We start from the raw sequence: 57,011 nt of genomic DNA on the forward strand, positions 1-57,011 counted from the left end.
CGAGCCCCCGGACCGGCCGGTCCGGGGGCTCGCCTGGTCCGGGGCCGTGCGCCGGGCCGGCGGCGGGAGCCGTCAGGGGCGCGCCGGGCCGGCGGCGGGAGCCGTCAGGGGCAGGAGACGAGCTCCTCGACCACCAGGCCGGCGCCGATCCCCAGCAGCCAGATGTCCTTGGCGATCGCGTTGCCCTCCGGGGTGGGGCGCAGGCTGCCCTCCTGCCGCAGGCCGGGCGTCTTCAGGTAGAGGCCGAACAGCCCTCCGGCGAAGGCCGTGAGCGCGGCCCCGGCCAGCAGCGACGGCACGACGGGGACGAGCAGCGCCACGCCGAGGGCGATCTCGGCCCGGGACAGCAGCCGCGTGAACTCCGCCGGTTCCATGTCCGCCAGGAACGGGTAGGCCCCCGCCGCCATCCCGTGGAGTCCGGCGGCGGTCCCCTCGTCGGCGGTGGTCTTGGCCAGCCCCGAGTTCAGGATGATCGCCCCGGCGGCGGATCTGGCGGGGATCTGGTGAGCGCGGGCCAGGAGCCTCATGAGTCCTCCCAGGGATCGGATCGGACCTGGACCTCTTCCGTCCCCTACCCCTACCCGCCGCCCGCGCCCTTCGCCGGTGCGGCCGGTAGTGCTTTGTTAGATCCCCGCCGGACCGCGGCCGGGGCGGACGGGGGCGTTCCAGGTGAGGATCACCGGCCGGCCGTGCTCGAAGCCGAGGCGCGAGTAGGTGCCGGTGTCCAGCCGCAGGAAGCGGCCGTCCTCAGGCGGCCGGCCGACCCAGCGGGCGGCCAGGATCCGCAGGTAGTGCCCGTGGGCGACCAGCGCGACGGCGCCGGCGGCCCGCCGGGCGCGCTCCAGGACCCGGTCGGCCCTGGCGCCGACCTGCGCGATGCTCTCGCCGGGGTGCGCGGCGTCGCCGGGGACGACGCCGTCGCGCCACAGGTACCAGTCGGGGCGGGTCTCGCGGATCGCGGCGCTGGTGATCCCCTCGTAGCCGCCGTAGTCCCACTCCCACATGTCCGGGTCGGTCTCGTAGCGCTCCAGCCCGGCGAGCTCGGCCGTGCGGCGGGCCCGCAGGGCCGGGCTGACCAGCACCAGGCCGAAGCTCCTGTCCCTGGTCAGCGGGGCGAGCGCCCGCGCCTGCTCCTCGCCCCGGGGTGTGAGGGGCATGTCGGTGCGGCCGGTGTGCCGCCTGTCGCGGCTCCACTCGGTCTCGCCGTGCCGCAGCAGAATCATCTCGTCCATGGTCCGTCCATAATGCCGGTACGGCCCGCGCCGGTCCCGGACGCGGCGGCCGGAACGCCCCGTGTACCCCCCGCGTTCCGTGGCAAGCTTGATTCGTGACGATATCTGTGGGTCTGGTGGGTGCGGGACCGTGGGCGGAGATGGTGCACGCGCCGACGCTGGCGGCCGGACCGCACACGCGGCTGGCGGGGGTGTGGGCGCGCAGGCCGGAGGCGGCCGCCCGGCTCGGCGCGCCGGTCTTCGAGCGGATCGAGGAGCTGTTCGACGTCTGCGAGGCGGTGGTCTTCTCGGTGCCGCCCGCCGTGCAGGCCGAGCTGGGGATACTGGCGGCCAAGGCGGGCAAGGCCCTGCTGCTGGAGAAACCGCTCGCGGCCGACCTGGACGGCGCCCGGCGGCTGGCCGACGCGGTCGGTGAGGCGGGCGTGGCCTCGCAGATGTGCCTGACCTGGCGCTACGCGGCGGCCACCCGCGCGTTCCTGGCCAGGGTGTCGGCCATCGAGCCGTTCGGCGGGTACGCGGCTAACATCTCCGGCGCCCTGCTCGGCGGGCACTTCGCCACCCCGTGGCGGCTGGAGCGCGGCGCGATCCTCGACGTCGGCCCGCACATGATCGACATGCTGGACGCCGCGCTCGGCGCGGTCACCGGGGTGCGCGCGCACGGCAACCCGACGGGCTGGGTCGGGCTGCTGCTGGAGCACGAGACGGGCGCGGTCAGCGAGGCGTCGCTGTGCATGAGCGCGCCGGGACCGACCCCGCCCTCCCGGGTCGAGGTGTACGGCAGGCTCGGCAGCGAGTCCGTCGACGGGGACGCCCTCGGCTCCGACGGCTTCCCCACGATGGTCGCCGAGTTCGCCGCGACCGTGCGCCGGGGCGGCGGGCACCCCCTCGACGCCGCGCACGGCCTGCGCCTGCAGGAGATCATCGCCGCCGCCGAGGCGCAGCTGGGGTGAGGGGCGCCGCGGTGCCGCGCCCGCGGGGCGCGGCACCGCCCGTCCCCCCGCCCGTCCCCCCGCCCGGCCTCCGGCTCGACCATCGGGGCGGGTTGGTACCGTTTGTCCGAAGCGCAGCGCGCAGCGAAGTCCGGTGCGAGTCCGGCGCTGTCCCGCAACTGTCATGGCCGCCCCAGGCCGAGCCAGGTCGCCTGCCGCCGCGCCGACGCCGTCGACCCTCGTGGAAAAGGGTGGCCCGTCGCGTTCTCGCGGGTCCTCGGTTCCAGCAAGTGAAAGGACCTCCCCGTGCGGCCCGTACGCACCGTCCTCGCGGGCGCTCTCCTCGGTGCGCTGACCCTGGCCGGCTGCGGCCAGAGCACCACCACCGCCTCGCAGAGCGGCTCCGCCTCCCCCTCCACCGCCGCCCCGGCCCCGGGCTTCCCCGTCACGGTCGAGGCGGGCAACGGCCCCGTCACCATCGGCGCGCGGCCCGAGCGCATCGTCTCGCTGTCGCCCACCGCCACCGAGACCCTGTTCGCCGTCGGCGCCGGGTCGCAGGTCGTCGCGGTGGACGACCAGTCCAACCACCCCGCCGAGGCGCCCAGGACGGACCTGTCCGGCTTCAAGCCGAACGCCGAGGCGGTCATCGCCCACAAGCCCGACCTGGTCGTGCTCGCCAACGACACCGACGGCATCGTCGCCGAGCTGACCGAGGTCGGCGTCCCGGTGCTGCTGGAGCCCGCGGCCGCCAAGCTCGACGAGGCCTACGACCAGATCACCGACCTCGGCGCGGCCACCGGCAACGCGGCCGGGGCCGAGCAGGTCGTGGCCGGGATGAAGAAGAAGATCGAGCAGGCCGTGGCCGCCGCGCCCGGGGACGCGAAGCTGACCTACTACCACGAGCTGGACACCACGCCCTACTCGGTGACCTCCAGCACGTTCATCGGCCAGGTCTACGCCCTGTTCGGCCTGACCAACATCGCCGACAAGGCCCCGGACCTGGCCGGGGGCTACCCCAAGCTCTCGGCGGAGTTCGTCGCGAAGGCCGACCCCGACCTGATCTTCCTGGCCGACACCAAGTGCTGCGGGCAGTCCAGGGACACCCTGGCCGAGCGCCCCGGCTGGTCCAAGCTCTCCGCCGTCACCGGCGACCGGGTCGTCCCCCTCGACGACGACGTCGCCTCCCGCTGGGGGCCGCGCGTCGCCGATCTCGCCCAGCAGGTCGGCGAGGCCGTGCGCAAGGCGGCGGCCGAGTAGGTGACCGGTCCCTCCCGCCGCGCCGGCACCGCCGGCGCGCAGAGCCGCGCCCCGGACCCGGCCGCCACCGAGGGGGAGGCGCCCTCCCGCCCGCCCGGCGGACAGGAGGCCGCGCCCGCAGACCCCGGCGCGCCGGGGGGCCCCGGGAGCCCTGGCTCCGGGAGAACCCCGGAGCCCGGGGGGCTCCGGGACCCCGGGTCGCCGCGGCGGGCGGCAGGGCTCCGGCCCGGACCGCTGCTGCTCGCGCTCGGCGCCCTGCTGGCCGCCCTGACCGTGGGACTGCTGGCCGGAGCGGCCGGCATCGCGCCCCGGCAGGCCGTGCTGCAGCTGATCGACTGGCTGCCGCTGCTGACCGCCGACGCCGGGCTCACCCCCGTCGAGCAGAGCCTGCTGCTGGAGCTGCGGCTGCCCCGGGTCCTGCTCGCGGCGGCCGTCGGCGGCCTGCTCGCCATCGCCGGGGCCGCCTACCAGGGCGTGTTCCGCAACCCGCTCGCCGACCCCTACCTGCTGGGCGCCGCCGCGGGCGCCGGGCTCACCACCACGGCGGCGATCGTCTTCCTCGCGGGCGACGACGTCTCGCTCGTCATCCCGGCGGCGGCCTTCGCCGGGGCCGTCGGCGGCGTGCTGCTCGCCTACACCCTGGGCAACGTCGCGGGCCGGGGCGGCGGGACGGCGACCCTGGTCCTGGCCGGGGTCGCCGTCTCGTCCTTCCTCACCGCCGGCCAGACGTTCGTGCAGCAGCTCGGCGTCGACGAGCTCGAACGCATCTACGCCTGGATGCTCGGCGACGTCGGCGGCGGCTGGGAGAAGCTCGCCCTCGCCGCCCCCTACGCGGCCGTCTCGGTGGGCGTGCTGCTGCTCCACGGGCGGGTGCTCGACGTGCTCTCGGTCGGCGACGACGAGGCCACCGGCCTCGGACTGAACGCGGCCCGGGCGCGGCTGGCCGTACTGCTCGCCGCCTCCCTGGCCACCGCCGCGGCGGTCGCGGTCAGCGGGCTGATCGGCTTCGTCGGCATCGTCGTCCCGCACGTCGTGCGCCGCCTGGCGGGCGGCTCCTACCGGGTCGTGCTGCCGCTCTCCCTGCTGGGCGGCGCTGCCTTCCTCGTGCTCGCCGACGTGATCGCCCGGACCGTGCTGGCCCCGGCCGAGCTGCCCATCGGCGTGGTCACCGCCTTCGTCGGCGCGCCGTTCTTCGTCGCCGTGCTGCGCATGACCCGCGGGGAGGGGGCATGAGCCGGATCCGGGCCGAGGGGCTGGGGGTCGTCCTCGACGGCAGGCAGGTGCTGTCCGGGATCGACCTGCACGTGCGCCGCGGCGACTGGCTCGCCGTGATCGGGGCCAACGGCGCAGGCAAGTCCACGCTGCTCAAGGCCCTGGCCGGGGTGCTGCCCTGCACGGGCGAGGTGCTCGTCGACGACGTGCCCGTGCGGAGCCTGCCGCCCCGCAAGCGGGCCAGGCTGATCGCCTACGCCCCGCAGTCCCCGTCGCTCCCGGCCGACATGGCCGTCTTCGACTACGCCCTGCTGGGCCGCACGCCGTACATCCCGTATCTGGGGCGGGAGAGCCGCAGGGACCGGGAGGTGACGGCGTCGGTGCTCCGGAGGCTGGGACTGGAGCCGTTCGCCTCCCGCCGGCTCGGCCGGCTGTCCGGGGGCGAGCGCCAGCGGGTGGTGCTCGCCCGGGCGCTCGTCCAGCAGGCCCCGGTCCTGCTGCTGGACGAGCCGACCACCGCCCTCGACCTGGGACACCAGCAGCAGGTCCTGGAGCTCGTCGACCGGCTCCGGCTGGCCGACGGGCTGACCGTGGTCACGACCCTGCACGATCTCGGCGTGGCGGGGCAGTACGCCGACACGATGACGCTGATCTCGCGCGGTGGGGTGGCGGCCTCGGGAGCCCCCGCGGAGGTGCTCACCGAGAGGTTGATCGGCGAGCACTTCGGCGCCCGCGTCCGGGTCGAGACCGGACCCGGCGGCAGGCCCGGAGTCCACCTGGAGCGCCCCGCATGACCGTCGGCCCCCCGCCGGCCGGCCGTGCCGGGCCCTTCGGGCTGGACCACCGCGTGGAGGACGGGGTCCGGCTGGCCTCGCTGCTGTGGCGGTTCGGCCCCGGGTGGCGGGCGGTCTCCTCCGCGCTGGTCGGCGGCGGCATCGGCCCGGTCGAGTGGGTGCTGAACGCCCAGGTGCCCGGGGGCTACGCGCGCATGGACCCGGCCGAGCACCTGCGCGAGCTGGCCCCGCCCGGCCCGGGCGTGGGCATGCTCACCGCCGCCGCGGTGGAGCGCTTCACCCGGGCGGCCGACGGCGGGGCCCGGGCCGTGGCCACGGTGGGCCTGCGCGTGCCCACCTGGGCCGCCTCCCCCGAGGGGGTCCCCGACCCCGAGCTCGCGCCGATGCGCCCGCCCCGTCCGCCCGCGGCGCCGTACGCCCCGGGCACGGTCAACATCGTCGTGACGGTCCCGGTCGCCCTCGGCGACGCCGCGCTGGTCAACGCGGTCATGACGGTGACCGAGGCCAAGACCCAGGCGCTCCTGGAGGAGGGCTTCGGCTGCACCGGGACCGCCTCCGACGCCGTCTGCGTCGTCGCCCGGGAGGACGGCCCCGAGGAGCTCTTCGGCGGCCCCCGCTCCGTCTGGGGCGCCCGCATCGCCCGCGCGGTCCACCGGGCCGTACGGCAGGGCGCCCGCGACTGGGCCGCCCGTGACCGGATCGGCCGGTGACCGGGTCGTCCCGGACCGGATCGGCCGTAACAGGCGGATCAGCCGTAAAGGGCGGAGCGTCCGGGCAAGGAGCGCGGCGCTCCGGCCGCTGATCGGTTATGGGATCGATGCGCCGTTCGCCGGGCGCTCTATTGACTTCCGGCGATAGGTTGCGACCCTGGTCTCATCCCCCTAGGGAGTGGCGATGCGGCGGCTCGGAACGGTTCTGGCACTCCTCGGCGGCTGCGTGCTGGCGGGTGCCGCGACGCCCGCCGCCCTGGCGCACGAGCACCCCAGCGGGATCACCGACCTGGTGACCCCCGCGGTGGTCCGCGTCGAGGCGACGGCGCACGTCGACATCACCCTGCTCGACCACCTCGACGAGATCGTCCACGTCAAGCGGGGCTACGAGGTGCCGATCGGCAGCGGCACCGGGACGGTCGTCAACCCCGAGGGCGCGGTCGTCACGCTGACCCGGGTCGTGGAGACCGACAAGGACGTCGAGGTGTACGCCGCGAACAAGGTCTTCGCCGAGCACCACAAGGTGGACATCCCGGCGGACTTCAAGCGGCACAAGCTCGACGACGACCGGCTCGACCGCCACCTGCAGCAGTGCTATCCGCCCGCGAGGTCCACCGCGACCTGCATCATCGAGGTCACCACCGAGATCCGGATCTTCCCGAACATCGCGCCCGCCGACGACGAGGGCTTCCGGGCCGAGATCGCCGGGACCGGCGACGAGCCCGACAGCCCGGCGGTGCTGGTGCCGGCCGGCCGGGCCGACGGCGGGGCGGGCATGCCCACCGCGCCGCTGGGCGCCGAGGTGCCGGACGAGGAGGGCGCGCCGGTCGCGGTCGCCGGGTTCACCGGGCGTCCCGCGGCGGACCGGCCGGAGACCGTGGAGATCGCCCACCTGCGCGCCGGGGGTGCCGGCGGGGGCGGGCGGGGGTTCAGGGACCCCGAGGGCAAGGCCGACGAGCCGGTGAAGCTGGGCGCCCTCATCGACAGGGGGCTGCTCGGCGGGCCGGTGATCGAGGACAAGAAGGGCGAGGTCATCGGGCTGCTGGTGGGCGGGGGCAAGGACGGCCGGATGATCGGCGTCCGGGAGATCACCACGGCGCTGGCCGAGGCGAAGGTCACCGCCCGGCGCGGTCCGATCGACGCCGCCTTCGAGCAGGCGCTGACCCGCTTCCACACCAGGTACTACGGCGACGCCGTCCCGGCCTTCCAGCGCGTGCTGGAGCTCTACCCCGGGCACGTCGTGGCCGCCGCGCACCTGAAGACCTCCCAGGCCAAGCGGGGCACCGCCGAGGACGAGGGGACGAAACGGGCCGCCACCGCGCCCGCCGACGGCGGCGGGGGGCCGCCGCTCTGGCCGTTCCTGGCCGGCGGCGGGGTGCTGGTGGCGGCGGTGGCCGCCGGGGCGCTGCTGCTGTGGCGGCGCGCCGACCCGGCCGCCCCGGGAGAGGAGGACGGGACCGTGGAGACCGGCCCGCCGGTGCCCGAGCCGCCCGCCGGCGTCCCGCGGCGGCCCCCGGTCGACGAGGGGGCCGACCCCACGGTCGTGGTCGGGCGCTCCTTCCCCGCCCTGCCGAAGCTCCGGCCCGGCGGGCCGTCCACCGGGCCGGGCCGTCCCGTGCTGGTCGCCCGGGGGCCGGACGCGGACGGCGCATCCGGGACCGGCGCCGGGAGCGGCGCGGGTGCGGACACGGGACCGGGCGCGGCCGGCGCGGACGCCGCGCAGCGGTCCGGCGGGGGAGCCGCCGGGGCCGCCCACAAGTACTGCACCGCCTGCGGGATGCGGCTGGGCCCCGCCCACCGGTTCTGCGGCTTCTGCGGGCACCCGGTCGAGGTGTGACGGCACCGGTGAACAACGACAGAGCGCTCATCGGCCAGGAGGTGGCGGGCTACCGCGTCGAGGACGTCATCGGCAAGGGCGGCATGGCCGTGGTCTACCTCGCGGTGGACTCCCGGCTCGACCGCCGGGTGGCCCTGAAGGTCCTCAACCCGCTGCTCGGCGAGGACGACCGGTTCCGCCGGCGCTTCATCCTGGAGTCGCGGACGGTCGCCGGCATCGACCACCCCAACATCATCCCGATCTACGAGGCGGACGCCGCCGACGACGGCACCCTCTACATCGCGATGCGCTACGTCGACGGCCCCGACCTGCGCCGCCTGCTGTACGACCGGGGGCCGCTCCCGGTCAGCCAGGTCAACCGGATCTTCGCGCAGGTCGCCGCCGCCCTGGACACCTCGCACGCGCACGACCTGATCCACCGGGACGTCAAGCCCGCCAACATCCTGATCGCCGGGCACACCGAGGGCGAGCACGTCTACCTCACCGACTTCGGCATCACCAAGCACCGCACCTCCATCTCCGGGCTGACCCAGACCGACCAGTTCATCGGCACCCCCCGCTACATGTCGCCCGAGCAGATCAACAAGGAGACCATCGACGGCCGCTGCGACCAGTACGGCCTGGCCTGCGTGGTCTACGAGGCGCTCGCGGGGCGGCTGCCGTTCCAGCGCGACAACGAGATCGCGCTGCTCTGGGCGCACCTGGCCGAGCCGCCCACGCCGCTCACCACGCTCCGGCCGGAGCTGCCGCCCGAGGTCGACGCGGTGATGGGGCGGGCGCTGGCCAAGGCGCCCGAGCAGCGCTACGCCAGCTGCACCGAGTTCGTCACCGAGCTGCGGGACGCGATCAGCGGCCAGTCCTACCGGATCCAGCAGACCCGGCCGGGCACGCGCGGGCCGCGGCGGCCCCGCCCGGGCGGGCGGCGCATCCTCGTCGGGGCCGGGGCGGCGATCGCGGTGATCGTCGCGCTGGTGGCGGTGCTGGCCGTGGTGCTGCGGGGGGAGGACGCCTGGGCCGCCTACCGGGGCTCGGCCGCGGTGCCGGTCGCCTTCGAGCACCCCGCCGACTGGACGACGATCCAGCACGCGGACGTGTTCACGATCTCCGCGCCGCGGGCCGAGGAGTTCCGGACCCTGTTCAGCACGCCGGTGACCGCCGACTGGGCGGCCGTCAACGAGATCATCAGGACCGAGCCGGAGGAGGCCACCGGCGTCTACGCGCAGACGCTGGACACCCTCGACCCGCGCGGCGGCGCCCAGCAGCTCCAGGAGACCCTGCAGTCGTCGCTGCCCGGCACGGTGAGCGTCTTCTCCGAGGTGGTGCAGGTCCGGGTCGGCGGGCGGCCCGCCGTACGGCTGGAGGGGTCGATCGCCGACCCGCAGCAGGGCGGCCGGCTGGACTTCGTCGGCTACGCGGTGGAGCGGCCGGACGAGCCCGCGCTCATGATCTACTTCTGCGCGCCGAGCCGCTGCGAGGACACACTGGCGGGCCGGTTCGTGCGGAGCGTGTCCTTCCCGGTCTCCTGAGGACTTGGAGCCCACTTGCAAGCGACTTGTCCGGGTGCTCTGTCCCGTATGCAATGAGGACGTGACGGTTTAGTCTCCCGGCATGGCGCTTCCCCTCTCTCTTCCCGGCCGCCTCCGCACGGTGCCGGGAGTCGACCTGCTGATCGGCGCCGCGATCATCGCCCTCGGCACGTTCGAGGCCTTCACCGTCGCGACCGAGTACGGCGCGGCCGAGACGCCCGAACTGTGGTGGGTCGGCCAGGCGCTCGTCACCGGCGCGCTCGTCTGGTTCCGGCGCCGGTCGCCGGTCGCGGTCTTCATCCTGATGATCATCGTCCAGTACGCCTGGCACCGGCAGGGCTACGAGCACTGCCAGGTCTGGCAGCTGTTCTCCCTGCTGCTCGTCTTCCACACCGTCGGCGCGGAGCTGCCGGTCAAGCCCGGGCTGGCCTGGGCCGTGACGGGCATCCTCGTCTTCGACTCCGGCGCGGTGGACCACCGGTGGCTCCCGCTGGAGGAGGTCGTCTTCTTGACCGTCGTCTTCGGCGCGGCCTACCTCACCGGCCTGGCGGTGCACGCCCACGCGGCCCGGGCCCGCCGCCTGGCCGAGCACGCCGCACGGCTGGAACGCGACAGGGAGCGCCGGGCCGCCGAGGCCGTGGCCGAGGAGCGGGTCCGCATCGCCCGCGAGCTGCACGACGTCGTCGCGCACAGCGTGAGCATGATGGTCATGCAGGCCGGGGCGCTGCGCCGCAGAGGAGGGGGCGACGGCGAGGCGCTGCTCGGCATCGAGCGGTCGGGCCGCGAGGCGGTCGAGGAACTGCGGGTGATGCTGGGGGCGCTGCGCATGCCGCTGGACGAGGCCGTCCCGCAGCCGGGACTGGGCATGCTGGCCGCCACCGTCGACTCGCTCGCCTCCTCCGGCCTGAGGATCGCCCTGGAGGTCACCGGGGATCCGGTACGGCTCGCGCCGGGCGTGGACCTGTCCGCCTACCGCATCGCGCAGGAGGCGCTCACCAACGCGGTCAAGCACGCGGGCGACTCCGAGATCTCCGTCCGCGTGGCCTACCACGCCGACTCCGTGGAGGTGGAGGTCCTCGACACCGGCCGCGCCGGCGGCGCGGCGTCGGCGCTGTCGACCGGCAACGGCCTCATCGGCATGCGCGAGCGCGCGACCCTGTTCGGCGGCACGTTCGAGGCCGGGCCGCGCCCCGAGGGCGGCTTCCGGGTCCGCGCACGGCTCCCCGTCTCCGAGGAGGTACTGGTATGAGTGACGTCATCCGCATCGTGATCGCCGACGACCAGGCGATGGTCCGCGCCGGGCTGCGGCTCGTGGTGGAGAGCGAGCCCGGCATGGAGGTCGTCGGGGAGGCCGCCGACGGGCTGGAGGCGGTCGCCGTGGCCCGCCGGACCCGGCCGGACATCGTCCTGATGGACATCTCCATGCCCCGCATGGACGGCCTGGCCGCGGCCCGGGAACTGCTCGGCCGGCCGGACCCGCCCAAGGTCGTCATGCTCACCACCTTCGACACCGACGAGAACCTCTACGCCGCGCTGCGCGCCGGGACCAGCGGTTTCCTGCTCAAGGTCTCCCCGCCCGAGCAGCTGGTGGAGGCCGTGCGCGTCGTGGTCGGCGGCGACGCCCTCCTGGACCCGGCGGTGACCACCCGCGTCATCGCCTCCTTCGCCGGCCACCACGAGCCCGCGCCCCCGCCCCAGCTCGCCGACCTGACCCCGCGCGAGCTGGAGGTGCTGCGCCACCTGGCCCGCGGCCTGACCAACGCCGAGATCGCCAAGGAGCTGTTCGTCGGCGAGGCCACGGTCAAGACCCACGTGGCGCGCGTGCTCATGAAGCTCCACCTGCGCGACCGCGCTCAGGCGGTGGTCTTCGCGTACGAGTCGGGAGTGGTGCGGCCGGGCGCGGCCGTCGGGTAGTGGGAGACCCACTCCTCGCGGCCCATCCGCAGGAACCGCACCCCGACCGAGCCGAGGGCGACCACCGGGGCGACCCAGAACGGGATGGTCAGCGGGCCGTACGGGACCGGGATCGAGCCGAGGTAGCCGGCGGCCACGGTGAGCGGCACCCACCAGTGCGCGGCCCCCGCGCGCCAGACGGCGACGGTGAGCAGCGGCAGGCCCAGCCAGGCGAAGAACATCCACGGCAGCTGGTAGCCGAGGACGATGCCGGGCAGGCCCATCATCTCGTCGAGGTACTTCTGCGCCTGCTCGGGGGTGTGGCGCTGCCCCAGCCACCACTCGACCGGGTCGGACATGAGCAGCGCCGACATGGTGATGTAGCCGAGGACGGTCATGGCGCCGCTGATGTGGCCGAGCACGACGGCGCGGCGCCGGACCACGTGCAGCAGGCCGAAGGCGGCCACGGCCATCAGCATCCAGCTCCAGTGGTAGAGCACCGACTCGGCCTGGGCGAGCGCGGGGGAGGCGCCGTAGCTGACCGCCTCGCGGTCGTCGCCCCAGGTGCCCGGGTCGATGACGACGGCGACGGCCTGCAGGAGCGGGGCGGTGATCAGCAGCACGCCGGAGGCGATGCGCCGGAAGTCCGCCGAATCCTTGATCATTGGGGTTTCCTTGCCTGTGCGGCGGGTATGACCTGGCATTTCTTCCAGGACGATAAGTCCGGGGTCCCTCTCCGGTCGTCCGCCGCCCGACGGATCCGGAGTCCCCCTGCCGGGGTAAGGCGTCTCATCCGGGGGGGGCCGGTAAAGACCGCGTCAAGGGGATCTCATAAGGTCTAGACCACGGTTGTGAGATCCGACAATCAGGAAGATCAGTGATGTTGCACGAAAAACTGGCATCCGTCTATGACAACGTCCTGCGCCGCAACCCGGGTGAGACGGAGTTCCACCAGGCCGTCCGCGAGGTGCTGGAGAGCATCGGCCCCGTCCTCGGCAAGCACCCCGAGTACGCCGAGTCCAAGATCATCGAGCGGATCTGCGAGCCCGAGCGGCAGATCATCTTCCGGGTGCCGTGGGAGGACGACCAGGGCGAGGTGCACATCAACCGGGGTTTCCGGGTCGAGTTCAACAGCGCGCTCGGGCCGTACAAGGGCGGCCTGCGCTTCCACCCCTCGGTCTACCTCGGCATCGTCAAGTTCCTCGGCTTCGAGCAGATCTTCAAGAACAGCCTGACCGGCCTGCCGATCGGCGGCGGCAAGGGCGGCTCGGACTTCGACCCCAAGGGCCGCTCCGAGCGCGAGATCATGCGCTTCTGCCAGAGCTTCATGACCGAGCTCTACCGCCACCTCGGCGAGTACACCGACGTCCCGGCCGGTGACATCGGCGTCGGCGGGCGCGAGATCGGCTACCTGTTCGGCCAGTACAAGCGGATCACCAACCGCTACGAGTCCGGTGTCATCACCGGCAAGGGGATCGGCTACGGCGGCGCCCAGGTGCGCACCGAGGCCACCGGGTACGGCTGCGCCTTCTTCGTCGAGGAGATGCTCAAGGCCCGCGGCACGTCGTTCGACGGCAAGCGCGTCGTGGTCTCCGGCTCCGGCAACGTCGCGATCTACACGATCGAGAAGGTCCAGCAGCTCGGCGGCACCGTCGTCGCCTGCTCCGACTCCTCCGGCTACGTCGTCGACGACAAGGGCATCGACCTCGACCTGCTCAAGCAGGTCAAGGAGGTCGAGCGCCAGCGCGTGGACGTCTACGCCAAGCGCCGCGGCGGCGAGGCCGCCTTCGTGGCGGGGCGGAGCGTCTGGGAGGTGCCGTGCGAGGTGGCGATGCCGTCCGCCACCCAGAACGAGCTCACCGGCCGTGACGCCGAGATCCTGGTGCGCAACGGCTGCATCGCGGTGGGCGAGGGCGCCAACATGCCGACCATGCCGGAGGGCGTGCGCGTCTTCCGGGAGGCGGGCGTGGCCTTCGGCCTGGGCAAGGCCGCCAACGCCGGCGGCGTGGCCACCAGCGCGCTGGAGATGCAGCAGAACGCCAGCCGCGACTCGTGGAGCTTCGAGTTCTCCGAGCGCCGCCTCCAGGAGATCATGCAGGACATCCACGCCCGCTGCCTGGCGACCGCCGACGAGTACGGCATGCCCGGCGACTACGTGGCCGGCGCCAACATCGACGGCTTCAAGCGCGTCGCCGACGCCATCCTCGCCCTCGGCCTGATCTGACGCCGAGGACGCGGGCGGACGTCTCCCGTGGGGTCCGGCTCCTGACAACGACGTCCTCGACCGGATCGACCGGCCCCGGGCCGGGAAACGTTCCCCAGCGCGCGCCGGATGCGGCGCGCGACCCCGCAGGCGCCTGCCCGAGGGCACGGCGCGTGCGCTGACAGAGCCCAGGGACAACGGAGTCCCTGGCGCACACCTTTTCCCGCCCCGAGCGGACGCCTCCCCGCCTCCCGCGGACGTCCCCGCCCCGGGCGGACGTCCAGCCCCCCGGCGGACGACGGACCGGCCGGGCACCGATCACCCCGGCCGACGACGCCCGCCGCCTCCCCGTCCGGCCGGTACGGCGCGGCCCGTCCCGCCAACCCGGCGGGACCGCACGGAACGCTCCGGGACCCGTGCGGACCCCGGAGCGCGTGGACCGAGGCGTCAGAGCACCTCGGCGAACTCCCTGGGCAATTGGGCCAGCACGTCGTCCAGCTCTCCGGGGGTGACCGCGAGGCGGAGCGCCGAGAAGACGGCGGAGACGTCCTCCCGGACCTCGGAGACGTCCGCGCCCGAACGTTCGCTGACCCGGCGGACGAACTCGTCGAGCCCGAAGTCGTCGGGGGTCTCCCGGTCGGAGATCAGCAGGTCCTGCATGGACTCGGGCAGCTGGGCGGCGAGGTCGTCGGCTTCCTCGGGGGTCAGCCGCTCCGACAGCGTCTCCAGCGTGGCCTGGGTGAGGATCTCGGCCTGGTCGCGGGAGAGCCCCGACTCGTTACATACGACTTTGATGAATTCGCCCTCGTTCATGGCGTTTCCTCCCCTCCTGTTCGGTTCGAAGGCGTGCCCGGTCGCCACAGTGCCAAACAGGGCTTGAACGAATCCTGGCCCGGCGCCTGCTCCGCGCCCCGGCCCGCCGGCGATCGCGGATACGGCCCGGCGTCCGCCCGGTCTCCGCTCCGCGCCGCGGCCCACCGGCCGCCCGGGCGCGCGGAGGCCCGGGGTCGCCGTCCGCCGGGAGGAGTCGGCGGAAGGCATTCGCCTGCCGAGGGCCGGAAGGCGTTCGGCCGAGCGCCACCGTACGGCAAGACACGTGTGGCACATGGGAAAGGATGTGTATATTTTCCTCCGATACATCCCATCTGGAGGAGGATTTGTCGTGAGGGCATTCCCGCGGGTGCTGTTCGACGAGGCACACAGCGAGTCGTGGACCATCCGGCGGGACGTGGCCGAGACGATGAACCCCGGCCACCCCGACGACAACAGCTACGCCCGGGCCGCCGGCCTGCTCCGCCGCCTGGGCTGCACCGTCACCGCGCACACCGGCGGCGCGCTCACCCCGGCCGTGCTCGCCGGCACCGACGTGCTCGTGATCGCCCACCCCTCGTCCGGCCGCTGGGAGCGCACCACCGGCCTGGGCCGCCCCTTCTTCCCCGCCGAGGAGCTCGACGCGATCGAGGCCCACGTCGCCGCCGGCGGCGGCCTCGTCGTCCTGGCCGAGTGCGAGCAGGACAAGTACGGCAGCAACCTCGCCGACCTCCTCGACGTCTTCGGCGTCCGCGTCCGGCACACCACCGTCCAGGACGTGCGCAACGCCCACAACGGCGTGGCCTCGTGGGTCATGGGCGTGCCCGGCGAGGGCGGCGAGGAGGACCTGCTGGCCGGGGCCCGCCGCGCCTGCTTCTACCGCGCCGGCGTGCTGAGCGGCCCCGAGGACGCCACGGTCCTGTTCTCCACCTCCCCGACCGCCGACCCCGCCGGGGCGCCGCTCGCGCTGGCCGTACGGCACGGCGCCGGCCGCGTCGTCGTGCTCGCCGACTCCGACCTGTTCGGCGACGACTCGATCGACGACCACGACCACGCCGCCCTCTGGGGCAACCTCGTCATCTGGGCCGCCCGGGTGCCCGAGACGTCCGGTGCCGCGCGGGGCGGGGAGGACGACCCGGCCCGCGCCGCCTTCACCGCGCTCGCCGGCGCCGTCGAGCGGCTCCAGCCGCTCCAGGCGAAGGACGGCTCGATCGAGGGCGACCGCGACCTGGCCGCCGCGCTGATCGACGAGATCACCGGCCGGATCGCGGAGCTGGCCCCCCGCTTCCCGCACGACGCGGCCTACCTCGACGCCGTCGTCGCCGACTTCCGCAAGTGGGCCGCGCAGGGCCTGGGCGTGCCCGACTTCCTCGACTCGCTGAACGCCTTCCACCCCGACACCCAGCGCGTCGACGGCCTGGAGCACCTCGTCGTCTTCCCGATGTACACCCAGAACGGCAGCGCCCGCAGGCACATCGAGGCCGTCTGGATCCGGACGGTCTGGCCGGAGTGGCTGGCCGAGCTGGAGCGCACCCGCTACGACAACCCGATGTTCGTGCCGGTCGCCTTCGAGGACTTCACCTCCGGCTACGACACCAACTCCGCGGTGCTGTTCCCGGAGACCGTCGCGGTCCGCGAGACCCCGGCCCGCTTCACCTGGGGCGCGATCTTCTGCGACCGGGAGGCCGCCCGCTTCCGCCGGGTCGGCCGCGCCGCCGCCGACACGCTCAGGTTGGCCCTGCCGCCGGACGCCGCCCGGCTGCTGGCCAGCCAGGAGCTGGCCCAGGACACCTTCGTGCTCTGGGACCTGATCCACGACCGCACCCACAGCCACGGCGACCTGCCGTTCGACCCGTTCATGATCAAGCAGCGCATGCCGTACTGGCTGTACGCGCTGGAGGAGCTGCGCTGCGACCTGACGGCGTTCGGCGAGGCGGTGACACTGGAGGCCGAGGGCGTGCCGCACGCCCGCTACGTGCAGTACGCGATCCTGTTCGACCGGCTCTTCCGCTTCCCGATCACCGGTGACCGGGTCCGCAACTACGACGGCCTCGGCGGCCAGCTGCTCTTCGCCTACCTGCACCGCAACGGCATCGTCCGGTGGACCGACAACCGGCTCGGCGTCGACTGGTCCCGGCTCGCCGACGGCGTCGCCGACCTGCGCGGCGAGGTGGAGAAGCTCTACCGAGACGGCATCGACCGCTCCAAGCTCGCCCACTGGCTGGCCGCGCACGAGCTCGTCGCCGCCTACGTCGAGCCGCACCCCGCCTCGGTCTGGGCGAGGGGGGTCGACGCGCTCCCCGTGGAGGGCTTCCCGAAGGCCGTGGTGGACGCGGTGCTGCCCGACGAGTTCCCGCTGAGCATGTTCTACGAAGCGCTGCGCCGTAAGCTCGGCGAGGTCGTCGACTCCACGAAGGGAATCCGGGCATGATCATCGTCGTCACCGGCGCCGCCGGCCCCGCGGGCAAGGCCGCCGTCCGCCGCCTCACCGCCTCCGGCCACACCGTCATCGGCGTCGACAGGACCGGCGCCGACGGCACCCTCGCGGTCGACCTGCTCGACCACGAGGCCGTACGGAAGCTCGCCGCGGACGTCCAGGCAGAGCACGGCCGTATCGACGGCCTGATCCACCTGGTCGGCGGCTGGCGCGGGTCGAAGACGTTCGCCGAGACGAAGCTGGAGGACGCCGCGCTCCTGCACGACCTGCTGGTGCGCACCCTCCAGCACGTCACCCTCGCCTTCGAGCCGCTGCTGAAGGCGAGCGGGCGCGGACGGTTCGCGATCGTCTCCGCCAAGGCCGCCGAGCGGCCCACCCAGGGCAACGCCGCCTACGGCGCCGCCAAGGCCGCCGCCGAGGCGTGGACGCTCGCCTTCGCCGACGCGCTGGAGGGCACACCCGCGACCGCGAATATCCTGGTCGTCAAGGCGCTCGTGCACGAGGGCATGCGTGCGGCGAGCCCGGACAAGACGTTCCCCGGCTTCACCGACGTCGACGACCTCGCCGCGGCGATCGAGGGCCTGTGGGACACCGACGCCAACGGCACCCGGATGGACCTCACCACGTGACGGAAGAGACCAGCGGCCTGCGCACCGACGCCGTGCGCAGGCACGACCCCTCCCTGAAGACCTTCGCCAGCGACAACTACGCCGGGGTGCACCCGGAGGTCCTCGCGGCGATCGCACTCGCCAACGGCGGGCACCAGATCGCCTACGGCGACGACGTCTACACCGAGGCGCTGCAGGAGACGTTCAAGAAGCACTTCGGCCCGGCGGCCGAGGCGTGGCCGGTCTTCAACGGCACCGGCGCCAACGTGGTCGCGCTGCGCGCGATGACCGCGCACTGGGAGGCCGTGGTCTGCGCCGAGTCGGCGCACATCCACACCGACGAGGGCGGCGCGCCGGAGCGCACGGCCGGGCTGAAGCTGCTCCCGGTGGCCACCCCGGACGGCAAGCTCACCCCCGAGCTGATCGACCGGCAGGCGTGGGGCTTCGGCGACGAGCACCGCGCCCAGCCGAAGGTCGTCTCGATCACCCAGACGACCGAGCTGGGCACGCTCTACACGCCGGAGGAGATCCGGGCGATCTGCGAGCACGCCCACGGCCTGGGCATGCTCGTCCACCTCGACGGCGCCCGCATCGCCAACGCCGCCGCCGCGCTGGACGTGCCGATGCGCGAGTTCACCACCGACGCCGGGGTGGACGTGCTCTCCTTCGGCGGGACCAAGGCCGGGCTGATGTTCGGCGAGGCCGTCGTGGTGCTCGACCCCGGGGCCGTGCGCGGCCTGCGCTACCTGCGCAAGAGCGCGATGCAGCTCGCCTCCAAGATGCGCTTCGTCTCGGTGCAGTTCGAGGCGCTGCTCGCCGGCGACCTGTGGCTGCGCAACGCCCGCCACGCCAACGCGATGGCCCGCAGGCTCGCCGAGGCGGTCCGGGACGTGCCCGGGGTGGAGATCCCGCGTCCGGTCGAGGCCAACGCGGTCTTCGCGATCCTGCCCCGGGACGTGGCCGAGCGGCTGCGCAAGCGCTTCCGCTTCTACACCTGGAACGAGGCCACCGGCGAGGTCCGCTGGATGACCGCGTTCGACACCACCGAGGCCGACGTGGACGCCTTTGCCGCCGCTCTGGCGGAGGAAGTAGAATCCTCCGCGTGAATCACCGCAGTCTGGGTCTGTGGCGGGCCGCCTTCCGGCGGATCCGCTAGCCAGCCTTCGACTGCGCAGAAGAAAACGGCCGCCGTTCACCGGCGGCCTTTTTCGTTTCCTCACGGCCGGCGGACCCGGTGGTCCTCTTCGACGACACCGATGAGGAGAGATCGATGACCAAGCGCGCCTTCTCGGCCTTCAAGCCGACCGGCCACCTGACGCTCGGCAACTACCTCGGCGCGATCCTGCCCGCCGTACGGCTCCAGGACGAGGCCGACTGCGTCTACGCCGTCGCCGACCTGCACGCGCTGACGATCAGGCACGACCCCGCGGAGCTGCGCGCGCGCACCCGCGAGGCGGCGACGCTGCTGCTCGCCTGCGGCCTGGACCGCTCCGGGGTCTACGTCCAGTCGCGGGTGCCGGCCCACACCGAGCTGGCCTACCTGATGGAGTGCACGGCCCACGACGGCGAGATGCGCAGGATGATCCAGTTCAAGGAGAAGTCGGCGGCCCAGGAGGAGGTGCGCCTGTCACTGCTGACCTACCCCGCGCTGATGGCCGCCGACATCCTGCTGCACCGGGCGGAGCTGGTGCCGGTGGGGGAGGACCAGCGCCAGCACCTGGAGCTCACCCGCGACCTGGCGCTGCGCTTCAACCACCGCTACGGCGAGACCTTCACCGTCCCGCAGGCCGTGCACCCGCGCCTGGCCGCCCGCGTCATGGACCTGTCGGACCCCACCTCCAAGATGGGCAAGTCCGAGGGCTCCACGGCCGGGACGGTCTACCTGCTGGACGAGCCCGCCGCCGTCAAGCGCAAGATCATGCGGGCGGTCACCGACTCGGGGACCGAGGTCCGCCACGACCCCGAGCGCAAGCCGGGGGTGTCGAACCTGCTCACCATGCTCGCCGCCTGCACCGGACGGCCGGTCGAGTCGCTGTCCTATCCCTCGTACGGCGCGCTCAAGAAGGACGCGGCCGAGGCGGTGGCCGAGACGCTGGCCCCGGTCCAGAGGCGCTTCGCCGAGCTGTCCGCCGACCCGGCGGAGCTGGACCGGATCCTGTCCGCGCACGCCGCCCAGGCGGCCGAGCGCGGAGCGGAGGTGGTGGACGCCGCCCGCCGGGCGATCGGCCTGGCCTGAGGCCCGCCGCACCCCGGCCCCGCCCGCATCGCCCCGGGTCCGCGGCGCCCGTCCCGGGCGGGACGGGCGCGGCCGCAACGGGACCGCGGCGGGCCGGGCAGGCGGGATCAGTGCTTCTGGCCGGTCTCCTGCTCGTACTGGGTGAGCTGCTGCTCCAGCGCCTTCATCAGCTCGAACACCTGGCTCGGCGGGATGCGGATCCGGCTGACGATCCGGGTGGGCACGCTGACGAAGTGCTGGCCCGAGGACGGGTCGTTGGCCAGCTGCGGCGGTCTGGTGATCACCGCGAAGTCCAGGACGAACCCATCCTGGGTGTGCCAGACCGAGGCGAAGTTGGCGTACTGCCCCATCTCGACCTCGGCGGAGATGCTCACCTCCAGGCGGTTCTCCGGCTCGTCGTTCATCGCTCCAGTCTCCTCCGGCCAGGTCCGTTCCGTGCTGCCCTGGCCGGTATCCGGCCACGCAGGGGACACACTGACACTATTCACATGTCGGTCGCGGGGCTACTGCCGTATGGACGGCAGCGGCCGGCCGCCGCGTTGCGCGAGCATGTCCGTCATCAATTTGATCTCACCGCTCTGGCTGTTCACGATGTGCCGGGCCATCGTGACCACCTCGTCACGACCGGAGAGCCTCCTGACGCCCTCCGCCATCTCCACCCCGCCCTCGTGGTGGCGGATCATGAGCTGCAGGAAGAGGATCTCCTGCTCCTTCCCCGCGGCCTCCCGGAGCCTCTCGAGCTCTTCGGCGGAGGCCATGCCCGGCATCGCGCCCGCCCCGGCGGCGGGCGCGGCGGTGGTCGTGGCGGTGGCCGTGGCGGCGGGGCCGCCGCCGTGGCCGTGCCCGGCCATCCAGGCCATCGGGGGCCGGTCGGACGCCTGGCTGAGCCCCCACTGCTGCAGCCAGCCCATGAAGATGCCGCGCTGGGCGCTCTGCGTGACGATGATGTCGTAGGCGAGGCTCCGCAGCGCCTCGTCGGTGCTGCCGTCGCGGGCGATGAACGACATCTCCACGGCCTGGGCGTGGTGGACGGCCATGTCGCGGGCGAACCCGGCCTCGGCGGAGGCGTCGGCCGGCCCGGCGCCCCTGCCCAGGAACAGCACCGCGGCGGCCGCCACGGCCAGGCCGGCCAGCACCACGGTGACCGGCAGGCGCCGCCGGCGTCCGGGAGTCTTCTCAACGAGGCTTTCCATTACCGGTCAAGCCTACTCATCCCGGTGGAGGCCGGGTCCTCGCGCACCGCGGATCCCTTATTCTCCACATACGCGGTAAGGGCATAGGGTGGCCCGGAATTGGTCGCCGGGTGGAGGATCGATGTCGAAGGACAAGACGCAGGCGCGGCGGGAGACGCTCGCCAGGATGCGTGCCGAGCAGAAGGCCAAGGAGCGCCGGACCGCGCTCCTGATGTGGGGCGGCGGCGGAGCCGTCATCCTCCTGCTCGTCGGCGTGGTGGGGTTCTACCTCGTCGACCAGTCGTCGAAGACCTCCCTGGACGCGGTCGCCAGCGCCAGCTACCCCGGCAGCCAGCACGTCCAGACCAAGGTCTCCTACAAGGAGAACCCGCCCATGGGCGGGGAGCACCACCCGTACTGGCAGAACTGCGGCATCTACGACGAGCCGATCAACAACGAGCACGCCGTGCACTCGATGGAGCACGGCGCCGTGTGGATCACCTACCGGCCCGACCTGCCCAAGGACCAGGTGGACATCCTCAAGGAGCACGCCTCGGCCGACTACATGCTCCTGAGCCCGTACCCCGGCCTGCCGGCCAAGGTCGTGGCCAGCTCCTGGAACAAGCAGCTCAAGCTGGACGGCGCCGACGACCCGCGCCTGGCCAGGTTCATCAAGAAGTACAAGCAGGGCCCCGACACCCCCGAGCTCGGCGCTGCCTGCACCGGCGGCGTGGACTTCACGGCCGCCGAGCAGCCGATCCCGACGACGGCGCCGAGCACGCCCGCCCCCGACCCCCACGCGAGCGAGTCGCCGAGCGCCACGCCGACCTCCTGACCCCCCGGGTGGGGGCCGCCGCGCAGGTACGGCGCGGCAGGCGTCCCGCGCCGGTCTCGGGCGGGCGGTGCGGAAGCGGCGGATCGAGGGCGGACGGCGGCCGGGGTCTCGGCCGCCCCGGCCACAGGACGGCGACGGTGACGACCGCGGAGACCGTCAGCAGGACGCCCAGCAGGACCTCCACGAGCACGGTGATCGACATGGTGACCGCCTCGACCTCACCGTAGAAGCGCTGCGCGGACGGGCCCCGCCGCCGGTGCCGCCCGCTCGGACGGCACCGCACCGCGGTGGCCGGGATGCCGGGCGGTGAAGGCCCCGTCCGCACCGGATTCCTCTATCCGTGCCCGGTGCGTACCAGCTCAAACACCCGGGACCGGACCCGTGGAGCACCCCTGCGGGCAGGGCCGGCGCGTTGACAAGACACGCGTGTGCTCTAGCCTGATGGGGCGAGGGGAGTACTTCCCAAGAGCCGGTCCCGGTCAATACGGATGCTTCGGAGCATCCCCGGGCGGCCGCCCGTCCCGCGCGGGTGAAGGAGACCTCGAACGATCACACGCGTTCGGGGAGACCTATGCCCGCTGAAGTGAACCTGCTCGCCGCCGACCTCCACACGATCGGCTCACCCGGGCTCTGGACGGTCAGCATCGCCGTCCTGCTGCTGCTCCTGGTCCTCGACTCCTTCCTGACCCGGCGCCCGCACGAGGTGCGCATGCGCGAGGCGGTCGGCTGGTCGGTCTTCTACATCGCCCTGCCCGTGCTGTTCGGCGTCTACCTGTGGGCGGCCCACGGCTCCACCGTCTCGGTGGAGTTCTTCACCGGCTACGTGGTGGAGAAGTCGCTCTCGGTGGACAACCTGTTCGTGTTCATGCTGCTGCTGGCCGCCTTCGCGGTCCCGGCCGCACTGGCCCAGCGGGTCCTGCTGTACGGGATCGTCGGGGCGCTGGTGCTGCGCGCGGTCTTCATCGCGCTCGGGGCGGCCGTCCTGCAGAGCGGCACCTGGGCGTTCCTGCTCTTCGGCGGGGTGCTGATCGTCACCGCGGTGAAGATCCTCAAGGACGCGCTGGGCGGGCACGAGCAGCAGGTCGACATCTCCTCCATGCGCACGGTCCGGCTGCTGCGCCGCTTCATGCCGGTCACGGACGACTACCGCGGCTTCCGCATGGTCGTCCGGGAGGGCGGCCGCCGCGCCCTGACCCCGCTGGCCCTGGCCGTCACGGCCGTCTTCGCCACCGACATCGTCTTCGCCGTCGACTCGGTGCCCGCGGTGTACGGCGTGACCGAGGACCCCTACCTCGTCTTCGCCACCAACGCCTTCGCCCTGATGGGCCTGCGGGCGCTCTACTTCGTGATGCAGGGGATCCTGACGAAGCTGCGCCACCTCAACCACGGGCTCAGCATCATCCTGGCCTTCATCGGGGTCAAGCTTGTCCTGCACTGGGCGCACGGCATCTGGACGTGGGTCCCGGAGATCCCCACCCCGCTCTCGCTGGGCGTCATCGTCGCGGTCCTGGCCACCGTCACGGCCACGAGCGTCTACGCCAACCGCAGGGACGAGCGGCGGGCCGCGCTCTCCTCGCCGGTGGGGCGCTGACGCCTCCCCGCCGGCGGGCCGCTCAGGCGAGCACCTGCGCGGGGGGCACCGCCTCCAGCCCGTGGGCCTCGGCCACGGGCCGGTTGGTCAGGTGCCCCTCGTGCGTGTTCAGCCCCAGGGCCAGCGCCGGGTCGCGGCGGAGCGCCTCCCGCCAGCCCAGCTCGGCGACGGCCAGGACGTAGGGCAGGGTCACGTTGGTCAGCGCGTAGGTCGAGGTGTGCGGGACGGCGCCCGGCATGTTCGCCACGCAGTAGAACACCGATTCGTGGACGCGGTAGGTCGGCTCGGCGTGGGTGGTCGGCCGGGAGTCCTCGAAGCAGCCGCCCTGGTCGATGGAGATGTCGACGAGGACCGAGCCGGGCCGCATCCGGGCCACCAGGTCGCTGCCGACCAGCGTGGGGGCCTTCGCACCGGGCACCAGCACCGCGCCGATGACCAGGTCGGCGTCCAGGACGGCGCGCTCGATCTCGTAGCTGTTCGACGCGACCGTACGGCAGTGCCCCCGGTAGACGGCGTCGGCCTGGCGGAGCCGGTCGACGCTCTTGTCGAGCAGCACCACCTCGGCGTGCATGCCCAGTGCGATGACCGCGGCGTTCATGCCGGACACGCCGGCGCCGATCACCACCACCCGGGCCGCGTGCACGCCCGGCACGCCCCCCATGAGCACGCCGCGCCCGCCGCCCTGGCGCATGAGGTGGTAGGCGCCGACCTGCGGGGCGAGCCGCCCGGCCACCTCCGACATCGGCGCCAGCAGGGGCAGGCGGCCGTCCGCGGTCTGCACGGTCTCGTAGGCCAGGCCGGTGACCCCGGACTCCAGCATGGCGCGGGTGCAGTCCGCGGAGGCGGCCAGGTGCAGGTAGGTGAAGAGCACCTGCCCCTTGCGCATCCGGTGGTACTCCTCGGGGACGGGCTCCTTCACCTTGAGGACGAGGTCGCCCGCCGCCCACACGTCGTCCGCGTCGTCCAGGATGGCCGCGCCCACCGCGGCGAAGTCGGCGTCGGGGATCGAGGACCCGGCTCCGGCGCCCTTCTCGACGAAGACCCGGTGGCCCTGCCGGACGAGCTCGTGGGCTCCCGCGGGGGTGAGGGCCACGCGGTACTCGTGGTTCTTCACCTCGCGGGGAACTGCGATCTTCACAACGCCTCCAGGGTCGCCTGCAGTCCTCTTCACTTTGCGTTCCCGGGGAAGAGGTCGCCATGCCCGGAGAGGAAGGAATCGATCGCCGTTGGTTACACCGTGTCAGCCTTGACCGCTCCCCGTGATCCCGGTGACGGAGGCCGACCGGCCGATTACGCACTCTTTGCGGAGATCGGTAGGCTCGCGCCAGCACACCTGGAGAGCGCGGGGAATTGACGATGGGTAAGCACTCGGGTCCCGCCGGACCGCCCGAGCCGCCGCCGGCTCCTGCCGGACCGCCCTACGGGGCGCCCGCGGACGTGCCTCCGGGGCCCCCGCCGTCAGGTCCGGATCCACAGGGCGGACCGGGACCGCAGGGCCCGCGGGGCGGGCCGGATCCGCAAGGCGGGCCGGGGCGGCCGGGCCCGCAGGACCGGCCGGAACCGCCGGGCGCGCCGGGACCGCGGGGGGCGGCGGGCCCGGCCGGGACGCACCGCCCCGGCGCCGGGCCGGTCCCCCCGGTGCCGGAGGGGCCGAGGGCGAGCCGGGCCACCACCGCCGTCCTCGTCGTGGCGCTGGTCCTGGTGGTGCTGACCACCGGCGTGCTCGCCACCGTCGCGGTGCTCATGACCCGCAACCCCGGCGTGCCGCTCGGCGCCCCGCCGCCGCAGCGGCTGCCCGCGCCCATCCACTTCGCCCCGGTCATCGCGCAGCTGCCGGGCCCCTGCACGACCCCCCAGGGCGTTCCCGATGACACCGGGCAGACGTGCTACGACGTCGCCGCGGGGGTGGACGTGACCGCCGTGCGGGGCATCGAGGCGATCCGGGAGGCGAGCGGCGCCTACGCGGTCCGCATCACCCTGGCACCCGCCTTCCAGGACCGGATCAACAGCCTGACCAGGGAGGCGGTCGACCAGCAGATCGCCATCGTCGTGGGCGGCACGGTGGTCGCCGCGCCCCGGGTCGACGAGGAGGTCACCGACGACAGCATGCTGATCGGCGGCTCCTTCACCAGGGAGCAGGCCGAGGCGATGGTCGCCCGGCTGCGCGGCGGCGCCTCCGGCGTGCCGCCCGCCACCCCGCCGCCCGGCGGTCCGACCGGGACGGCGCCCACCGGCGGCACGGTTCCCACGGGAGTCCCCACGGGAGCTCCCACCGGGCCCGCCGCGACGCCCCCGGCGGGCCAGGGCCAGGGCCAGGGCCAGGCCACGGCCCCCGCGGGCCAGGGGCAGGGTCAAGGCCAGGGCCAGGCCACGGCCCCCGCAGGCCAGGGGCGGGCCACGACGGCCCCCTCCTCCGCCTCCTCCGGCCGGACCGGCACGGCCGCGCGCCCCACCCCCCTCGCACCCGCCTCGGGCGGCAGGGATCCCCGGTACCGCACCTGCGAGGAGGCGGACCAGGAGGGCTACGGACCGTACAACAAGGAGACCCGCCCGGAGTACGCCTGGTACATCGACAAGGACCGGGACGGCACCGCCTGCGACGAGGGCGACCTGGCCTGACCGGACGCCGCCGCCGCGCCGCGCCCGGCGCCGCCCGCCCGATGACCCGCCGCGCACCGGGGCCGCCGCCCGCCCGGGGCCGGCGCGCCCGGTGGGTGCAGGCGGACGCCTCCCGGACGGAGCCGGCGGATCGGGTTGAGGACACGATGGTCAGTCAGACGACGGGCCGGACCTCACCGGGAGGCGTTCACCCGCGTCCTCGCTGTCAGCCGAGGACCTGCTCGACGGCGCCGATGCCGAAGTACACGGTGAAGACCAGCGCGACCGCCCACAGCAGCCACGGCACCTTGCCGGCCCGGCCCAGCGCCGCCTGGATCACCGTGTAGGCGATCACGCCCGCGCCGACGCCGTTGGTGATCCCGTAGGTGAACGGCATCACCGCGATCGTCAGGAACGCCGGGATCGCCAGCGACGGGTCGGTCCAGGGCACGTGCCGCGCCTGGGCCATCATCAGCGCGCCCACCAGCACCAGCGCAGGCGCCGCCGCGGCGGCCGGGACCACCGCCGCGAGCGGGGTGAACAGCAGCGACAGCGCGAACAGACCTCCGGTCACCAGGGAGGCCAGACCGGTCCTGGCCCCCTCGCCGACCCCGGCCGCCGACTCGACGAAGACCGTGCCGGCCGAGGCGCTGCAGAGCCCGCCGAGCGCCCCGGAGACGCCGTCGACCGTCAGGATGGCCCCCAGCCGGGGCACCCGGCCCCGCTCGTCCACCAGCCCGGCCTCGTCGCTGACCCCGATGATGGTGCCCATCGCGTCGAAGAACCCCGACAGCACGAGCGTGAACAGCACCACGGTGGCGGTCACCGCCCCCGCCCGGGCGAACCCGCCGAACAGGTCCACCCGGCCGACCAGCCCGAAGTCGGGCGCGGAGACCACCCCCTCCGGCACGCGCGGCACCACGACGCCCCAGCTCGCCGGATCGACCGCGGCCACCGCGTTCACCGCCACCGCGGCCACGGCCGTGACCGCGATGCTCACCAGGATGGCCGCCCGTACCCGGCGCACGTACAGCACGATCATCAGCAGCAGCCCGAGGCAGAACAGCGCCACCGGCCACCCCGACAGGTGCCCGGCCGCGCCCAGCTGCACGGGCGTGCCCGTGCCGCGCGCCACGAACCCGGCGTCCACCAGGCCGATCAGCGCGATGAACATGCCGATCCCCACGCTGATGGCGTGCTTCAGCGCGAGCGGGATGGCGTTCATGATGAGCTGCCGGAGCCCGGAGACGGCCAGCAGCACGATCACCAGGCCCTCCAGCACGACCAGCCCCATGGCCTGCGGCCAGGTCATGTACGGCGCGGCCTGGTAGGCGACCACCGCGTTCAGCCCCAGGCCCGCCGCCAGGCCGAACGGCGCGTTGCCGGCCACGGCCATCAGCAGGGTGCTGACCGCGGCGGTCAGCGCGGTCGCCGTGGTGAGCTGCGGGACCGAGAGCCGCGCCCCGGTGACGTCGACGGCGCCGGCCAGGATGATCGGGTTGAGCAGCAGGATGTAGGCCATCGCCATGAACGTGGTGACGCCGCCCCTGATCTCCCGGGCGACGGTCGTCCCCCGCGCGGACAGCTCGAACAGCCGGTCCACGGGCCCCCTCTCACACGCGGGGACGGCCCTCCTCCCGGCGCGCACGGCCGGGGCCGCCCCTCCGACACGCGGGGGACCCCCGCTTCCTACCCGCTCAGCGCGATGTCATGGGGGCGGATCGGCACCCGGGGCAGCTCCAGCCCGGTCGCGGCCCGCACGGCCGCCGCCACCGCCGGGGTCGAGGAGAGGGTGGGCGGCTCGCCCGCGCCCCGCAGGCCGTACGGCGCGTGCGGGTCGGGGTTCTCCAGGATCGACACCCGCATCGGCGGCATGTCCAGGACGGTGGGGATGAGGTAGTCGGTGAACGACGGGTTCAGCACCCGCCCCCCGCGCACCTGGACCTCCTCCATCAGCGCCAGCCCCAGCCCCTGCGCCGAGCCGCCGTGGATCTGCCCCTCCAGCGCGAGCCGGTTCAGGATCCGCCCCACGTCCTGCACGGCCGCCAGCTCCACCACCTTGACCAGGCCGAGCTCGACGTCGACGTCCACCACCGCCCGGTGCACGCACAGCGCGAGCTGGGTGTGGGAGTCGCCCTGCCCGGTGACCGGGTCCATCGGGAAGGTCGGCCGGTGGCGGTACTCGCGGGTCTCCTCCACCGGGCCGTGCCGCTCCAGGACCTCGGCGAGCGCGGCCCCGCCGGCCATCAGCGCCTCCAGCCGCCCCCGCACGGCCAGGCAGGCCGCGCGGACCGCGCCGCCGGTGACGTAGGACTGGCGGGAGGCCGACGAGGAACCCGCCGAGCCGACCGAGGTGTCGGCGCCCGCGACCGTCACCCGGTCGAGGCCCAGACCTCCCAGCTCGGTGCGGGCGATCTGCTCCTGGACCGTGACCAGTCCCTGGCCGACCTCGGCCGCCGCGGTGTGCACCAGCACGTGCGGCTCGCCGCCGAGCAGCTCCACGCGGACCCGCGCGGTGGAGTGGTCGTCGAAGCCCTCGGAGAAGCAGATGTTCTTGATGCCCACGCCGTACCCGACGCCGCGCCGCACCCCCTCGCCGCGGGTGGTCCGCCCGGCGCCGCCGGGTAGGTCGAACAGTCCGCCCGGGTTCTCCGGCGGCAGCGGCAGCGCGGCCAGCTCGCGGAGCATGTCCGCGAGCGGGGCGGGGGAGTCGACGACCTGCCCGGTGGCCAGGGCCGAGCCCTGGGAGACGGCGTTGCGGACGCGGACCTCGACCGGGTCCAGGCCGCACGCCTCGGCCAGTCTGTCCATCTGCGACTCGTAGGCGTAGCAGGCCTGCACCGCGCCGAAGCCGCGCATCGCGCCGCAGGGCGGGTTGTTGGTGTAGACGCCGTAGGCGTCGACGCGGACGTTGGGCACCTCGTACGGCCCGACGCCGAGCGAGGCGGCGTTGCCGACCACGGCGGAGGAGGAGGAGCAGTAGGCGCCGCCGTCGAGCAGGATCTCCGCCTTGACGTACAGCAGCCTCCCGTCCCGGGTGGCGCCGTGCTCGTAGCGCATCCGGGCCGGGTGCCGGTGCACGTGGCCGAGGAACGACTCCTCGCGGGTGTAGACCATCTTGACGGGCCGGCCGGTGCGCAGCGCCAGCATGCACGCGTGGACCTGCATGGACAGGTCCTCGCGGGCGCCGAACGCGCCGCCCACCCCGGCCAGCGCCAGCCGTACCTTCTCCGGCGGCAGGCCCAGGCAGGGCGCGATCTGGTCGCGGTCCACGTGCAGCCACTGGGTCGCGACGAACAGGTCCACCCCGCCGTCCTCGGCCGGCACCGCCAGGCCGGACTCCGGACCGAGGAAGGCCTGGTCCTGCATGCCGACCTCGTACTCGCCGGCGACCACGACGTCGGCGGCCACCTCGGCGGGGTCGAGGCCGACCCGGACCGGCTGGTGGCGCAGGACGTTGCCGCCCTCGTGGACCTTCGGGCAGTGCGGGTCGAAGGCGGCCCGGCGCGGGTCCGTCACCGGTTCGCGGACCTCGTACTCCACGGCGATCGCCGCGGCCGCCCGCCGGGCGCGCTCGGGGTGGTCGGCGGCGACCAGCGCCACCGGCTCGCCCTGGTGGCGGACCCGGTCCACGGCGAGCACCGGCTGGTCGGCGCGCTCCAGGCCGTAGAACTTCGCGCCGGGCACGTCCTCGTGGGTGAGCACGGCGAGCACGCCGGGCACGGCGAGGGCGGGTCCGGTGTCGACCGACCGGATCCACGCCGACGGGTGCGGGCTGCGCAGGGTGACGCCCCAGATCATGCCCGCCAGGTACAGGTCGGAGGAGTAGGCGAACTCGCCCGTCACCTTCGGCGTCCCGTCGGGGCGCAGCACGCTCTCCCCGATGCCCCGGTGCGGCCGTGTCTCGATTCCGCTCACCCTCGCAGTACATCAGCGCAGTTCGGGGCGGGTCCATGGCAGACAGCGCGGAACGGCGGGCCCGGCCGTTGGCGACTGTTGCGGTTCCCGCGGCCCGCCGGGGCGCTCAGGGCGCGGCGGCCCCCCTGACCGTCGGCCCCGCCGCGGACCCCGCCGGTCCCATCGCGGCCCCCGCCGCGGATCCCGTTGCGAGGCCCGTCGCGGACCCCGGGGGGGAGCCGGTCCCGCGCCGGGCGGCGAGGATCGCGGAGCGCTCCCGCAGCACCCGCTCCTCCAGCACGGTGTCCTCCACCGCCCGCACGGCCTCCAGGGCGCGGGCCGCGTAGCGCTCCGCCTGGTCGAGGTCCCCGAGCAGGCGGTGGGCGCGGGCGAGGCCGAGCAGGAGGTACGGCGCGGCGATGGTCATCTTCGCGGCCCGCGACAGGGACAGGCTCTCCTCGTAGTGGCGCCTGGCCGTCAGCGGGTCGCCGAGGTCCAGGTGGAGGTCGCCCAGCTTCTCCAGGACGCACGTCTCGTAGCGGAGATGGCCGATGCTCCGGCTCTCCGCCAGGGCCCTGCCGAGGGTCGGCAGGGCCTGGTCGCTCCGGCCGGTCCGGTGGAGCGCCTCGCCGAGCGTGAGCAGGGAGAAGCACTCCCCGGTCCGGTGCCCGATCGCCCGGCAGATCGCGAGCTGGGACTCGGCGCACCGGATGGCCTCCTCGTAGCGCCGCAGCTCGCCGTAGGCGTGGGCGAGCCCGCCCAGGGCCCGCTGCTCCCCCCACGGGTCGCCGAGTCCCCGGTAGAGGGCCAGCTGCCGCTCGTGGTGGGCGGCGGCCTCCGCGTACCGGTAGTTGGTGGTGTAGGCGTCGGCCAGGTGGTTGTGCCCCAGCGCCTCGACCAGGGGGTCGCCGAGCCGCTGGCCGGCGCGGAGCGCCGCGCGGCTGATCATGAGCGTGCGGGCGCGCAGGCCGTTGTAGAGGGTGTACCAGAAGAAGGCGAACACCAGGTGCGCGCCCAGGCGGACGGTCTCCCGGTCCTGCTCCGCCGATCGCTCCATGGCCTGGGAGGCGGCGGCCATGAGGTTGCGCCACTCGCGCTCCAGCCACCTGTCCGCCTCGTGCTCCGAGGCCAGCGGGACCGGGTTCGCCCCGGGGTCGACCCGGGACCGGACCAGCCGGGGGTGGCCGCCGAGCCGGACGGCGAGATGAGCCGTCGCGATGTACGTCCGCAGCGCCCGGTTCAGCGCGGCGGTGCCGGCCTCCCGGTCCTGGAGCGCCGCCTGTTCGCGGGCGAACAGCCGCACCAGGTCGTGCATGCGGTACCTGCCGGGCTCGTCGCACTCGACCAGGTGCGCGTCCACCAGCCGCTCCAGCGCCCGCTCCGCCGTGTCGGCGGGCTCGTCGAGGAGGGCGCCGACGACGTGGGCCGTCACGTCGGCCACCTGGAGCACGCCGAGCATGCGCAGGGTCCGGGCGGCGGTCCGGTCGAGCGGGTGCGCGCTGCCGGCCAGCAGGTCGTAGCTGACCGCCAGGCTGGAGCGGACCGCCAGGTCGCCCGTCTCCAGCTCGTGCAGCCGCCGCCGCTCGTCCTCCAGCCGCTCCACCAGGTCGGCCACCGCCCAGCGCGGCCGGTTCGCCAGCCGGGCCCCGGCGATGCCCACGGCAAGGGGCAGCCCCCCGCACAGCTCGATCAGCCGGCCGGTCGCCCGGACGTCCTCGGCGGCGCGTTCGGCGCCGGCCACCTTCGCGAACATGGCCGCGGCCTCGGTCGCGCGCATCTCGCCGATGCGCACCCGCACGCAGTCGTCGACCAGGGCGAAGTTCTCCCTGCTGGTGGCCAGGATCGCGTTGCCCGCCGGGACCGACAGCAGCGGGCGGATCTGGGCCAGGTCCGCCGCGTCGTCCAGCACGACGAGGACCCGCCGCCCGGCGAGCCTGCTGCGCCACAGGGCCGCCGCCTCGTCCACGTCGTCCGGTACGGCCTGCGCGGGCACCCCCAGGTCGCGCAGGAAGCGGCCGAGCACCTCCAGCGGCTCCAGCCGCCGGATGCCGGGCGTCGCCCCGTGCAGGTCGGCGTAGAGCTGCCCGTCGGGGAAGCCGTCGCCGACCGCGTGCGCGGCCCGCACGGCCAGCGCCGACTTGCCGGACCCGGGCGGGCCGGTGATCGCGACCACGTGGTGCGGCGGGCCGCCGTCCCAGGGGGCGAGCAGCGAGCGGAGCCGGACGAGCTCCTCGCTGCGCCCGACGAAGCCCGCGAGGTCGCGCGGGAGCTGGCGGGGCACCCCCGTCCGGGCCCCGGCGGGCCGCGCACCCCGGCCGGGGGGAGGGGCGGGCGCCTCCGGGGCCGGGCCGGGCCCGGCCCCGGAGGTGAGGATGCGCCGGTGGAGGTCCTGGACGGCGCGGCCCGGCTCCAGGCCGGTCTCCGCCACGAGGACCTCCCGCAGCCGCCGGTACGCGGCGAGGGCGCCGGCCCGGTCCCCCGACCGGTGCAGGGCCAGCATGAGCTGCCGCCAGAGCCCTTCCCGCAGCGGGTGCGCCGTGACCGCCGGGCGCAGGTCGGAGACCGCCTCGGCGTACCTGCCCAGGCGGATCCGGAGCTCCGCCAGCTCCTCCAGCACGGAGACCCGCTCCCCGGCCAGGCGGTCGGCGGCGTCGTCCAGGAAGCGGCTCCCGCCGGAGTCCTGGAGGGGCTCGCCCCGCCACAGCCCCAGCGCCTGCTCGAAGCGCCGGCACGCGGCCTCGGCGTCCCCCTCGCGGGCGGACCGCCTGCCCTGCCGTACCAGGTCCTGGAAGACGAGGAGGTCGAGCTCGCCGGGCGGGACGGCGATGAGGTAGCCGGTCCCGTGGGTCCGGATCGGCGCCGAGCGGGGGCCGCCGGGGGACAGCAGCTTCCGCACCGTGTGGACGTAGGTCTTGAGGTTCTGCTCGGCGGACGGGGGAGGCGAGCCGTCCCACAGGGCGTCCAGCAGGCGGTCGGCGGAGACGGGCGTGTTGGCATCGAGGAGGAGCGTCGCCAGCAGCTGCCGGTGCTTGCGGCGCCGGAGCGGGACCGCCCCGCCGTCGGCGTCGCACACCGCCAGGGCACCCAGCACTGAGAATCTCACCCGATGAGCTCCCGCCTCGGCGGGCGTGCGGCCGGACCCGGACGCCCGCGCCGAGCTTCAGGGGGAGATGTTATTTGATCGACCGGTCCGGTCAAAGGCTTCCGAATCATGATGGTCTGTAATGTATTGGCGGTGTATCGACGGCGGATCGAATGGCGTTTATCCCCCTGGGGACGCGTCGGCGGCAGGGTGTCCGCGCCGTTCCGGGCGCCGTCCCGCGGCGCGGGGAATTCACCGCCGGCCGATGACCCCGGTGGAACGGGCCGCGCAGGAACGGACTGCGGCGGGAGGCCGGACGGAAAGGCGGCGGGGTGATTCTCCGCGATGTGCGGAGGGTCCGGGGAAAGGAAACCGGAGGGCATTCCCCGGGCTTCCGGCCGTGGAATGCCCCGGCCTGTCCGATGGATTTCCGCCCGCTCTTGTGCCGGTCTCCGAAATATGGTTTTCTCGCGTGTGCCGTTAGTTATCGCGGGGGCGGACCGGAATGCGATCGTGGGGAGCGGGACATGGAGTGGACGCTCGGCGTCCCCCGTGTTCTCCACGGGATTCGCACGCCGAGCGTCCCTGGCGTGGCGATGCGGCGGGACGCTGCCCGTCTCAGCAGGTCAGAGCGGCTTCCCGGCCTCAGGTGCGAGCCGTGGCCGCCTTAGTCGGCGTGGCCGACCGGGCCGTACTGAACCGCGATCCCGGCCGCCTCGGAGGGAGACGAAGCAGCGCTCGCCGCCGTAGCATTGGCCGAAACGGCGAACAGGGCCGTGAGCACGGTGGCGAGGGCGGAGATGGCAAGACGTCGACGCACGGGGAGACTCCTGTCGTAGGTTCTGCTGCTCGACCAACATCTTTCAAGGAGCAACGTGGCTGGTCAAGACTTGGTCGGACAGCGTATCAAGACCATGCGCCGTCAGCGTGGCCTCTCCCAGGCCCAGCTCGCGCATCCCGAACTGTCCGACAGCTATGTCTCCCTCATTGAGAGCGGCAAGCGCACGCCGACTCCCGCGGTGCTGGAACTGCTGGCGCGGAAACTCGACTGCTCGCTCACCTACCTGGTCAACGGCGTGACCGCCGAGCAGATGCGCGAGATCGAGCTGGGGCTGGGCTACGCCCACCTGGCGATGGAGAACGGCGAGGTCGCGGAGGCGCGCACCCGCTACGCCGAGCTGCTCGCCGACGACGGCCTCGCCGGGCTGCCGCAGCTCCGGCAGGAGGCCGAGTACGGGCTGGCGCTCGCCTCTCAGGCCTGCGGCGACCTGGACGCGGCGATCGACCTGCTGAACGGGCTGCGCGGGCGGGACGCCTCCGAGATCTCCCCCGAGCGGAACATCGACGTCGTGACCCAGCTCTCCCGCTGCTACCGGGAGAAGGGGGAGCTGGCACTGGCCGTGCGCATCGTGGAGGAGGTCCTCGGCGGGGCGGACCGGCCCGCCTGGGACGACGGCCTCATCCGGCTGGGCGTGCAGCTCCTGGCGGCCTACATCGACCGGGGCGACCTGCTGCGCGCCGGCCACTTCTGCGCCGAGCTCGTCGCCGCGGCCGAGGCGCTCGGCACGCCGCTGGCGCTGACCCTCGCGCACTGGGAGGCCGCGATCCTGGCCTCCCAGACCGGTCAGGGCGAGCAGGCCGTCGCCCACTTCGAAAGGGCCCTGGCCATCCAGTCGGAGCAGGGCGACCCCCGCCGCTACGCGCGCCTCCGCAACGACTACGCGATGATCATGCTGGAGATCCGCCCCGCGGAGGCGCGGGCCTGGCGCGACCTGCTGCTGAAGGTGGAGAGGGAGCTCGCGGAGAGCTCCGCCAACGCGATGGACAAGATGCGCTGCGCCATGAGCATCGCCCGGGCCGAGCTCCTGCTGGGCTCCCCCGAGCAGGCGGAGCTGCACATCCGCCCGGTCCTTTCCATGCTCGACGGCATGCCGGAGGACATGCAGGCCGACGTGCGCGTCCTGGCCGGCCGCGCCCTCGCCGAGCTCGGCAGGGCGGAGGAGGCCGTGCGCGAGCTGGAGAAGGCGACCGAACTGCTGGGCCCGCTGCCGAGCACCCACTTCACCACGCGCTCGTGGCTCACCGCCGCCGAGATCCTGGAGCGGATCGACGAGCACGGGCGGAGCGTGGAGGCCTACCGGCGGGCCCTTTCCGGCGTGGGCCTGTAGCCCGGCGCGCCGGCCGGAGCGGGCACGGGGGTAGGGACCGGCCGGTGGCGTCGGTAGCCTTGGGGGTGCCATGAAGACTTCCCCTTTCGCGGCCGTTCTCGCGCTGCTCGCGACCCTCGTCCTCGGCACGGCGCTCGCCTCGCCGGCCCTCGCCCACGACGCCCTCAAGAGCAGCGACCCTGCCGCGGGGGCGGAGGTCGAGAGCCTGGAGGAGGTGAAGCTGACCTTCACCGCCCGGGTGCGGTTCCCGGCCGTCGTGGTGCGGGCCGCGGACGGCACGCCGTACCACGAGGGCAAGCCCGCCGTCGACGGGCCCGTGGTGACCCAGCCGGTCAAGGACGGCCTTCCGGCGGGCAAGTACGTCATCGCCTACCGGGTGGTCTCCTCCGACGGGCACCCCATCGAGGGGGAGATCCCGTTCACCCTCACCGGGGCGCCGGAGGCGGAGCCGTCCGGGAGCGCCGCCCCGGAGACCGGTCCCGGCGGGACGGCGTCCTCCGAGGCGGCCCCCCAGGCGACGTCCCCGGCGACGTCCGAGCCGACCGGCGCAGCGGCGAGCGCTCCCGCGGAGATCTCCCCGGCCCCGGCGGCCGGCGCGGAGGACTCCGGCGGCGTGCCCGGCTGGGCGTGGCTGGTCTTCGGCGGCGTCACCGGCATCGGCATCGGCCTGTTCCTCAGCATGCGCAACAAGAAGCAGCCGTGAGGGGGCCGGCCGTGGGGCGCGCCGGCCCCGCCCGCCCGGCCGCCGGGACCGGCCGGACCGCGAGGCTCGCCCTGGCGGGCGCCGGCGCGGCCGCGGCCGCCCTGGGGGCGGCGATGGTCGCCGGCGGCGCCGCGACCCCCCGGATCATCCCCGGGCTGCCCGACGAGGGCGCGCTCACCCGCTGGGGGCTGCCGGTCTCCAAGCTGGTGCTGGACGCGGCCGGCGTGCTGACCGTGGGCGCGCTGCTGGCCGCCGCGATCCTGCTCCCCAGCGACAAGGGCCTGCTCGGCAGGCCCGCCCTCGCCTACGTCAGGGCCGCCTCCTGGCTGGCGCTCGTCTGGGCGGGCGCCGCGGCGGCGGTGATGGTCTTCAGCCTCTCCGACGCCTTCGGCATGCCCCTGACCGACCTGCTCGCCGACCCGGCGTTCGGGAACTACCTCACCAGCTACGCCGGCCAGGTCTCCCAGGGCATCGCGCTCACCCTGGTCGTGCTGTTCGCGGTGGCCGTCGCGCTGTTCGCCCGCGGGGCGATCACCGTGGGCTCGGCGGGCGGCCTGCTCGTGCTCGCGCTGGCGGCCCTGCTCCCGCCCGCGCTGACCGGTCACTCCTCCTCCGCGCCCAACCACGACCTGGCCACCACCGGCGTCGCCGTGCACCTGCTGGTCCTGGCGCTGTGGGTGGGCGGCCTCGCCGTGCTCTGCGCCCACGCGCTCCGGCGGCAGCCGCACCTGGAGACCGCCGCCGCCCGCTTCTCCACCATGGCGCTGTGGTGCTTCGCCGGGGCCGGGCTGTCCGGCGTGTTCAGCGTGATCGCGCGGCTCACCTCGGTCTCGGAGGTGTTCACCTCCGCCTACGGCCTGATCCTGCTGGCCAAGGTCGCGCTGTTCGCGGTGCTCGGCGTCATCGGCTGGTGGCACCGCAGCCGCACCCTGCCGAGCCTCGCCGCCGGCGGGAGCCGGACGTTCGTCCGGTTCGCCACCGGGGAGATCGTGATCATGGCGGTGGCCGTGGGGCTGGCGGTCGCGCTCTCCCGCACCGCGCCGCCCCCGGCGATCACCCCGGTCGACCGGGCCTTCGAGCTGCTGGGCTACACCATGCCGCCGGAGATCTCCCTGGCGAACCTGGCCTCGCTCTGGTGGCTCGACCTGTTCTCCGGCACGCTGGCCGTGCTGCTCGGCGGCCTCTACGTCGCCGGTGTGGTGCGGCTGCGCCGGCGCGGCGACTCCTGGCCGTGGGGCCGGACCGCGGCCTGGCTCACCGGCGTGCTGATCCTGGTCATCGCCACCCAGAGCGGCGTCGCCCGCTACGCCAAGGTGCTGTTCAGCGTGCACATGGCCGAGCACATGACGCTCTCCATGCTCGTCCCGATCTTCCTGGTGCTCGGCGCGCCGGTCACGCTGGCGCTGCGCGCGCTCAAGCCCGCCGCCCGCCGGGGCGACCGCGGTCCCCGCGAGTGGCTGACCGTGATCCTGCACAGCCGGTACATGCGTTTCGTCGGCCACCCGGCGATCGCCACCACGATCTTCATCGTCTCCACCTACGCGCTGTACTTCACCCCGCTGTTCGAGGCGGCGATGGAGGAGCACCTGGGCCACATCGCGATGACGGTGCACTTCCTGGTCAGCGGCTGCCTGTTCTTCTGGGTGATCATCGGGGTCGACCCGGCGCCCCACCGGCTGCCGCACGTCGCCCGGCTGCTCGTGCTGTTCGCGACGATGCCCTTCCACGCGTTCTTCGGCATCGCGCTGATGAGCATGGGCACCGTGCTGGCGGAGGGCTGGTACGGGCAGCTGGGCCGCACCTGGGGCGTCTCCCCGCTCGCCGACCAGCAGACCGGCGGCGCCATCGCCTGGGGCTTCGGAGAGGTCCCGACGCTGCTCGTGCTGCTCGCGCTGGCGGTGCAGTGGTGGCGGGCCGACGACCGCCTGGCGCGCCGGGCCGACCGGCGGGCCGACGCCGCCGCGGCCCGCACGGGCGGCAGCGGAGACGCCGAGCTCGACGCCTACAACGATTTTCTGGCAAAGCTCAACAAGCGTGATCGCGCCGAGTAGCCCCGCCGTTACGGCGTTCTATCCCCTCACCTCCGCCTTAGGCACCGCCGGGTAGCCTTTCGGGCAGGGGGAATGGGTAGTCATCTCATCGTGCGCGGCGGTCCGCCGCCGCGCACCGCGTTCATTCACGTACCCGGTCGGGGGATCGGTGAGCGCCGCGTGCGCATCAGGAGGGGTTGAGGATGTCCGAAGAGCTTCGCATGCGCGGGGGGCGGAGCCTCGCCCAGGCTCTGGAGGAGTACCTCGCCGACTGGTCGGCGCGTACGGGGATCACCGTGGAGGTGTGGGCGCTGCCCGCCCGCGACACCTCCCACGTGGTCGTCCGCGCGGTCCTGGCCACCCTGGAGGAGGCGCTGTCGAACGTCGAGCGGCACAGCATGGCCGCGCTCGTCTCGGTCGCGGTCACCCTGGGCAGGAGCGGCCTGCGCATGACGGTGAGCGACCACGGGATCGGCTTCGACGGCGCGGCCACCGGCCGGGGCGTCGCCGCGATGCGGGCCCGCCTGGCGGAGATCGGCGGCACGCTCACCGTCAACGGGGTGCCGGGCGGCGGCACCACGGTGACCGCGACGGTGCCGCGCGGACGGGTCTGAGCCGGCCTCCGCGGACCGGCGCCCGCGCGCAGCGGGCCCGAGAGGCGCCGTGATGACTCCGGCGGCCTCCGCGGACCGGCGCCCGCGCGCAGCGGGACCGGCCGGGCAGGGCAGGAGCCCCCGCCGCGGACGGCGGGGCGGCTCCCTGGGGGGCCCTGATCCTCCGGTCCCCGGCCGCTCAGGGCAGGGTCAGGATCTCGTGGCCGGTCTCGGTGACGAGGACGGTGTGCTCGAACTGGGCGGTCCGCTTGCGGTCCTTCGTCACGGCGGTCCAGCCGTCCGGCCAGATGTCGTACTCGATGGTGCCGAGCGTCAGCATGGGTTCGATGGTGAACGTCATGCCGGGCTCCATCGTGACCGCCAGCGACGGGTCGTCGTAGTGCGGGACGATCAGGCCGGAGTGGAAGGTCGTGCCGATGCCGTGGCCGGTGAAGTCGCGGACCACGCCGTAGCCGAACCGCTTGGCGTAGGCCTCGATGACCCGGCCGATCACGTTGAGCTGCCGCCCCGGCGCGACGGCCTTGATGGCGCGGGCGGTCGCCTCGCGGGTCCGCTCGACCAGCAGGCGCGACTCCTCGTCGACCTCGCCCACCAGGAAGGTGGCGTCGGTGTCGCCGTGCACGCCGCCGATGAAGGCGGTGATGTCGACGTTGACGATGTCGCCGTCGCGCAGCACCGTGTCGTCCGGGATGCCGTGGCAGATCACCTCGTTGATCGAGGTGCACAGGGACTTGGGGTAGCCGCGGTAGCCGAGGGTGCTGGGGTAGGCGCCGTGGTCGAGCAGGAACTCGTGGCCGATGCGGTCGAGCTCGTCGGTGGTGACGCCCGGCCGCACGTGCCGGCCGACCTCTTCGAGCGCCTGCGCGGCGATCCGGCCGGCGATCCGCATCCGCTCGATGATCTCCGGAGTCTTGACGTCGGGCTCACCGGTCCTGGGCGTTTTCTTCCCGACGTACTCCGGCCGCTGGATGTGGGCGGGGACCTTGCGCATGGGCGAGACCCGCCCGGGCTGGAGCACTGTCGTCATGGTTTCACAGTCTAGTTGCCGTCCGTACCGGGCAGGATTCGGTCATGGGTGATCAATGGTGGTTCTGCCTGAAGCACATGGCGGTCGAGCCCGAGCGGGGCTGCCCGGACAAGGACCGCATGGGGCCGTACGAGACCCGGCAGGCCGCGGCCGACGCGCTGAAGACCGCGGCCGACCGCAACGAGAGGTGGAAGGACGAGGACCGGGAGTGGGAGGGGGAGGCGGCCGACTGAGCCGCCCGGCCCCGGCGGTTCCGGTGGCTCCGGCGGCGCGCGGGCGCTAGTCGGGGACGTGCGGACCGCTGAGCCGCTCCAGCAGGCGGGCGAGGCGGGCGCGCAGGCCGGCGGGGCGGTCCGCGCGCCCCGCCTCGCCCGCCGCCATGCTGACCAGGTGCTGGGCGCCGTCGAAGGAGAGCGGGGCCTGCGCCGGGACCGCCAGGGCGTCGTGGGCCAGGCCCTCCAGCTCGGGGTCGCCGCCGTCCAGGGCGAGGATCGTCGCCCCGGTACGGCGGGCGTCGCTCACCCGCTCCAGCAGCGGGTCGGGCGCCCGCTCCTCCGCCACCACGAACAGCGTCTCCCCCCGCCGGGCCTGCTCGATCCGCTCCAGGCCGACCCGCAGATGGGGCGGGGCGCCCGGCGGCGGGGACCATCGGACCAGCGTGGGGGCGAGCTGGGGCAGTCCGGAGAGCCGGGCCTCGTCGCCCAGGTGCGCGGCCAGGTGCCAGGGCTCCTCGGCGGGGGTGCCGACCACCAGCAGGCCGCCGGGGGAGCGGGTCGCGCGCAGGGCGAGCCCCAGCGCGCGCGTGCGCTCGACCCACCCGGTCGACTCCAGGATCTCCCGCAGCAGTGCCACCGATCCACCGTCCATGCGCCCCATCGTGCCTCAGGCCCCCTGGGTTCGTCCGCCGAACCCGGACCTGGCATCATCGGGCGTGGAGGCGGGCCGGACCCCGGGCGGGCCGCTCGCCCCGGCAGAGCGTGACCGCACGCACCGCGGCCGGCGGGCCCGGCCCCGCGGCGGCCGAGAGCGACGAGGAGCGACGAGTGAGCACCGATCTTCCGGACGTGGGCGGGCTGTCCATCGGCATCCTGGGCGGCACCGGCGACCAGGGCAAGGGCCTGGCCAGGCGGTTCGCCCTGGCCGGGCACACCGTCTGGATCGGGTCGCGCAGCGAGGAGCGGGCGCGGGAGGCGGCCGCCTCGATCGGCGGCGGCGCGCGCGGGGCGGACAACGCGACCGTGGCGGCCGAGGCCGACGTCGTGATCGTGGCCGTGCCGTGGGACGGCCACAAGGCCACCCTGGAGGCGCTCCGCGCCGAGCTGACCGGGAAGATCGTCGTCGACTGCGTCAACCCGCTGGGCTTCGACAAGCAGGGCGCCTACGCCCTGCCCGTCGAGGAGGGCAGCGCCGCCCAGCAGGCCGCGGCCGTCCTGCCCGGCAGCCGCGTGGTCGCCGCCTTCCACCACGTCTCGGCCGTCCTGCTGCTGGACCCGGAGGTCGAGAAGGTCGACCTCGACGTGCTCGTCCTGGGCGACGACCGGGAGGCCACCGACACCGTCCAGGCCCTGGCCGGGCGGATCCCCGGCGTCCGCGGCGTGTACGGCGGCCGCCTGCGCAACGCCCACCAGGTGGAGGCGCTGACCGCCAACCTGATCTCCGTCAATCGCCGCTACAAGGCCCACGCCGGCCTCCGCCTCACCGACGTCTGACCGACGTCTGACCGACGTCCTCCCGGCGCCCGGCCGGGCGCCCGGCCGGGCGCCCGGCGGGGCGGCCCGCCGCCCCGCCCCGGGCGCGGCGGGTCAGATCCAGCCGGCGTCCTGCGCGATGCGGATCGCGTCGACCTTGTTGCGGGCGCCGGTCTTGGCGATGGCGCCCGTCAGGTAGTTGCGCACCGTCCCGGACGACAGGTGCAGCCGGGCGGCGATCTCCTCCGCCGGGGCGCCGCGCGCGGCCTCGGCGAGCACCTCGCGCTCGCGGGGGGTCAGCGGGCTGGAGCCGTACTCCATGGCGGCGGCGACCAGCTCCGGGTCGAGCACCCGCAGCCCCTGCGCGGTGCGGCGGACCGCGTCGGCCAGGCGGTCGCCGGGGGCGTCCTTGACCAGGAACGCCTCGATGCCGCAGCCCAGCGCCCGGCGGACCTGGCCGGGCCGGCCCAGCGCGGTGAGCACCAGGACGCGGCAGCCGGGCAGCCGCTCGCGCAGCTCCACCGAGGCCGTGATGCCGTCGACGCCGGGCAGGTCGATGTCCAGGACCGCCACGTCCGGCCGGGACCGCAGGGCGGCCGGGACGATCTCGTCGCCCCGGACGACCTCGGCGACCACCTCGATGTCGGACTCCAGCCGGAGCAGCGCGACGAGCGCCGACCGGATCATGTGCATGTCCTCGGCGAGCAGCACCCGGATCACGCGGCCGCCTCCGCCGCGGGCGGGCGGGGCCGGGACCGGCGCCCGGTCCCCGCCGCGCGCGGGAGCGGCCGCCCGGCCGAGGCGCGCGGTCCCGCGGACGCCGTCATGCCGGCACCTCCATCGCGAGCCGGAACCCGCCGCCGTCCGTCCGCTCGGCCAGCAGGGAGCCGCCCAGCCCGCTCGCGCGCTCCCGCAGGCCGGTCAGCCCGGTGCCGTCGGCCCCCCGCTCGGGGGCGCCGTCGTTGACGAGCTCCAGCCGTACGGCGCCGGCCGTGCGGGAGGTGCTGATCGAGCAGGTCGTCGCGCGGCTGTGCCGCACCACGTTGGTTACGCCCTCGCGCACCGCCCAGGCCAGCGCCTCGTCGGCGGCGCGGGCGAGCTCCAGGTCGGCGAGGTTGGTCTGGCAGGCGATCCCGGAGGCCTCCAGCAGCGCCGCGCCCCGGCGCACCTCCTGGCGCAGCGACATCTCCCGGTAGCCGCGCGCCACCTGCCGCACGTCCTGGGCGGCGTCCCTGGCCACCTGGACGAGGTCGGCGAGCTCGTGCCCGGCCGCGTCCGGGTCGCGCCCGACGAGCCTGCGGGCCAGGTCGCCCTTGAGCGCGATCGTGGTCAGGCTGCTGCCCAGCCCGTCGTGCAGGTCGCGGGAGATGCGCAGCCGCTCGCGCAGCACCGCGGCCTCCGCCAGCTGGATCCTGGCCTGCTCCAGCTCCCGGCTCACCACCACCAGCCGGGTCACCCCGTAGATCACGAACCCGGTGACCAGGAGGGTGACGACCTGGTAGAAGGCGTGCTGGACGTGCGCGCCCCCCGCGGCGTACCGCCAGCCGAGGGCGAACTGGACCGCCGCCATCGGGACCAGGCAGCCCAGCGCCGCCGGCAGGCGCAGGCGGAGCAGGAGCGAGCCGAGCAGGATGGTCGGCGTCCCGCTCCACCAGTAGCCCAGATAGTCGAGGTGGGCGTCGAGGACCGGGATCGGCGCGTAGGCCGCGACGGCCTCGACCGCGAGCAGGATCCCGGGGCCGCCGGGCTGCGCGCCGCGCAGGGCGGCGCGCAGGTGGAGGAAGAACGGCACGAAGAAGCCGGGCAGGCAGGTCGCGAGCACCACGAGTCCCGTCGTCCCGCCGAGCCGGGCGATCGTGATGACCGGGAAGACCGTGAAGCCCACGGAGATCAGGACGACCAGGCCCACGGCCAGGCGCTGGGGGGTGATTCTCATGTCCGGAAACCTATTGCCTGTGACTTCTTTTCCGGAAACCTATGACCTGCGCGGTTCCCAGCGGAACCAGCGGGCCGTCGCCAGCAGGCCGAACGCCGCCCACCCGGCGAGGACCAGCACCGGTACGGCGGCCGCCCGCAGGTCCCCGGCGAGGGAGCCGTCCGCGGCGTAGGCCGTGCGGGCCAGGTCGGCCACCGCCTCCGTGGGCAGGAGTCCCAGCACCGCGCCGACCCAGCCGGGGAGCAGCTCCAGCAGCGGGCCGAACCCCCCCGACGCGACGCCGGCCAGGAGGAAGAACGGCATGGCCATCACCCCGGCGACCTCGGTGCGCGGGACGGCCGCGGTGAACGCGGTGCCGAGCAGGCACAGGACGGCGGTCCCGGCGACCACGGCCGCCAGGTAGAGCAGCGGGTTGCGGGGGACCGGCAGGCCGGTCAGCGCGTACAGCGCGACCGAGACGACGGCGGCCAGCAGCGTCGTCTGGACGACCAGGTTGCCGATCTCGCCGCCGAGGATCTCCCGGTCGCCCAGCCCGGTGGCCCGCATGCGCTTGAGGAGCAGCTGGTCGCGCCGGGCGGTGAACGTCACCGCGATCTGGTTGAACGTCGCGATGGTGAGGATCATCACGAGCACCCCCACGTGGGTGCCGACCAGGAACTCCGGGTCGCCCTGCCCGAGCCGGTCCATCAGGAGCGGCATCCCGATGCCCAGGCCCAGGGAGAGGGCCACCGAGGTGCTCAGTGCCACCTTGTCCCGCCAGTACAGCCGCCCGCCGAAACGGGTCACGACCGCCAGGTCGCGTACGGACATGCTCACGCCTCCTTCTTGACCGGCCGCGTCTGCGGCGCCGTCGTGTCCGTGGTCCGCCCGTTCCGCCCGCTCACGGCGCCTCGGCCTTCGCCAGGGCCCCCTCGCCGGCGGCGAGGTCCAGGAACAGGTCCTCGAGCGTGGCCGTGCGGACCTCCAGGCCCCGCAGGCGCAGGCCGCGCTCGCCCGCCCAGCCCAGCAGCGCCTGCGCGGCCAGGTCCGGGTCCGCCACGCGGCAGACCGCGGTGCGGCCCTCCACGGACGCGACCGGGACCGGCAGGCCGCCGGGGGAGACGCCGTCGGGGAGCTCGAAGGCGACCCGGCCCGCCCGGGCGGCGAGCGTTTCGGCCATGCCGCCGGAGGCGACGATCCGCCCGGAGTCCATGACCGCCATGTCGGAGGCCAGCCGCTGGGCCTCCTCCAGGTAGTGGGTGGTGAGCAGGACCGTGGTGCCCCGGCGGGCCAGGTCCCGGACGACCTCCCAGGTCCGCTGCCTGGCCTCCGGGTCCATCCCGGTGGTCGGCTCGTCGAGGAAGAGCACGTCGGGGCGGTTCAGCACGGCCAGCGCCAGGTCCAGGCGGCGCTTCTCGCCGCCGGAGAGCTGGCGCACCTTCGTGCCGGCCTTGGCGGTCAACCCGGCGAGCTCCAGCGCCTCCCCGCGCGGGCGGGGCGCGGAGACGAAGTCCCGCCAGGCGTCCACGGTCTGCGCCACGGTCAGATCGGGGAAGAACCCCGCCTCCTGGAGCATGATCCCGGTGCGCCCGCGCACCTGGGCGCGGTCCTTCACCGGGTCGAGCCCCAGCACCCGCACGGTCCCGGCATCGGCGCGCTGGAAACCGGCCAGCACCTCGACGGTCGTGGTCTTGCCCGCGCCGTTCCTGCCGAGCAGGGCGAAGACCTCGCCCTCGCCGACGGTGAAGGAGACGCCGCCGACCGCCTCGAACCCCTTGTGGCTCTTGACGAGCCCGTCCACCTCGATCGCTGCCATGTCCGCGATCCTTCCGGGGGCGGCGGGCCGGGGACAGTGAGGAATTCACGACTTCACCGCGGCGGGGAGGCACGCGCGGGAAATTTGCCTGATTCATCTAGATTGGAGGGGACATCGGTCCAATCATCCTGATTGGACCTGGCCATGCCTCGCGCGAGTGGACATCGTTGACACATGACTGAGCTTCGCCCGGAGACCCGCACCGTCCATCTCCCCCAGCCCCCGCTGAACGGCAGCCGCCCGATCGCGGTGCCGCTCTACCAGACCTCCGGCTTCGCCTTCGACGACCCCGCGGTCTTCGCCGCCGGGATGAACAGCCCCGAGGCGTTCGTCTACGGACGGCTGTCGAACCCCACGGTCCGCGCGCTGGAGGAGGCCGTCGCCGGGCTCGAGGGCGGCGTCGCCGCGGTGGCCACCGGCTCCGGCATGGGGGCGATCAACTCCGTGCTGCTCGGCCTCCTCCAGCCGGGCGACCACGTGATCGCGCAGAAGGCGATCTACGGCGGCACCGCGGCGATGTTCAACGACCTGGCCGCCCGGTTCGGCGTCGAGGTCTCCTACGTCCCCGAGGACGACCCCGCCGCGCTGCGCGCCGCCGTACGGCCCGCCACGAAGCTGGTCTACCTGGAGACCATCGCCAACCCCGTGACCCAGGTGGCCGACCTTCCGGGCATGTGCGCCGCCGCGCGCGAGGCCGGGCTGGTGTCGGTGGTGGACAACACCTTCGCCTCCCCGGTGCTGTGCCGCCCGATCGAGCACGGCGCCGACATCGTGGTCCACTCCACCACCAAGTACCTCAGCGGCCACAGCGACGTGCTCGGCGGCATCGCGGTCTTCGCCGACGACGCGCTGTACCGGAAGGTGTGGAAGTTCGCGACCTCCCTGGGCGCCACCGCCGACCCGTTCGCCGCCTGGCTGACCCTGCGCGGCATGCAGACCCTGGCGCTGCGCATGGAGCGCCACTGCGCCAACACCCGCGAGCTGGCGCTCCGCCTGGACGCGCACCCGGCGGTCGCCGCCGTGCACTGGCCGGGCCTGCCCTCGCACCCGTCGCACGCGCTGGCGGCCAAGCTGCTGCCGGACTTCGGCGGGGTCTTCTCCTTCGACCTCGCCGGCGGGCGCCCGGCGGGGGAGAGGTTCATGGGCGCGATCCGGGTGGCGCTGCTGGCCCCCTCGCTCGGCGGCGTGGAGACGCTCGTCCTGCACCCGGCCACCACCTCCCACAAGTCGCTGACCGGCGAGGAACTGGCCCGGCACGGGATCGGCGAGGGCACCGTCCGGGTGGCGGTCGGCATCGAGCACGTCGAGGACCTGTGGGCGGACTTCGCCCGGGCGCTCTCGTGATCATGTGCTCGTGATCCCGCGCCCTCCGCGGCGCCGCGCTTCCGTGATCTTGTGCGGGGGCGCTGGTAGCATCGGGTGAGGCCGCCCACCGGGCGGCCCCGCCGGGAGCGCGTCGGGGGACGTCTCCCGGCCCCGTGCTCCGGGGCCGCTTCCGGGCCCCCTCCTGGCGGGGGTGGCGCGATGCCGCTGAAGAACTACGGGGTGCTGGCGGGCCGGGCCGCGGACCGGCGGCGGGAGGGCGCGCCCGACGACACCCCCCACTACCAGATCCACCTGGTCGACGAGGCGGGCGTCTCCTACCGGGTCGCGGTCAACGTGCTGTCCCAGCAGGCCCCGTCCGAGCTGCTCCACCTCACCGACGACGACTTCCGGCACCCGCTCACCGCGCTCCTGCCCCCGGGCCCCGGCGGCTGGACCGAGCTGCCGTCCGCGCCCGGCGGGGCAGCGCTGGACTTCGTGCGGGGCAACCTGTTCGACCCGGCCGCCATGCGGGCGCTCCCGCCCGACCTGCCCGGGGTGGACAACGACCTGGCCGACAGGCTCGACCACTACGTGCGGCGGGCGATCGCCGACCCCACCGCGGTCGTCTACGCCTTCGGCGAGCGCTGGGGCCCCGAGCCGCGCACCCGGGACAAGGTCTTCGGCTTCCTGCCCGGCAACGGCGTCCACGACGTCCACATGAACCAGGGCAACTCCCGGCGGTTCCGCGACGACGACGGCGTCTGGCAGGACGGCGCGCTGCTGATCCGCTTCCCCGGCGAGTCCCGGTGGGTCGGGATCTTCCTGGCCTTCCAGTCCCAGTCCTGGCGCACCGACGACGTCACCGGCCACGCCCTCGCCGGGGCCCCGGCACGGCCCGGCCCCGGCGAGGAGCCGGTCCGGATCGTGGCGGCCCTGGTCGACCCGGCCGGTCCCGCCGGATCCGGGCACGGGAGCGTCACCCTGCTGAACGCCTCACCCGCCCCGGTGGACCTGGCCGGCTGGCGGCTCGTCGACCGGCGCGGGAGGGACCTCCCGCTCCCGCAGGGCCCGCTGGCCGCAGGCGCCGTCCTCACGGTGCCCGCCACCCCGCCGTTCGCGCTGGACGACGGCGGGGGCACGATCACCCTGCTGGACCCGGCGGGGCTCAAGGTGCACGGCGTCTCCTACACTGCGGCGCAGGGCCGGCGCGAGGGCTGGACCGTGACCTTCTGAAGGGGCCCTTCCAGGAGGGGCGTCCGGGCCCCGCGGGCCGTGGGGACCCGTCGAGGATGAGAGGTGCCGCGGGTGAGCGTGTCGATCGGGGACGTGGAGCGGGCCGCGGCGCGGATCGCCGGGTACGCCCGCCGAACTCCGGTGCTGGAGGCGGCACCGGGGCTGGTGCTGAAGCTGGAGAGCACGCAGCACGCGGGCTCGTTCAAGGCCAGGGGCGGGTTCAACCGCGTCCTGGCCGCCCGCGAGGCCGGGGGGCTGCCGGAGGCGGGGGTGATCGCGGCCAGCGGCGGCAACCACGGACTGGCGGTGGCGTACGTGGCGCGGGCGCTGGGCGTGCGGGCGGAGATCTTCGTGCCGACGGTGTCGAGCCCGGTGAAGGTCGCCGGACTGCGGGCCCTGGGGGCGGAGGTCACCCAGACCGGCGCGATCTACGCCGAGGCCTACGAGGCGTCGGCCAAGCGGGCCGCGGAGACCGGCGCGCTGGAGATCCACGCCTACGACCAGCCCGAGGTGGTGGCCGGGCAGGGCACGGTCGCGCTGGAGCTGCTGGAGCAGACCGGGGGAGTGGACACGGTCCTGGTCGCGGTCGGCGGCGGCGGGCTCGTCGCCGGGATCACGGCCGCGCTCGGCGGCCGGGCCCGGGTCGTGGCCGTGGAGCCCGAGCTGATCCCCACGCTGAACCGCGCCCTGGCGGCGGGCGGCCCGGTCCGGGTCGGGGTGGGCGGGGTGGGCGCCGACGCGCTCGGCGCCAGCCGGATCGGCCGCATCGCCTACGACGTCGCCTCCGCCGCCGGGGTCGAGAGCGTCCTGGTCCCCGACGGGGCCATCGTCGAGGCCCGCCGCGAGCTGTGGCGCTCCTGCCGGGTCGCGGCCGAGCACGCCGGGGCCGCGGCCCTCGCCGCGCTGCGCTGCGGCGCGTACGTCCCGTCCCCCGGGGAGCGGGTGGCCGTGGTCGTCTGCGGCGGCAACACCGACCCCGCCACGCTCGCCTGACGGCGCGCGGCGGGACGCGGGCGCACCGCGGACGCGGCACGGCCGGGGCGGGGCCCCGGGAGGGCGCCGGCCCGGCCGTGCCGCGGTGGGATCAGTGGTAGGTGTGCTCGGCGGAGGGGAAGACCCCGCCGGTCACCTCGTCGGCGAAGGCGCGGACCGCGCGGTCCATCTCCCCGGCCAGGTCGGAGTACTTCTTGACGAACTTGGCCGGGCGGGCGGTGAGGCCCATCAGGTCCTGCCAGACGAGGACCTGCGCGTCGGTCGACGGACCGGCGCCGATGCCGATCGTGGGGATCGCCAGGGAGGTCGTGACCCGCTCGGCCAGCTCGGCGGGGACGCACTCCAGCACCACGGAGAAGGCTCCGGCGGCCTGCAGGTCCTTGGCGTCGGCCATCAGCTCGTCGCCGGCCTGGCCGCGGCCCTGCACGCGGTAGCCGCCGAAGGCGTTGACCGACTGCGGGGTCAGGCCGAGGTGGGCCATGACCGGGATGCCGGCCGACACCAGGGCCTCGACCTGGGGCAGCACCCGGCGCCCGCCCTCCAGCTTGACCGCGTGGGCGCCGGCCTCCTTCATGAACCGCACGGCGGTCTCCAGGGCCTGCTGGGGCGAGGCCTGGTAGGAGCCGAACGGCAGGTCGGCGACGACCATCGCCCGGGACGAGCCGCGCACCACGGCGGCGGTCAGCGGCATGAGGTCGTCGACGGAGACCGGCAGCGTCGAGTCGTAGCCGTACACGACCATGGCGGCCGAGTCGCCGACGAGCAGCACGGGGATGCCGGCCTCATCGAAGACGCGGGCGGTCATGGCGTCGTACGCGGTGACCATGGGCCACTTCTCGCCGCGCTCCTTGGCGGCGGCGACGTCGCGCACGGTGATCCTGCGGCCTGACTGGCCGCCGTAGAGGGCGGACTTCGGGACGGCGACGGGAGAGGACATGGAAAGCCTCCTGAACGGTCTCGAGGCGCCCCTGTGGCGTCCCCGGACGTCTTCGATGATGACATGCGTCCGCTCGGTTAAACACCCCTCGACCCGCCGGTAATCCGGTGGCGGGGAGGCCGGGGCCGTACGGCACAATGCAGGGCGGAGGTAAGCAACGAAAATGGCCATAGAACCTTACCGTCGCCTGCTGGCCCTCCCGGGCGTGCGGACGCTGCTGCTGGTGGGGCTGCTCGCGAGGATCCCGACCACCGCGGTGAACATCACCCTCACCCTGCACGTGGTCAAGGGCCTGGGGCTGGGGTACGCGCAGGCGGGCATGGTGACCGCCGCCTGCACGGTGGGCATGGCCGCCGGGTCGCCGCTGGCCGGACGGCTCGCCGACTCCTACGGGCTGCGCCCCGTGCTGCTGGTGACCACCGCGGCCCAGGCGCTCTTCTGGGGCACGGCCTGGGCCATGCCGTTCCCGGTGCTGCTGGCCGCCGCGGTGCCGGCGGGCCTGCTGGGGCTGCCGGTGTTCAGCGTGGTCCGCCAGTGCCTGACGGCGCTGGTCCCGGTGGAGGGGCGCCGGGTCGCCTTCTCCCTCGACTCGATGCTGGTCGAGGTCTCCTACATGACGGGTCCCGCGCTCGGCGTGGCCGGAGTGACCATGCTGGGCAGCACCTGGACGATGGGCGTCGTGGCGGCCGGCCTGGTCGGCTCGGGTGCGGCGCTGCTGCTGCTGAACCCGCCGATCCGCTCCGCGGAGGAGGACGCCGAGCACGGCGGGGCCCGCGCGGAGCGGCTGCCCCGCCGCCTGTGGCTGACCCCGCGCCTGGTCACCCTGCTCGGTGTCTCGGCCGCGGCCACCTTCGTGCTGACCGCCGGCGAGCTGTCGCTGGTCGCGACCCTGGAGCGCGCGGGCGACACGGCGTGGACGGGCCTGGCGATCGGCATCTGGTGCCTGTACTCCCTGATCGGCGGCTTCGTGTACGGCGGGCTGCCCCGGGGCTTCTCCCCGCTGCTCCTGATCGGTGCGATGGGCCTGCTCACCGTCCCGGTCGGGCTGGTCGGCGGCGACTGGCGCTGGCTGGTCGTGGCGCTGCTGCCCGCCGGGCTGCTCTGCGCGCCGGGGCTTTCCTCCACGGTCGAGACGCTCAGCCGCTGGGTGCCCGCCCGGGCGCGCGGGGAGGCGATGGGCCTGCACGGCACCGCGCTGCTGGTGGGCGGCGCCGTCTCCGCACCGGTCGCCGGCGCGGTCATCGACGGCCCCGGGCCCGGCTGGGCGTTCGCCGCCGCCGGCCTGGTCGGCGTGGTGATGGTGCTGGCCGCCCTGCCGTTCTGGCGGCGGTCGGCGGGGACCGGGGGGCCCGCGGGCGGCGAGGCGCAGAAGGCCGGCCGGGCCCCGGCCGCGGAGGCGGTCTGACCTTTCGGCGGTCGCCGGCCGGAGCCCCGGGTCCCGGCCGGCAACCGGCGGCCTGACGGCGCGTCAATACGAAACGAAACCGTTGCGTATCGAAAAAAGAAGCGATACGCTCCCGTTGCGAAACTGAAGCGTATCGGAACGGGGTTCCCTTGGAGCAGCGGCTCGGCCACCCGCGGCGGTGGCAGATCCTGGGAGTGCTGGTCTTCAGCCTCCTGGTGGTCGTCCTCGACAACACCATCCTCAACGTCGCCCTCAAGACGATCGCCGACCCGCAGGAAGGGCTGGGCGCCACCCAGGGCGAGCTGGAGTGGGCGATCAACTCCTACACCCTGGTCTTCGCCGGCCTGCTGTTCACCTTCGGCGTGGTCGGCGACCGGACCGGGCGCAAGCGCATGCTGATGATCGGCATGGTCCTGTTCGGCCTGGCCTCGCTGGCCAGCGCCTACGCCCAGGACCCGATGCAGCTGATCGTCGCCCGGGCGCTCATGGGCGTCGGCGGCGCCGCCATCATGCCGGCCACCCTGGCGATCATCTCCAACGTCTTCCCGCCCGCCGAGCGCGGCAGGGCGATCGGCGTGTGGGCCGGCGGCGTCGGCCTGGCCGTGGCGGTCGGCCCCATCACCGGGGGCCTGCTCATCGAGCACTTCTGGTGGGGCTCGGTCTTCCTGGTCAACCTGCCGATCGTGGCGGTCAGCATGGTGCTCATCGGGCTGGTCGTGCCGGAGTCGCGCGACCCCCGGCCGTCGAAGCTCGACCCGGTCGGCGTGCTGCTGTCCATCGTGGGCCTGGTCGCGCTCACCTACGGCATCATCCGCGGCGGCGAGCTGGCCACGGTCGCCGACGCCGAGGTCCTCGTGCCGGTGCTGGCGGGCCTGGCCGTGCTGGGCGCCTTCGTCTGGTACGAGCGCCGCATCGACCACCCGGCCTTCGACGTCACCTACTTCCGCGACGCCCGGTTCTCCACCGCGATCGGCATGATCGGCATCGTGTTCTTCGCGATGATGGGCGCGATGTTCTTCCTGGTCTTCTACCTGCAGATCGTGCTGGGCCACAGCGCGCTGGAGGCCGGGGCACTGATGATCCCGTTCGCCGCCGCCCAGCTCATCTTCGCCCCGCTGAGCCAGCGGCTGACCGAGCGCCTCGGCGCCAAGCGGGCCGCCACCGCGAGCATGGTCGTGGTGGCCGCCACCCTGGCGGCCTACGCGCTGATGGACGCCGACACCCCGGTCGTGGCGATGGAGGTCCTGTTCTTCGTCCAGGGCGCGGCGATGGCCACCATCATGCCGCCGGCCACCACCGCCATCATGGAGGCCCTGCCCCGCGAGAAGGCCGGTGTCGGCTCGGCCATGAGCAACACCGTCCGCCAGGTCGCCGGCGCGCTCGGCGTCGCCCTGCTCGGCTCGCTGCTCTCGGCCACCTACCGCGACGGGATCACCCCCGCGCTGGCCGGCCTGCCGGAGGACCTGCGGCACGCGGCGGGCGAGTCGCTGACCGGCACGATGGCCGTGGCCGGTCAGCTCGGCGAGCCCGGCGCCGCGCTGGTCGGGCCGGCCGTCCGCGCCTTCCTGGACGGCATGCACGTCACCGCGCTGGTCTCGGCCGCGATCGCCCTGGCCGGGGCGCTGGTGGTGCTGAGGTGGCTGCCCGGCGGGCAGAGGCCCGACGCCGGGGCGGGCCGGGAGCAGGAGAAGGAACCGGCGGTAGTGTAGGCCCGATATGTCGACCACGGATGAGACGCGGACGGCCCGCCCCGCGGGCCGCCCGCGCAGCGCGAAGGCGGAGAAGGCCATCATCGAGGCGACCCTCGACCTGATGGGCGAGAGCGTCAGCATCTCCGAGCTGACCATCGAGGCCGTCGCCGCCCGCGCGGGCGTCGGGAAGACCACGATCTACCGGCGCTGGTCGAACAAGGAGGACCTGGTCGTCGACGCGCTCGCCACGCTCAAGTCGCCGCCGCCCCCGCCGGACGCGCCGACCGTCCGGGAGAACCTCGCCGCGTACCTGGAGATGCTCGAGCGCGAGGCCTGCGACGTGCGGGGCCGGTGCGTGATGAACATCGCGATGAACGAGGCGGACCGGAACCCGCACCTGGTGGAGCGCATCCGCCAGGCGGCGATCCGGCCGCGCCAGGAGGCGCTGGCGGCCCTGCTCCGGCGCGGCGTCGAGTCCGGCGAGCTCCGCGCCGACCTGGACGTCCCGGTCGCGATGGCGATGGTGGTCGGCACCATGATGTGGTACGTCAAGTCCGCCGGCTTCGACGGGGCGGGGGCGCGCTCCGGGGCCGCCGCCGGCCGCATCCTCGACCATCTCATGGCCGGCTTCGCCCCCCGCTGATCGCTGTCCATGCCGCCGGTCTGGCACCGCCCTGCGCGGGGTGCCAGGAGCCGGACGGCCACGTCGAGATCATCAGCGGGGGATCGCCGGCGTCACCCTCGGCCCGCGTGGTGAACACGGGAAGCGGTGAAGGGGGACGCCGGAGCGCGCCCCGGCTGACGGCCGCCGTCCCGGCCCCCGGTCCCGCGGCCTCCGCGGCGCGCTGTCAGCGGGTGTCCGGGGCGGCCTCCCGCCAGCGGTTGGTGATGGGCAGCCGGCGGTCGCGGCCGAAGTTCTTCGGGGTGATCTTCGGGCCCGGCGGGTACTGGCGGCGCTTGTACTCGGCCACGTCGACGAGGCGGATGACCCGCGCGACCAGCTCGGGGTCGTGGCCGGCCGCGACCAGCGAGGCCGAGCCCATGTCCTTCTCGACGTAGTCGTCCAGGAGCCGGTCCAGCACGTCGTACTCCGGCAGGGAGTCGGTGTCGCGCTGGCCGGGGCGGAGCTCGGCGCTGGGCTCCTTGGTGATGGAGTTCTCCGGGATCGGCGGGACCGCGAAGCCGTGCAGGAAGTGGTTGGCGACGCCCGCCTGGGCGTTGCGCCAGCGGGCCAGCTCCCACACCAGGGTCTTGAGCACGTCCTTGATCGGCGCGAAGCCGCCCGCGGAGTCGCCGTAGAGCGTCGAGTAGCCGGTGGCCAGCTCGCTCTTGTTGCCGGTGGTCAGCACCAGGTGGCCGTGCTCGTTGGACAGGCTCATCAGGATCATGCCGCGGACCCGCGCCTGGAGGTTCTCCGCCGCCAGGCCGGTCAGCGCGAGCTCTTTCTCGAAGGCGTCGACCATGCCGCCGATCGGCACGGTCCGCGCGTTGACGCCCTGCCGGGCCACCAGCTCCTGCGCGTCGCTCAGGGAGTGGTCGGAGGAGTAGCGCGAGGGCATCAGCACCACGTGGACCCGCTCGGGGCCGATCGCGTCGGAGGCGATGGTGGCGGTCAGCGCCGAGTCGATGCCGCCGGACAGGCCGAGGATGACCGACCCGAAGCCGTTCTTGGCGACGTAGTCGCGCACCCCCAGCACCAGGGCCGCGTAGACCTCGGCGACGTCGTCGAGGTGCGGGGCGATCGTCGCCGGCTCCGGCTCGTAGGGCTCCAGCGGGCACGACGACAGCTCCAGCCGCTCCGCGGTGATGAGGGTGCCGTCCCCGGCGTCCACCTCGTCGCGCGCGCCCAGCCGGCCGGCGCCCTCGGGCAGGTCCAGGTCGGCGACGAGCAGCTCCTCGGTGAACTGCGAGGCCCGCGCGAGGAGCTCCCCGGAGGCGGAGACGATGAGGGAGTCGCCGTCGAACACCAGCTCGTCCTGGCCGCCGACCTGGTTGGCGTAGGCCAGGGCGCACCCGGCCTCCCTGGCCCGCCGGGCGACCAGCTCCAGGCGCGCGTCGTCCTTGCCCCGCTCGTACGGCGAGGCGTTCGGCACGACCAGCAGCCCGGCGCCGGCCCTGCCCGCCACCGCGACGGGCCCGCCGTCCTGCCACAGGTCCTCGCAGACCGCGATCGCCACGTCGACGCCGTGCAGCCGGAAGATCGGCAGCCGGTCGCCGCGGACGAAGTAGCGGTACTCGTCGAAGACGCCGTAGTTGGGCAGGTGGTGCTTGGCGGTCCGGGTGACCACCCGGCCCCGGTGGAGGAGCGCCACCGCGTTCAGCGGGGACCCCTTGGGCTGCCCGACCCGCGGGGCGAGGTCCGCGCGGTCGACGTAGCCGACGACGACGGCGATCTCACCGAGCCCCTCCTCGGCCAGGCGGCGGGCGGCGGCGTCGACCGCGGCGATGGACGCCTCCACGAAGGAGTTCCGCAGGACCAGGTCCTCGACCGGGTATCCGGTGAGGAACATCTCGGTGAAGACCACGAGGTGCGCGCCGCGGTCGGCCGCGCGGCGGGTCCACTCGACGAGCTTGCCGGTGTTGGCCGCCAGGTCGCCGACCGCGGGGTCGGTCTGGGCGAGTGCGATTCGGAGTTGAGCCACGCCCCCAACCCTATTGCGGGCCCGCCGGCGGCCGGTCGCAGGCCCGCCGCGGGTCCCCCCCGGCCACTGCCACGCCGGGGGAGACCGCTCCGGACCGCGGGCGTGCGCGGTCCGGAGCGCCCGGCGTCATCGCCGGGGTCGAGGTCGTCCGCGGCCCGCGGGCCCCGGTCGTGTCGCCGGGGTCAGGGCCGTCGGAAGCCGGTCAGCGCCTAGTCGGCGCTGCTGGTGGTGGTGTTGCTGCTGGCGCCCGCCGGGCCGGCCTGGCTGAAGGCCTGCTTGAAGAAGACGCCGGAGCCGCCGCCGTGGCCGTGGCCGTCGGCGCCCGACTTGACGCTGCTGTTGAAGGCGCCGAACTTGCCGGCGCTGCTGGAGTTCTGCTCGAAGTTGGTGCCGCCGCCGGCCAGGGCGGCGGTCTGCCAGGCCAGACCCAGGGCCGTGGCGGTTCCCGCGATCACCAGGGCGCGCCGCAGCTTCGTCATGGTCATAGTGGATGTTTCCTCTCTGTTCCGCCGGCTGGGCCGGCGCATGGGATGGATCACCCGAATGGGCCTGCATGGCCGGTCTCCGGGGCTGCCGGGACCGTCATACGCCAGCTTGATTTCCCGGCGGCCCTCCGCCCGAAAACACGGGGTGTAATGATCTAACTACTGATTGACATGATCGATAAACATATTGATCAACCCTTGCGCGCCGTCCGGCGCGTCGCCCCGGAGGGCCCGCGCGGCGCGGGGCCGCCGGCGCGGCGGAGCGTCAGCGGGGCAGGGGCAGGACGGCCTCCACGGCGGTGCCGCCGTCCGGACCCGGGCCGATCACGCAGCTGCCGCCCAGCTCGGCCGCGCGCTCGCGCATCGAGACCAGGCCGACGCCGGAGCGGGTGGCCGCGGGCAGGCCGCGCCCGTCGTCGCCGACGCGCACGACCAGCGCCGCGTCCTCGCGGCGCAGCCGCACCGCCGCGCCGCGGGCCCGGGCGTGCTTGCGCACGTTGGTCAGCGCCTCCTGCACGATCCGGTAGGCGGCCACCTCCACCGCGGCGGGCAGGTCCGTCAGGTCGCCGCAGGTCTCCACGGTCACCGGCGGGCCGTCCGGCCCGTCGGCCCGCGCCGCCGCCGGTCCGCCCGGCCCCGGCCCCGTCTCGGCGGCCAGCGCCCGCACCGCGCCCTCCAGGCCCAGCTCGTCCAGGGCCGGCGGGCGCAGGCCGTAGACCAGCTCGCGGATCTCCTGGCTGACCGAGTCCATGCCGCTGCGCAGCTCCAGCAGGAGCCGGTCGGCCGAGGCGGGGGCGGTGCGCAGGCTGATGCGGGCCATGTTGATGGACATCGCCATGTCGGTCAGCGCGTGGCCGAGGCCGTCGTGCAGGTCGCGGCGGAGACGCCGGCGCTCCTCCTCGCGCGCGGACAGGATGCGCTCGCGGGAGCGCTGCAGGTCCGCGGTCATCCGTACGGCGTGGGCCACGTCGGCCGCATACGGCGTGGCCACGGCGATCAGCCGCTCGTTGTGGGCCGCGGCGAACCTGCGCGGACCCGGCGGCCCCAGCAGCAGCAGGCCCACCGGCTCGCCGTGCCAGACCAGCGGCACCACCCGGGGGGAGGGGCCGGGCAGGCCGACCGTCACCTGCCGGGGGTCGGGGCCGCGCACCTCGACCGTGACGCCGGTGACGCCCAGCCCGTCGCGGATCACCGCGGCGACGGCGGCCAGCGCGCCCGCGGGCTCGGCCTGCCCGACCTGGTGGGCCAGCCGGGCGGCCAGCACGGCCGGGTCGCCGTGCGTGCCGTACAGGAGCCGGTCGACCAGGCGGCGCAGCAGGCGGCGGAGCGGGTGGAAGAACGCGCCCGCGAACAGCGCGGCGGCCAGCCCGCCGATCCGGTCGTAGCCCGACAGGACGAGCCCGGCCAGGGCGCCCGCCCCGAAGTAGACGACGCTGACCGCGGCGACCAGCCCTGCGGCCACGAAGGCCCGGCTGATCACGGTGTCGATGCCGTACAGCC

Annotated in this window: 50 protein-coding genes (1 of these 50 running past the window's edge); 29 read left to right on the plus strand and 21 right to left on the minus strand. The window is 74.3% G+C overall.

Features of this window, described 5'->3' with window-relative positions:
- Positions 1–104: 104 nt before the first annotated feature.
- Complete coding sequence (locus tag ABD823_RS20355; protein WP_344861911.1) at positions 105–527, minus strand: hypothetical protein; 423 nt, start codon at positions 525–527, stop codon at positions 105–107.
- Positions 528–623: 96 nt separating this feature from the next.
- Entirely contained in the window at positions 624–1,232 is a 609-nt protein-coding gene (locus ABD823_RS20360) for a histidine phosphatase family protein (RefSeq protein WP_344861913.1), read from the minus strand.
- Between the two features lie 95 nt (positions 1,233–1,327).
- Here ABD823_RS20360 and ABD823_RS20365 point away from each other — a divergent pair, with 95 nt between their 5' ends.
- From ABD823_RS20365 to ABD823_RS20405, 9 genes are all read left to right on the plus strand, one after another.
- The gene (locus tag ABD823_RS20365; RefSeq protein ID WP_344861915.1) at positions 1,328–2,182 is read left to right on the plus strand and encodes a Gfo/Idh/MocA family protein; all 855 of its coding nucleotides are present in this window, start codon (positions 1,328–1,330) and stop codon (positions 2,180–2,182) included.
- A gap of 285 nt (positions 2,183–2,467) precedes the next feature.
- Entirely contained in the window at positions 2,468–3,418 is a 951-nt protein-coding gene (locus ABD823_RS20370) for an ABC transporter substrate-binding protein (protein ID WP_344861917.1), read from the plus strand.
- Between the two features lie 234 nt (positions 3,419–3,652).
- Complete coding sequence (locus tag ABD823_RS20375) at positions 3,653–4,651, plus strand: FecCD family ABC transporter permease (RefSeq protein ID WP_344862058.1); 999 nt, start codon at positions 3,653–3,655, stop codon at positions 4,649–4,651.
- Positions 4,648–5,424 (plus strand): ABC transporter ATP-binding protein, encoded by a 777-nt coding sequence (locus tag ABD823_RS20380; RefSeq protein WP_344861919.1) that lies wholly within the window; start codon positions 4,648–4,650, stop codon positions 5,422–5,424. Before ABD823_RS20375 ends, ABD823_RS20380 begins: the two co-directional genes overlap by 4 nt.
- Entirely contained in the window at positions 5,421–6,134 is a 714-nt protein-coding gene (locus ABD823_RS20385; protein WP_344861921.1) for an adenosylcobinamide amidohydrolase, read from the plus strand. The genes ABD823_RS20380 and ABD823_RS20385 overlap by 4 nt, the downstream gene beginning before the upstream one ends.
- Before the next feature lie 184 nt (positions 6,135–6,318).
- Complete coding sequence (locus ABD823_RS20390; protein ID WP_344861923.1) at positions 6,319–7,971, plus strand: hypothetical protein; 1,653 nt, start codon at positions 6,319–6,321, stop codon at positions 7,969–7,971.
- Between the two features lie 8 nt (positions 7,972–7,979).
- The gene (locus ABD823_RS20395) at positions 7,980–9,497 is read left to right on the plus strand and encodes a serine/threonine-protein kinase (protein ID WP_344861925.1); all 1,518 of its coding nucleotides are present in this window, start codon (positions 7,980–7,982) and stop codon (positions 9,495–9,497) included.
- Between the two features lie 82 nt (positions 9,498–9,579).
- On the plus strand, positions 9,580–10,746 hold the full coding sequence (locus ABD823_RS20400) for a sensor histidine kinase (protein ID WP_344861927.1): 1,167 nt from the start codon (positions 9,580–9,582) through the stop codon (positions 10,744–10,746).
- Complete coding sequence (locus ABD823_RS20405; protein WP_344861929.1) at positions 10,743–11,411, plus strand: response regulator; 669 nt, start codon at positions 10,743–10,745, stop codon at positions 11,409–11,411. Before ABD823_RS20400 ends, ABD823_RS20405 begins: the two co-directional genes overlap by 4 nt.
- Here ABD823_RS20405 and ABD823_RS20410 read toward each other — a convergent pair.
- Positions 11,351–12,055: a hypothetical protein gene (locus ABD823_RS20410; protein ID WP_344861931.1), complete on the minus strand. Its 705-nt coding sequence runs from the start codon at positions 12,053–12,055 to the stop codon at positions 11,351–11,353. The genes ABD823_RS20405 and ABD823_RS20410 overlap by 61 nt on opposite strands.
- A 215-nt stretch (positions 12,056–12,270) precedes the next feature.
- Between ABD823_RS20410 and gdhA the strand changes: the two genes are divergently transcribed.
- Positions 12,271–13,614, plus strand: a complete 1,344-nt coding sequence (gdhA, locus tag ABD823_RS20415; protein ID WP_344861933.1) for an NADP-specific glutamate dehydrogenase — start codon at positions 12,271–12,273, stop codon at positions 13,612–13,614.
- A gap of 426 nt (positions 13,615–14,040) precedes the next feature.
- Here the strand turns inward: gdhA and ABD823_RS20420 are convergent, their stop codons facing one another.
- Positions 14,041–14,406 (minus strand): DUF2267 domain-containing protein, encoded by a 366-nt coding sequence (locus ABD823_RS20420; protein WP_344861935.1) that lies wholly within the window; start codon positions 14,404–14,406, stop codon positions 14,041–14,043.
- Between the two features lie 349 nt (positions 14,407–14,755).
- Between ABD823_RS20420 and ABD823_RS20425 the strand changes: the two genes are divergently transcribed.
- The 4 genes from ABD823_RS20425 to trpS all read left to right on the plus strand — a co-directional run bounded on the left by ABD823_RS20425 (position 14,756) and on the right by trpS (position 19,684).
- Complete coding sequence (locus ABD823_RS20425; RefSeq protein ID WP_344861937.1) at positions 14,756–16,834, plus strand: DUF6421 family protein; 2,079 nt, start codon at positions 14,756–14,758, stop codon at positions 16,832–16,834.
- Positions 16,831–17,469, plus strand: a complete 639-nt coding sequence (locus tag ABD823_RS20430) for an SDR family NAD(P)-dependent oxidoreductase (protein WP_344861939.1) — start codon at positions 16,831–16,833, stop codon at positions 17,467–17,469. Before ABD823_RS20425 ends, ABD823_RS20430 begins: the two co-directional genes overlap by 4 nt.
- Positions 17,466–18,554: a threonine aldolase family protein gene (locus ABD823_RS20435; RefSeq protein ID WP_344861941.1), complete on the plus strand. Its 1,089-nt coding sequence runs from the start codon at positions 17,466–17,468 to the stop codon at positions 18,552–18,554. Before ABD823_RS20430 ends, ABD823_RS20435 begins: the two co-directional genes overlap by 4 nt.
- A 164-nt stretch (positions 18,555–18,718) precedes the next feature.
- Positions 18,719–19,684, plus strand: coding sequence for a tryptophan--tRNA ligase (trpS, locus tag ABD823_RS20440; protein ID WP_344861943.1), 966 nt, complete (start codon positions 18,719–18,721; stop codon positions 19,682–19,684).
- A gap of 107 nt (positions 19,685–19,791) precedes the next feature.
- On the opposite strand, the gene ABD823_RS20445 is transcribed toward trpS, so the two are convergent.
- Positions 19,792–20,088, minus strand: coding sequence for a DUF3467 domain-containing protein (locus ABD823_RS20445; RefSeq protein ID WP_344861945.1), 297 nt, complete (start codon positions 20,086–20,088; stop codon positions 19,792–19,794).
- 99 nt (positions 20,089–20,187) lie between these two features.
- The gene (locus ABD823_RS20450) at positions 20,188–20,877 is read right to left on the minus strand and encodes a DUF305 domain-containing protein (RefSeq protein ID WP_344861947.1); all 690 of its coding nucleotides are present in this window, start codon (positions 20,875–20,877) and stop codon (positions 20,188–20,190) included.
- 121 nt (positions 20,878–20,998) lie between these two features.
- Here ABD823_RS20450 and ABD823_RS20455 point away from each other — a divergent pair, with 121 nt between their 5' ends.
- Positions 20,999–21,691 (plus strand): thioredoxin-like domain-containing protein, encoded by a 693-nt coding sequence (locus tag ABD823_RS20455; protein ID WP_344861949.1) that lies wholly within the window; start codon positions 20,999–21,001, stop codon positions 21,689–21,691.
- Positions 21,692–22,262: 571 nt separating this feature from the next.
- Positions 22,263–23,282, plus strand: coding sequence for a TerC/Alx family metal homeostasis membrane protein (locus ABD823_RS20460; RefSeq protein ID WP_344861950.1), 1,020 nt, complete (start codon positions 22,263–22,265; stop codon positions 23,280–23,282).
- 22 nt (positions 23,283–23,304) lie between these two features.
- Here ABD823_RS20460 and ald read toward each other — a convergent pair whose 3' ends face one another.
- Positions 23,305–24,420 (minus strand): alanine dehydrogenase, encoded by a 1,116-nt coding sequence (gene ald / locus ABD823_RS20465; protein WP_344861952.1) that lies wholly within the window; start codon positions 24,418–24,420, stop codon positions 23,305–23,307.
- Positions 24,421–24,920: 500 nt separating this feature from the next.
- Between ald and ABD823_RS20470 the strand changes: the two genes are divergently transcribed.
- Positions 24,921–25,901 carry an excalibur calcium-binding domain-containing protein gene (locus tag ABD823_RS20470; protein WP_344861954.1) on the plus strand — a complete coding sequence of 327 codons (981 nt, stop codon included), beginning with the start codon at positions 24,921–24,923 and terminating at the stop codon, positions 25,899–25,901.
- Positions 25,902–26,106: 205 nt separating this feature from the next.
- Here the strand turns inward: ABD823_RS20470 and ABD823_RS20475 are convergent, their stop codons facing one another.
- The 4 genes from ABD823_RS20475 to ABD823_RS20490 form a co-directional block, all read right to left on the minus strand.
- On the minus strand, positions 26,107–27,483 hold the full coding sequence (locus tag ABD823_RS20475) for an NCS2 family permease (RefSeq protein WP_344861956.1): 1,377 nt from the start codon (positions 27,481–27,483) through the stop codon (positions 26,107–26,109).
- Between the two features lie 86 nt (positions 27,484–27,569).
- A complete protein-coding gene (locus tag ABD823_RS20480; RefSeq protein WP_344861958.1) occupies positions 27,570–29,798 on the minus strand; it encodes a molybdopterin cofactor-binding domain-containing protein in 2,229 nt (742 codons plus the stop codon).
- Between the two features lie 106 nt (positions 29,799–29,904).
- Complete coding sequence (locus ABD823_RS20485) at positions 29,905–32,880, minus strand: AfsR/SARP family transcriptional regulator (protein WP_344861960.1); 2,976 nt, start codon at positions 32,878–32,880, stop codon at positions 29,905–29,907.
- Positions 32,881–33,526: 646 nt separating this feature from the next.
- Positions 33,527–33,679: a hypothetical protein gene (locus ABD823_RS20490; protein ID WP_344861962.1), complete on the minus strand. Its 153-nt coding sequence runs from the start codon at positions 33,677–33,679 to the stop codon at positions 33,527–33,529.
- 55 nt (positions 33,680–33,734) lie between these two features.
- Between ABD823_RS20490 and ABD823_RS20495 the strand changes: the two genes are divergently transcribed.
- From ABD823_RS20495 to ABD823_RS20510, 4 genes are all read left to right on the plus strand, one after another.
- Complete coding sequence (locus ABD823_RS20495) at positions 33,735–35,027, plus strand: helix-turn-helix domain-containing protein (RefSeq protein WP_344861963.1); 1,293 nt, start codon at positions 33,735–33,737, stop codon at positions 35,025–35,027.
- 70 nt (positions 35,028–35,097) lie between these two features.
- On the plus strand, positions 35,098–35,730 hold the full coding sequence (locus tag ABD823_RS20500) for a copper resistance CopC family protein (protein WP_344861965.1): 633 nt from the start codon (positions 35,098–35,100) through the stop codon (positions 35,728–35,730).
- Positions 35,727–37,781 (plus strand): bifunctional copper resistance protein CopD/cytochrome c oxidase assembly protein, encoded by a 2,055-nt coding sequence (locus ABD823_RS20505; protein WP_344861967.1) that lies wholly within the window; start codon positions 35,727–35,729, stop codon positions 37,779–37,781. The genes ABD823_RS20500 and ABD823_RS20505 overlap by 4 nt, the downstream gene beginning before the upstream one ends.
- A gap of 182 nt (positions 37,782–37,963) precedes the next feature.
- Positions 37,964–38,374 carry a sensor histidine kinase gene (locus ABD823_RS20510; RefSeq protein WP_344861969.1) on the plus strand — a complete coding sequence of 137 codons (411 nt, stop codon included), beginning with the start codon at positions 37,964–37,966 and terminating at the stop codon, positions 38,372–38,374.
- A gap of 178 nt (positions 38,375–38,552) precedes the next feature.
- On the opposite strand, the gene map is transcribed toward ABD823_RS20510, so the two are convergent.
- A complete protein-coding gene (gene map, locus ABD823_RS20515; protein WP_344861971.1) occupies positions 38,553–39,401 on the minus strand; it encodes a type I methionyl aminopeptidase in 849 nt (282 codons plus the stop codon).
- Positions 39,402–39,445: 44 nt separating this feature from the next.
- Between map and ABD823_RS20520 the strand changes: the two genes are divergently transcribed.
- Positions 39,446–39,634, plus strand: a complete 189-nt coding sequence (locus tag ABD823_RS20520) for a hypothetical protein (protein ID WP_344861974.1) — start codon at positions 39,446–39,448, stop codon at positions 39,632–39,634.
- A gap of 46 nt (positions 39,635–39,680) precedes the next feature.
- Here ABD823_RS20520 and ABD823_RS20525 read toward each other — a convergent pair whose 3' ends face one another.
- Positions 39,681–40,268: a hypothetical protein gene (locus ABD823_RS20525; protein ID WP_344861976.1), complete on the minus strand. Its 588-nt coding sequence runs from the start codon at positions 40,266–40,268 to the stop codon at positions 39,681–39,683.
- A 176-nt stretch (positions 40,269–40,444) separates the two neighbouring features.
- On the opposite strand from ABD823_RS20525, the gene npdG reads away from it, so the two are divergent.
- A complete protein-coding gene (gene npdG / locus ABD823_RS20530; protein ID WP_344861978.1) occupies positions 40,445–41,110 on the plus strand; it encodes an NADPH-dependent F420 reductase in 666 nt (221 codons plus the stop codon).
- A 93-nt stretch (positions 41,111–41,203) separates the two neighbouring features.
- On the opposite strand, the gene ABD823_RS20535 is transcribed toward npdG, so the two are convergent.
- The 4 genes from ABD823_RS20535 to ABD823_RS20550 form a co-directional block, all read right to left on the minus strand.
- Positions 41,204–41,809, minus strand: coding sequence for a response regulator transcription factor (locus ABD823_RS20535; RefSeq protein ID WP_344861980.1), 606 nt, complete (start codon positions 41,807–41,809; stop codon positions 41,204–41,206).
- A gap of 103 nt (positions 41,810–41,912) precedes the next feature.
- The gene (locus tag ABD823_RS20540; protein ID WP_344861982.1) at positions 41,913–43,025 is read right to left on the minus strand and encodes a sensor histidine kinase; all 1,113 of its coding nucleotides are present in this window, start codon (positions 43,023–43,025) and stop codon (positions 41,913–41,915) included.
- 39 nt (positions 43,026–43,064) lie between these two features.
- Positions 43,065–43,835, minus strand: coding sequence for an ABC transporter permease (locus ABD823_RS20545; protein WP_344861984.1), 771 nt, complete (start codon positions 43,833–43,835; stop codon positions 43,065–43,067).
- 70 nt (positions 43,836–43,905) lie between these two features.
- Positions 43,906–44,820 carry an ABC transporter ATP-binding protein gene (locus ABD823_RS20550; RefSeq protein ID WP_344861986.1) on the minus strand — a complete coding sequence of 305 codons (915 nt, stop codon included), beginning with the start codon at positions 44,818–44,820 and terminating at the stop codon, positions 43,906–43,908.
- Between the two features lie 174 nt (positions 44,821–44,994).
- Here ABD823_RS20550 and ABD823_RS20555 point away from each other — a divergent pair, with 174 nt between their 5' ends.
- The 3 genes from ABD823_RS20555 (at position 44,995) to ABD823_RS20565 (ending at position 48,351) form a co-directional block, all read left to right on the plus strand.
- Positions 44,995–46,164 carry a trans-sulfuration enzyme family protein gene (locus ABD823_RS20555; RefSeq protein WP_344861988.1) on the plus strand — a complete coding sequence of 390 codons (1,170 nt, stop codon included), beginning with the start codon at positions 44,995–44,997 and terminating at the stop codon, positions 46,162–46,164.
- A 180-nt stretch (positions 46,165–46,344) separates the two neighbouring features.
- On the plus strand, positions 46,345–47,358 hold the full coding sequence (locus ABD823_RS20560) for a DUF2278 family protein (RefSeq protein WP_344861990.1): 1,014 nt from the start codon (positions 46,345–46,347) through the stop codon (positions 47,356–47,358).
- A gap of 72 nt (positions 47,359–47,430) precedes the next feature.
- Positions 47,431–48,351 (plus strand): serine/threonine dehydratase, encoded by a 921-nt coding sequence (locus ABD823_RS20565; RefSeq protein WP_344861992.1) that lies wholly within the window; start codon positions 47,431–47,433, stop codon positions 48,349–48,351.
- Positions 48,352–48,442: 91 nt separating this feature from the next.
- On the opposite strand, the gene panB is transcribed toward ABD823_RS20565, so the two are convergent.
- Positions 48,443–49,288 carry a 3-methyl-2-oxobutanoate hydroxymethyltransferase gene (panB, locus tag ABD823_RS20570; RefSeq protein ID WP_344861994.1) on the minus strand — a complete coding sequence of 282 codons (846 nt, stop codon included), beginning with the start codon at positions 49,286–49,288 and terminating at the stop codon, positions 48,443–48,445.
- A 163-nt stretch (positions 49,289–49,451) separates the two neighbouring features.
- Between panB and ABD823_RS20575 the strand changes: the two genes are divergently transcribed.
- The 3 genes from ABD823_RS20575 to ABD823_RS20585 all read left to right on the plus strand — a co-directional run bounded on the left by ABD823_RS20575 (position 49,452) and on the right by ABD823_RS20585 (position 53,027).
- Positions 49,452–50,693 (plus strand): MFS transporter, encoded by a 1,242-nt coding sequence (locus ABD823_RS20575; RefSeq protein ID WP_344861996.1) that lies wholly within the window; start codon positions 49,452–49,454, stop codon positions 50,691–50,693.
- A 149-nt stretch (positions 50,694–50,842) separates the two neighbouring features.
- Positions 50,843–52,402, plus strand: coding sequence for an MFS transporter (locus tag ABD823_RS20580; RefSeq protein WP_344861998.1), 1,560 nt, complete (start codon positions 50,843–50,845; stop codon positions 52,400–52,402).
- A gap of 7 nt (positions 52,403–52,409) precedes the next feature.
- Entirely contained in the window at positions 52,410–53,027 is a 618-nt protein-coding gene (locus ABD823_RS20585) for a TetR/AcrR family transcriptional regulator (protein WP_344862000.1), read from the plus strand.
- Between the two features lie 205 nt (positions 53,028–53,232).
- Here ABD823_RS20585 and ABD823_RS20590 read toward each other — a convergent pair whose 3' ends face one another.
- The 3 genes from ABD823_RS20590 to ABD823_RS20600 form a co-directional block, all read right to left on the minus strand.
- Positions 53,233–55,026 carry an NAD+ synthase gene (locus ABD823_RS20590; RefSeq protein WP_344862002.1) on the minus strand — a complete coding sequence of 598 codons (1,794 nt, stop codon included), beginning with the start codon at positions 55,024–55,026 and terminating at the stop codon, positions 53,233–53,235.
- Between the two features lie 209 nt (positions 55,027–55,235).
- Positions 55,236–55,511 (minus strand): hypothetical protein, encoded by a 276-nt coding sequence (locus tag ABD823_RS20595; protein WP_344862004.1) that lies wholly within the window; start codon positions 55,509–55,511, stop codon positions 55,236–55,238.
- Positions 55,512–55,776: 265 nt separating this feature from the next.
- Positions 55,777–57,011, minus strand: partial view of a sensor histidine kinase gene (locus ABD823_RS20600; protein ID WP_344862006.1) — the 3' portion only. The gene runs 913 nt beyond the window's last position; only the last 1,235 of its 2,148 coding nucleotides appear in the window; its start codon lies off the right edge, out of view — the gene reads right to left on this strand; the stop codon is at positions 55,777–55,779.

The organism is Planomonospora alba, from assembly GCF_039534085.1.
In the GTDB taxonomy this organism is placed as follows: domain Bacteria; phylum Actinomycetota; class Actinomycetes; order Streptosporangiales; family Streptosporangiaceae; genus Planomonospora_B; species Planomonospora_B alba.

Excerpts from the sequence above, each read along its gene's own strand:
- ABD823_RS20360 (WP_344861913.1), bottom strand. The coding sequence starts at position 1,232 with ATGGACGAGATGATTCTGCTGCGGCACGGCGAGACCGAGTGGAGCCGC.
- ABD823_RS20545 (WP_344861984.1), bottom strand. The coding sequence starts at position 43,835 with ATGTCCGTACGCGACCTGGCGGTCGTGACCCGTTTCGGCGGGCGGCTG.
- ABD823_RS20575 (WP_344861996.1), top strand. The coding sequence starts at position 49,452 with ATGGCCATAGAACCTTACCGTCGCCTGCTGGCCCTCCCGGGCGTGCGG.
- ABD823_RS20455 (WP_344861949.1), top strand. The coding sequence starts at position 20,999 with ATGTCGAAGGACAAGACGCAGGCGCGGCGGGAGACGCTCGCCAGGATG.
- ABD823_RS20400 (WP_344861927.1), top strand. The coding sequence starts at position 9,580 with ATGGCGCTTCCCCTCTCTCTTCCCGGCCGCCTCCGCACGGTGCCGGGA.
- ABD823_RS20520 (WP_344861974.1), top strand. The coding sequence starts at position 39,446 with ATGGGTGATCAATGGTGGTTCTGCCTGAAGCACATGGCGGTCGAGCCC.
- ABD823_RS20390 (WP_344861923.1), top strand. The coding sequence starts at position 6,319 with ATGCGGCGGCTCGGAACGGTTCTGGCACTCCTCGGCGGCTGCGTGCTG.
- ABD823_RS20525 (WP_344861976.1), bottom strand. The coding sequence starts at position 40,268 with ATGGACGGTGGATCGGTGGCACTGCTGCGGGAGATCCTGGAGTCGACC.
- map (WP_344861971.1), bottom strand. The coding sequence starts at position 39,401 with ATGACGACAGTGCTCCAGCCCGGGCGGGTCTCGCCCATGCGCAAGGTC.
- ABD823_RS20555 (WP_344861988.1), top strand. The coding sequence starts at position 44,995 with ATGACTGAGCTTCGCCCGGAGACCCGCACCGTCCATCTCCCCCAGCCC.
- ABD823_RS20385 (WP_344861921.1), top strand. The coding sequence starts at position 5,421 with ATGACCGTCGGCCCCCCGCCGGCCGGCCGTGCCGGGCCCTTCGGGCTG.
- ABD823_RS20595 (WP_344862004.1), bottom strand. The coding sequence starts at position 55,511 with ATGACCATGACGAAGCTGCGGCGCGCCCTGGTGATCGCGGGAACCGCC.
- trpS (WP_344861943.1), top strand. The coding sequence starts at position 18,719 with ATGACCAAGCGCGCCTTCTCGGCCTTCAAGCCGACCGGCCACCTGACG.
- ABD823_RS20460 (WP_344861950.1), top strand. The coding sequence starts at position 22,263 with ATGCCCGCTGAAGTGAACCTGCTCGCCGCCGACCTCCACACGATCGGC.
- gdhA (WP_344861933.1), top strand. The coding sequence starts at position 12,271 with ATGTTGCACGAAAAACTGGCATCCGTCTATGACAACGTCCTGCGCCGC.
- ABD823_RS20540 (WP_344861982.1), bottom strand. The coding sequence starts at position 43,025 with ATGAGAATCACCCCCCAGCGCCTGGCCGTGGGCCTGGTCGTCCTGATC.
- ABD823_RS20550 (WP_344861986.1), bottom strand. The coding sequence starts at position 44,820 with ATGGCAGCGATCGAGGTGGACGGGCTCGTCAAGAGCCACAAGGGGTTC.
- ABD823_RS20430 (WP_344861939.1), top strand. The coding sequence starts at position 16,831 with ATGATCATCGTCGTCACCGGCGCCGCCGGCCCCGCGGGCAAGGCCGCC.
- ABD823_RS20405 (WP_344861929.1), top strand. The coding sequence starts at position 10,743 with ATGAGTGACGTCATCCGCATCGTGATCGCCGACGACCAGGCGATGGTC.
- ABD823_RS20410 (WP_344861931.1), bottom strand. The coding sequence starts at position 12,055 with ATGATCAAGGATTCGGCGGACTTCCGGCGCATCGCCTCCGGCGTGCTG.
- ABD823_RS20420 (WP_344861935.1), bottom strand. The coding sequence starts at position 14,406 with ATGAACGAGGGCGAATTCATCAAAGTCGTATGTAACGAGTCGGGGCTC.
- ABD823_RS20510 (WP_344861969.1), top strand. The coding sequence starts at position 37,964 with ATGTCCGAAGAGCTTCGCATGCGCGGGGGGCGGAGCCTCGCCCAGGCT.
- ABD823_RS20445 (WP_344861945.1), bottom strand. The coding sequence starts at position 20,088 with ATGAACGACGAGCCGGAGAACCGCCTGGAGGTGAGCATCTCCGCCGAG.
- panB (WP_344861994.1), bottom strand. The coding sequence starts at position 49,288 with ATGTCCTCTCCCGTCGCCGTCCCGAAGTCCGCCCTCTACGGCGGCCAG.
- ABD823_RS20560 (WP_344861990.1), top strand. The coding sequence starts at position 46,345 with ATGCCGCTGAAGAACTACGGGGTGCTGGCGGGCCGGGCCGCGGACCGG.
- ABD823_RS20355 (WP_344861911.1), bottom strand. The coding sequence starts at position 527 with ATGAGGCTCCTGGCCCGCGCTCACCAGATCCCCGCCAGATCCGCCGCC.
- ABD823_RS20585 (WP_344862000.1), top strand. The coding sequence starts at position 52,410 with ATGTCGACCACGGATGAGACGCGGACGGCCCGCCCCGCGGGCCGCCCG.
- ABD823_RS20450 (WP_344861947.1), bottom strand. The coding sequence starts at position 20,877 with ATGGAAAGCCTCGTTGAGAAGACTCCCGGACGCCGGCGGCGCCTGCCG.
- ABD823_RS20380 (WP_344861919.1), top strand. The coding sequence starts at position 4,648 with ATGAGCCGGATCCGGGCCGAGGGGCTGGGGGTCGTCCTCGACGGCAGG.
- ABD823_RS20500 (WP_344861965.1), top strand. The coding sequence starts at position 35,098 with ATGAAGACTTCCCCTTTCGCGGCCGTTCTCGCGCTGCTCGCGACCCTC.